Origin of the sequence: Limosilactobacillus secaliphilus, assembly GCF_001437055.1 — a bacterium.
GTDB lineage: Bacteria > Bacillota > Bacilli > Lactobacillales > Lactobacillaceae > Limosilactobacillus > Limosilactobacillus secaliphilus.
In genome coordinates, this window is sequence record NZ_JQBW01000010.1 from 255,143 (window position 1) to 312,813 (window position 57,671).

A 57,671-nucleotide genomic window follows, 5' to 3' on the forward strand; every position below is an offset into this window, starting at 1 on the left:
ACTGGCAGCCGGCGTTGGCTCCACCGCTGATTGACTGGCCGCGTTAACCGTTTCCTCTGCTTCGGCGGCCCGTTCCTCTTCGGTCAACAGGCTTTCTTTAGTTTCGCTGGCATCGTCACGGATCTTTTGCAAGTGGGCGTGACTGAGATCCAGCTTCGGTCGCCGGGCAATGATTCGTTCTTCGCGGTACTGCTTCAATGCCTGCTTGATCGCCGCCAACTCATAGTCTGGCACTTCTTGTGGCTTCAACGGCCGACCCGCGTGCGTTGCCTGCCGGATTAGGCGGTCAATCTCGTGGAGCAGGTGGTTGATCTTCTGCCGCCGCCCCTTGACTGGGGTGAAGGACTGCCGCCGCCAGCGTCCCCACTGGCAAACATACTTGCGGACGGGGTCGATTGCATATTCGTCGGTCCGTACCTTCTGCCGGTCATAGAACACGGCGTTGCCAAACAGACGAACCTGGACTTCACCGCGCCAGCCGAGCAGGTTCTGAATGATGTTCACCTGGGTCTGCTTTAGGAGGTCGTTCCAGGTCAACTGGACAATCCGGTACACGGCATCCGGTCGGTCCTTCATCAACGGGCACTTCTCCAAATGATAGGAAGCCAGTGATGACAAGGCCTGATATACAACATCGTCTTTGTCATCTCTGGGCGCCTGCAAAACTTCGTAGGCATGGTCAACCTTCATGTCGTCACCGAATTCAGCCTGCCGTTCCTCTTCGCCCATCTGGTAATAGACCACGTAGTCCTTACGCCACTGAGCCACGTATTTCAGCATCTGCTCATCCGCATAGTTGGCATACTGCTGGGAAAACGCCGCCAGCTTCTGGTAGCCGTCTTCAGTCGAGGACACGCCAATCTGGTTCAAGAGCTCATACAAATAGACGTAAACAAAGGACGTCGGCGCCTTCTCGATCTTGCCCTGACGAAATTTCGTCCGCCAGGTGAAGTAGCCACGCAACTGGCCGATGCTCATATCGTGATAGGTCGGGTAGAAATGGCGAAAGTCGCCAAGGTATTCGTAATCATCGGTATAGTCGGCCATGAGCTGCCCTTGCGCATAGAAGTTCTGGTTGCGCCCTTCCAATGGCGGCAAGGTGTAGTCGTACTTGCTGCGCATCTTCTTGATTGCGGCCGGAATCTCTGGGTGCTGGATCTGCTGCCGATGGGTTGGCTTGGGTAAGGGCCGGTCAGTGTAGCCATCGTCATCCTTGGCAAACGGCGCTACCTTGATCAGGTGTTCTTGTTCTGCGACCACCTGCGTCTTCCGTGCCCGGTCAAAGGCATGGTCCAGCGCCTGTTTGACCTGGTCAACTGGGGTCTGGTCATCCAACTTCACGCTGACCCAAGAACCAGTCGCCATCCGGGTCGGGGCGTTGAAGATCCCCTGCTGGCGTAGCTTGGTCGCCCCGTCGCCGTAATTGATCTCCAAGAAGTTCTGCCGCCGATCTTCGGTGAGGTGGGTCACATCAGGATTGCGGCTGATGAGGAGGGCAAACCACTTGCCGGTGACCGGACAGATCAGCACACAGTCATCCGGGAAGCGGCGCCACTTGTACTGGCCATCCACGCCGTATTGGTCTTTGACGTAACGCAAGACCTGCATCCGATCCATGATTGCACCTCCCTCACCAGAATGTTTGTTCGTTTTCTGCTTTCTCATTATAAACTGGCACCTGGTATTTTTAAAATGATAACTGCACGGGTTCAGGAACGAAAAAACGGGGCTGACCGCGACCATTTTGCCACGGCTGTCCCGTTTGCTAGTTGTTATTTATTGCGTGCCTGTTGTCGATAATTGATCACGCTGATCGTAAGGGTAATGAGGGCCAGAACAATCATGATGATGAAGTCGACCCGGCCACCATTATAAGTCCGAGTTGCCATGCTACCCATGCCCCGATTTTGGAAGATCGCCATCAAGGAAGCCAGGAAAACTACCCCGGTCGCTCCGGCAAACTGTTGGGTCATGTTAAAGATCGACGACACATCCGCCGTATTCTCCATCGGTACTTGGACGGAGGCATTGGAAATGGTGTTGGAGAACGTGAAGTTGAAGCCCGTCCGCAAGACCAGGAAGAACAACATCAACAGCAATGGCGTCAGGTAATCCTGGCAGGCCCAGAAGAGCAGCGCCCCGGCAACCAGTAACGTGTTACCGATCATGACCGGCAGTTGGAAACCGTGCCGATCAGCAATGTGGCCGGCCAGCGGCGAAACCACGGCACCGACGATTGTCCCTGGCAACAGGATGAGACCGGCTACGAAGGCATTGGCTTTGAGCACGTATTGGGCATAGACCGGGATCACCAGGCTGATACCGATATTCATGAACTGCAGGTTGAAATAGGTTAAAGCATCGAAGCGGACCGCCGGAAAGCGGAAGATGGACAGGTCCACCAATTGCGACTTGCCATGCACGTTTAAGTAAACGAACAAGGCGAAGAGCAGGAGCGCCGCTATCAGCATCAACCAAAAGCGCCAGACAAAGCCGTACTTGCCGATCAAGGATAAGGCCTCGATCCAGACGAACATGGCGATGGCCAGGCTGATGAAGCTCCCGTAGCTGAACGGTTCGGCACTGCCTTGGACCGGTTCACTGTCGATGAAGACCTGCCCCATCAACAGGGAGACGAAGGCAAAAGGCAAGATCAGCCAGAAGATCATCTGCCAGGACATGTTCGTGGAAATCAGCCCTCCATAGGTCGGTCCCAACGCCGGCGCTAACGAAATCACCATGGCCGCCAGCCCGGTCATCTCACCCAGTTTTTCCCGGGGAATCTTGGTGAAAATCAAGTGGAACATGGTCGGGGTGGCCAAACCGGTCGCGGTCGCCTGCACGAGCCGGCCAACCATCAAAACCGGAAAACTGGTGGCAAGGGCACAGGTCACGTCACCGATGATGAAGGCACAAACAGCAAAGGCCTGCAGCTTCTTGGCGGCCACCCTTTTCAGAAGGTAGGCGGTCGTCCCCATCACGATCGTTACCATCAACAGGTAGCCGGCCGTGATCCACTGGGTGGTGTCCAAGGAGATCTGGAACTGGTTTGACAGTTCGGGATAGGTCACGTTGGTTGCCGTCTCCGTCATGATCCCCATGAAACTCAATAAGGCAACGGCAAAGATCCCTGCATAGACCCGGCCGGAAATTCTGTGTTTCTCTTCACTCACTAGTCATTACACTCCTTTTCGTTACCCGACTATTTTAACAGCCCTTGACCGCTTTCCAGCGAAATTTTCTGAAAAGCTGGCAAAAATAAACAGGCGCACCCGCTTTCTAAAGCCCAGTGCACCTGTTTTGATGGAAATTAATTACTAATGATTTTAATCGGAAACCTTGACGTATGACTTGATGGCTTGCCGCTGGTCCATGGCCTGGTAGGCTTCGTCAATCTGGTCCAAAGTGAAGGTCTTCGTGAAGATCTTGCCTGGGTTGATCTTTCCATCCAGAACCGCCTTCAACAGCAGGTCCTTGTCATAAGTCGTGACTGAAGCCGGGCCACCAGCAACTGCCTTGTTGGCGTAGAAGGTCGCTGCCGGATCCATGTTCTTGCCATGCGGCAGACCAACCCGGCCAACGATTGAGCCTGGGCGCCCAACTGCCATTGCGGTTTCGGTTGACTGTTCCGTACCAACACATTCCAGAACGGCGTCGGCACCTTGACCATGCGTCAGGTCCATGATGGCTTTGACGGCCTCATCGCCTCTAGCTGCCACGTTATCCGTTGCACCAAATTCCTTGGCCAACTGCTGCCGGTCTGCGTGACGGCTGGTGGAAATGATCTGCTTAGCACCCCGCAATTTAGCGGAGATGATGGCGGACAGACCCACAGCACCATCGCCCATGACGACGACCGTATCACCGGCCTGCACATTGGCAACGCGGGCAGCATGGTAGCCAGTTGCCATTACGTCAGCCAGTGACAGTAATGACTTCAGCATGCCTTCGCTGTAATCGCTAGGCTTGCCCGGAATCTTGACCAGTGCCCACTGAGCGTGCTGGAAGCGGATATATTCAGCCTGGACACCCTCACTGAAGTTGTCCTGGTGTGACTGACACGTGCCATCATAACCGGCAAGGCAAGCGGCACAGTGGCCACAACCGTGCGTGAATGGAGCGATCACAAAGTCGCCGGGTTTAACAGTGGTAATTGCGTCACCAACTTCTTCGACCACCGCAATGGCTTCATGACCGGAATTGATCTGACCGGGCTTAACCGGGTTGATTCCACGGTAGTTCCACAGGTCAGACCCGCAAACACAGGTCCGGACCACCCGTAAGATGGCGTCATCCGGCTGTTGAATGGTTGGTTTATCGACGTCGACCAGTTTCATCTGGCCGGCTTTTGCAAAGACTGCAGTTTTCATCGAAATTACTCCTTTCTACTCCTAAACAATCCTGTCTCAATTGTAAAGGTTTCCAGGACTAATTTGAAATATTTATAACGCATGGTTATTAATCAACTTTTTGCATAGAAAAAGCACCAGGTTCAATCACCTGATGCTTTACAAATCGGCATTAAATGCAGAATTACTTTTCTTCTTTTGCTGCTTCCAGAGCCTTCATGATGGAAGGATTCTTGGAGTGGCAATCCTTCAGCATTTGAAGATCATCTTCGCTTAATTCAACCACGTACTTTTTCATGATCCAAACCCTCTTCCCTAACTTAATTAACATAACTATACCATCATGGAGCAGAAATGGGTATGGTCAAATTGAGATCGAATGGATTAATGAGACCGGTGCATATACCAGCAATAGCAAGCCTCCAAGAACATGCCAACCGACATCAAATACATGGCCAGCATCATCTTCCCCATAAAGGTCACAATCAACGTGACCAGCCAAAAAACGACCTTGATAATATCGACTACTTTTTCCATTGTGAACTCCTTAATACTTATTAATTGTCCCCTGGGTCAGTCGTTATTAAAATTAAATAAGATCAACAAGGAGGGATTAGATATGAGTAAAGTCTTTGTTGTCGGCGGTTCCGGTCGGGTGGCCACGGAACTGATCAAACGTCTGGCAAAAGCCGGCCACCAAGTCACTGCCGGTGCCCGTCATCCGGAAAAGATCGTTTCTTTGCCGAACGTTCAGGCGGTGCAACTCGACTTGCATGATTCCCAAGCCAACATCAACCAGCTAATCAACGGTTACGATGCCGTCTTCTTCACCGCTGGTTCACGGGGCAAAGATGTCTTGCAAACCGATGCCATGGGTGCCGTCAAGACGATGCGGGCGGCGGAAGCAAATAATATTCAACGCTACATCATGTTGAGTTCAATGTATGCGCTGGAACCCGAAAAGTGGTCCCAGATCCCAGCGCTCGCGGGCATCACCGACTACAACATCGCTAAGTTCTTTGCGGACAACTACCTCATCAACAATACTAAACTGGATTATACCATTGTTCAACCAGCCTCATTGACTGAGGAAGCCGGGACCGGCATGGTCAGCGTTGGCGCCAATCAGGATACGACCATTCCAATTCCTGACGTGGCCCACTTCCTTGCCGCCTGCTTGGATGCGAACAACACCATCTGCAAAGTATTGATGATTCGCACGGGTCAACAAGCCATCGACGAAGCGATCCACGCCGTTAAGTAAGTCGTCTCACCACATACGAAAAAGGATCTTGCATGAGCTGCAAGATCCTTTTTGTTTAACTTCTTATTAGTTACTTAACTTCCAAAATCCACAGGAAGCCGATGAAGACGAAGAAGAGCAGGTACATAACCCAGTTAACTTCCTTACCCTTCTTGGCAGCGATCATCGTGATTGGGTACAGGATAAAGCCTAAAGCCATCCCGTCAGAAATACTGTAGGTCAGTGGCATACCCAGGACAACCAGGAATGAAGGAATAGCAACTTCCATGTGTTCCCAGTGAATGTGCTTCAGGTTTTGAGCCATCATAACCCCAACGATGATCAGGGCAGGAGCCGTAACTTGGTCGGTGATCACAGTCAACAGTGGTGAGAAGAACATGCCGACAATGAACATGATCCCAGTAACGACCGCGGTCAGACCGGAACGACCACCAACGGCAATCCCGGCAGAAGATTCAACGAAGGCACCAATTGGTGAAGTCCCCATTACGGAACCAACCAGCATGGCAGAGGAGTCAGACATCAATGCCCGGCCAACCCGTGGCATGCGGTTATTCTTCATGAAGCCCGCTTGTTGAGCCAGACCAACCAGCGTACCGGCAGTATCGAAGAAGGTGACAAGTAAGAACGTAAAGACAACAACCCATAATTGCAAAGTATTGATGTCACCAATGTGCTTAACAGCAACGCCGAACGTTGGTGCCAGGCTAGGAGCAGCGGAGATCAAGTGGTGTGGCATTGGGATCAGGCCAAATACCAGACCAACAACTGTACTGATAACCATCCCAACAAAAATAGCGCCAGGAACGTTTAAAATCAACAGAATCGAAGTAGCAACCAAACCAACAATCGTCAACCAGTTCATTGGGGAAGTGAAACTACCCAAACCAACCACCGTTGACTTGTTAGCGATAATCAAACCACCTTGGTGCAGACCCAAGAAAGCAATAAAGAAACCAATCCCACTAGAAATAGCGTATTTCAGGTCACTTGGGATCGCGTTGATGATCATCTCACGCAGCTTAAAGATCGTGATCAGGATAAAGATGATGGAAGCAACAAAAACGCCGGCAATGGCGGTTTGCCACTTCACACCCATCCCGATAACCACGGAATAAGCGAAGAACGCGTTGATCCCTAAGTCAGGGGCAACAGCAATCGGGTACTTAGCATAAATACCCATCATCAGACAACCAAAGGCAGCTGCCAAGGCACTAGCGGAGAAGACCGCACCCTTGTTCATCCCGGCAGCACCCAGAACGTTCGGGTTTACAAAGAGAATGTAGGACATTGAAATGAAAGTGGTAAAGCCCGCTAACACTTCAGTCCGAACGTTTGTATGCAGCTCATCAAGCTGGAAGTACTTACTAATGGCATTCATTTTCTTTTATCACTCCATCCTTTAAATACGAACAAACACCAGCAACTATATTATGATATTCGCATTTATTTGTAAAGGGTCAATTTGAAATTAGTTCGTCATTTATTGGGCGTGGGGCGTTAAACGTTGCTGTTGAGCGGTTTTTGGCCTTAAATTTCTTTGATATTCGTTTATGGCCACTGTTATTGTTCGGCTTTTCTAGCAAAACAAAAAGGTGGCGGGAATTTCCGCCACCTTCGTGTTTGAATTCTAATCTTAATCGTTATCCTTAACTGCCTTAGCGGCTTCGTTGATGATCCGCACTGCATTCAAGGAACGTGGATAGCCGATGAACGGCACGTTCTGTTGGACAATCTTCAGTAGGAATTCCTGATCATTGCCCAGCTTGATGTTCGCCTGTGCGTGGGCCAGCAGTTGTGGTTCACACCCGCCCTGCGCTGCAATGTAGCAGAAGGTAATCATTTCACGGTCTCTGTCATCCAGGCCCTTGCGTGTGTAATAGTCGCCGAAACAGTTGTCGACCAGCCACTTGTTAATCGTGCCCTTCTTGGCAAAGTCCTTCATCTGCGGACCAAACAGGCGGATCTGCGTTTCTTCACCCTTGCTCAAGCGGTTGTACTGATTCGTGGTGCTCTGGCTCGGCAAAGGCAGTTGAACACCTCGGGCTGCCAAGACTTCATTGCTGGCTTTGATGAAAGGTAAGACCCGGCCCAAGCCCAAGTAATCGATGGCCTGGTAAACAACTTCCTTGGCTTCAACGGGCGTCACATTATTATCTAAGGCCACCGGCAGCATTAATTTGAATTCGTCCACACCCTGCATGCCCAACAGGTAAGCCAAGGTGGAGAGCATCTTTGTCCGGCTCGGCAGGTCAACATCCGCCTGCACCTCTTCAAAGGCAAAATGGTTAACAATAGCAGCTAATTCCGGGTCAGTCTGGCCCAGTTCATTGCGGTGAATAGCTTGTGCACTTTCTTGAATTGACATCCCTAAGACCTCCCATTTTTTCTTAAGTTTATTCTAGTCAGCCAATCGATTAATGTGAAAAGCCTATTTTCGATTAGTTGTCATGCAAGATTTGAATAATCCACGCAATCAAAAAAGCAGCCGCATTGAAGCAGCTGCTCTTCTTTCAATGATTTATTTTGCTGTAATGAAGTCCAGAATATGGTACATGACTTCCCGGTTTTCAGCCGGCACACCATGCTTGATGATGTCGGCCGCCGTTTGGTGCAGGTCATTGTGATCATCCGGGTAATGGTTGTCGTTGATCGCAATCTCGCGCAAATTATCGGCTTCCGGCTCAAAGTGGAACTGCAGACCGACCACGTGATGACCCAGCACGAAGCCTTGATTCTTGACCAAGTCGCTGCTAAACAGCAATTCGGCCTCGTCCGGAATTTCAAACATCTCTTCGTGCCAGTGCAGAGCCGTGATCTTCTTTGGCAAACCAGGGATTTTGTCAGTCTGCAGGTAGACCGGTGCCCAGCCCACTTCCTTGTGTGGTGCCTTGCCAATCCGACAGCCCAGCGTTTTGGCAATCTGTTGCGCACCCAGGCAGGCACCAAAGATTGGCTTATGTTCCGCCAGCAATTGCTTGATCAACTGACGTTCTTCCTTAAGCCACGGCAGGTTATCGTTGGGACCCATTGGACCGCCCAAGATGACCAGCATGTCGGTCTCGTCCGCCGTTGGTAAGTTGCCGAAACGATAGGGGTGGTAAATGTACATCTCATGATGGTGCAGTTGTGACCAGCGCTGGATGGAACCTGGCCCCTCATTCGGCGTGTGTTGCAAGACATTGATTCTCATGATTTTTCCCTTTCCATCGACGGCAATGTTAATGCGGTATCGCCTGCAAGTACCAATGATACGGTGATTATACCACCGCTACTGCGCTCAATTAAAAGCAATTGCTCCCGTTTTCTTACAGGAGGCTGGCGATCATGTCGCCGATGACCGGGTAAGCGTTGATCACGTGCCGGCGGAAATCATCACCCTTGATGGATAAGCCAATCATTGGCGTCAGGCTGTTGACTTCGGTTGCGGCGTCATCGCCGACTGCGCTCACCCCGACCAATTGACCGGATTTAAAGACCAGGGTCAGGCTGGCAGACTGGTCGTTCTTGCCCGCGTACAGGCTACTGCCGGCCAGGGATACCCGTTTGACTTGGTAAGCCGGGTCATCCTTGACGTCATCCGGGGCCACCCCTGCCAAGGCAACTTCAGGGAAAGTGAAGGCCGCCGTAGCAATCGTTGGGTACTGAATGGCCGCGGTCAAGCCACCCTCCAACTGCTTAAACAGGTAGTCGGCCTCGAATTCGGCCACCGGCGTCAGTTTGGGTTCCACCCGACTGACCACGTCACCAACCGCGTAAACGCCGGGCTGACTGGTTTGGAGGTGATCATTAACCTTGATTCCGTGTCGATCGTAATCAATGCCAGCCTGATCCAGTTGCAGGCGCTCGATGTTCGGTACACGACCAGAAGCATCGACCACATAGTCACTTGCGAGGTCGCCGTTGTCGGTCTTTACAAGGAAAGCATCCGCGTCCTGCTGGATGGCCTGAACATTCGTGTTGAAGCGGAAATCGATCCCGCGTGCTTCCATTGCCTTCACAACCGTTGCGGCATCCGCTTTCGTGAAGCCCCGCAGAGCACGGTCGGACCGAACCAGCATCGTCACTTGTGCACCCGCCGCGCCTAAGAGGGTTGCCATCTCCATCGCCACATAGCCGGCGCCGACGATCGCTACCCGCTTCGGCAGTGATTTCAGCGACAAGACATCCGTGCTGGTGTGGGTCAATTCGGTGCCCGGAACGGCTAAGTGGTGCGGGTGTTGACCGGTGGCGATCACAATCCGGTCACCCGTATATTGATGACCATTCACTGTGATCGTATGCTGGTCGACAAACTTCGCGTAGCCGGCCTCAACGTCGTGGCTTTTGGCGATGATCGCCTTCGTTTCTGCCGGCCACGGATCGAAGCGCTGCAGCTTGGTCTGCATCAACTGGGCCCAGTCAAGCTGTGCCGGCTGACTGACCCCACGGCCCACCAGTTGCTGGGACTGCAAAACTGTGCGGACGGCACCCTCCAAGAAGATCTTGGGTTCACAACCGAAATTAGGACAGGTTCCGCCAAACGCACCACCTTCAACGACCAGGACGCGCCGCTTTTTCTTTGCCAATAAGTTGGACAGCTTGTAAGCAGCTGGGCCAGAACCAATCAGAATGTAATCGTATTTTTGCATGGTCATCCTCCTTTTTCTAATAGGATACCGAAAACGTTGATCTTACAGCAATCTTTTTGCCTCGCGCTGTCAGCAAGCCGACCACCCGTCAACATTAGTTCAGAGCTTAATCTAGCTTTTTCACCAGGCTGTACCAGGTCTCGTTAGCGTGGCTGGAATCGGACACCCGGACCTTCTCATAACCGTTGTGCTCGTAAAAGGGCAAGTTCTTTTCCAGCGAATCCAGGGAAATGCTGTGCCGGTGGGCGGCGCGGGCGCTCTTCGCCAAGGCGGTCAGCAGCTGGCTGCCAATCCCGTGGCCGCGGTAAGCCGGATCTGTAGCGATCGATAGAACCAGTTGATTGCCACCGGTCGGCAGGTTAGTCGGCGTGTGTACGTACATGTCATCCGTCACAAACTGTTCATCAACTGCCGGGCCAACCACAAAACCAACGACCTGGCCGTCAACTTTGGCCACCAAAAAGGTATCCGCCAGTTTCTTGATCCGGTCACGATAAGCGGCGGGCGTACCGGCTTCTTCCGGCGTGAAACCCAGGCGCTCAATCCGGACCACGGCGTCTAAATCGGCTGCTGTTACATGTTCAATGCTTACTTTCATCCAATCCACCCCATTTACTGACTATTTGCAACACAGATTACCGCACGTGCCAGCCCTTCGCAAGTAGAAAACGTCCGCAACTAAAAGCTAGTCGCGGACGTTTTAATTATTTGCCCCACAAGAATTCGTTGATCTTGTTGGAGACTTTCTGATTTTCATGCAAATTGCTGTGGGTGTACTGCTTGCCCTTGAACAAGACGAATTGGTAGCTCTTAGGCCGGTCACCCAGCATATCCTTGACCGAGCGCGAGGCCGCATTCGGCACCTTGCCGTCAGTCTCGTCGCCACGGTCGCCAGCGATGTTCAGGACCTTGCCCTGGGGATAGTTATCCTTGAGCTGCCCCATAATGGTCTGCATGGTGCCTGAAATCGGCCGGCGATGCGACCAGCCAGTCATCCCGCCACCAGCCAGGACCACCTGCTTCTTCAGCACAGGCGCGCCGGGTTGGCTGCCGTACTTGGATAGATAAGAGAAGACATCCATGTTCCCCATTGAGTGGGCCACAAAGTTGTATTCCTTGATCCCATCGCGCTTCTGCAGGGCCCGGACAACGTTGTTCACGTATGCGGCACCCTTATTCATATCCGTCTGCTTGTTGTCGGCCAAATTGACCTCGACAATCGGGTTGCGCTTGCCTTTGATTGATGGGCCGCTCAGTTTGACCTTACCGTTTTCGTCAACGCGGGCGAGTACGACGGTCGATGTCACCTTATCCTTCCGGGCGCGCTTAACCATGCTTTCTTCGGCATGGTAGCTGCTGCCGTAGCCGTGAACAAAGATCGTCGGCGTGGTTGAGTCAACCCAGTGGGAACGTTTTTGGCTCTTAAAGCCGTAGCTGCCGACCAAGAGCAGGGCTAAAGCCACTAATAAAGCGGGAAACCGCCATTTTTTCATATGCATATTCTCCTATTGTTAGAAGTTCAGGCTCTTCAGCCATGGGTCAACGTCGGCCGTTGAATTCAGGACAGCTCCTTGGTTAACGTGGACATCGTAATGATTTTCATCGACGGTCCGCTGGATTAAGCTTTGACTGCGTTCATAATCGGAACCGCCAGAGGTCGCAAAGCTAGCCAAGTTTTTACCGTTCAGATCCAATTTGTCGATCACATCCACGATCATCCGCGGCGGGATCCCCCACCAAATCGGGTGCGCAATGATGATGTTGTCGTAACCGGACAGGTCCGGAAAATCGTCCTTAACGGGAACCCGTGAATCGTGTTCGTGCTGTTCCGTGGTTGCCCGTGAACTCTTATCGCGCCAATTCAGGTCGTCCTTAGTGTACGGCTGGACAGGATGAATGGCTTGAATGTCGGCGCCCAGCTTTTGAGCAACGAGTTTTGCCATCTTTTCCGTCGTGCCAGTTGCCGAATAATAAAGCACCAGTGTGTTTGCCATCGTGATTCCTCCCTCAACTCTCTTGTTAGTCATAATCAAATAAATTGTTTAATTCACTTTACCGATTATTTTAAGTTTCTCCCGTCAGAAAAGGAAATGATAAGACTTTTCTCGTTCAAAATAATCATGACTGTGACTGGTTGACCCGACCCAAAAATGACGACCGCAATTTATTCAAGCGCGCTGCGATAATTTTACTTAGGAAAGCCCTTCCAACATTGAAAAGGCTATCCCAGCGTAGTATCATTGCACCGTCATAAATATCATAATAAATGGGTAGGTACTAATGGATAATTCGAATCAAATGGGTAACATCAGTCGCCTGGAACGGATGAATGCACCGCAGCTTAGGCAATTCTTCGGCACGATGCACAATGACATTGCCAGTATTGAGTCACTCTACATCCTCTTAAAGGCCGACTACTTTCAAGAATCAGTCCTCAAGAACATTCAAAACGAGTTCAAGGCATCCCGCAAAAAGGCAGCCACTGAAAAAGCCATTCAGCAACTGAACCAAGACCATCCAGACCTGGTTGAAAACGTTCAACAGGCTGGTCAGCGCTTGAACCACATGCAAAGACTGGCGGCACCGCATCGCAACGAAGGCTTCACCTGGACCAACTACTTCATTTGTATTGCGGCCGGGGCATTGGCTTATTACAGTTTCCAGTTTGCCGGCGCAGCTTATAGCACGTTCACCCGCCTGTTCTATTACGCCGCGGGCATCGCGTTGGCCCTGTATTACGTTTCCTTGATCATCAGTCTCTGCGGCCACAACTATCAAAATGAGTTGAGCTCGGCTGAATATGATGCCGATAACGTCAATGACCAGTACGCTAGCCTCAAGAAGAAGTACGTTGACCAGGCCGTTCAAGAATCCTGGCAACAATTCCTCCAGGAGCCGGCTAACAAGAAGCGGTGGGATGCCGCCGTTGCCCAGACTGAGCAGGCTAACCAAATGTTTGGTGAATGCTGCGAACGGTTGAAGAACAACATGCTGGTCTTGCCGCCAAAGTACCGCTTTAACTACGCCATCGAAGCCTTTTACGACCTCGTTGCCAATGGTGAAGCAACGACTTGGGAGCACTGCACCAACGTGTACATGAACCAGCTCCAGTACAAGGCCAACCAAGAAAAGCTGGACCAGATCAGTAATCAACAGAAGCAGCAGAACGACCTGATCAAGAACCAAAACGAGGCGCTGGAAGGCATTAACCAGCGGATTGACAACTTAAACGAAAACGTCGATCAGCTCAATCAAAGTGTCAACCAGATGCACAACGATATGAACCGTGGCTTCGATCAAGTAACGGCTAACCAGCGGCGGGAGATCTTCCAAAACGCCTTCATCGGCTTGTCGGAAATCAACCAAATGGAAAAGATTCGTACCGAAATTGCTCGGCGGCCTAAACACACCAACTACTACCACATCGTTGCCTATTAAGGAGGTCTTTCTGAATGTCTAATCCGAACTCTTCTGTATCAAAGGTTCTCATTGTTGCCGGCGTTTTGTTTGGCACCGGAGCGTTGATTTGGTTTCTGCCCTTCATCTTCAGTTTTGTCGGCGGCCTGATTGAAGACCTATTTGAAATCTTAATCATTGCGGGCCTTATCTACGCCGTTATTTCATGGTTTAGCGGTAAATAACCATCAAGGCATAAAAAATCAGTCCAAACGCACGATTGCGTCTGGGCTGATTTTTTTGTCTTTAATTTTTAATAGCGTTTCTTAAGTGGTAGTGTCAGCATGCCCGCCAAGGCAGCCGTCAAGAGACCAAAGACTGCGACCTGAGATGTCTTCTTAGCACCAGTTTGCGGTAGACGTTGATCCTGACCGCGACCGGCAGCACTGGTCTGTGAGTTGCCATTCAACTGGTCAGCGCCTGATTGATCGACGCTGCCCGAGCCACCATTGCCACCATTCGGCACGATCACTGCATGCGTGTTGTCGTTGATGTGGTTATGGTCTGGCACACTCGGCTTTGGTTGAGCATAGTAATGAATGTTAACCGTGACATCCTGCTGGTCAGCCGTCACAACCACTGCCGGTACATCGGCGGGGTCGACCGTGTAGCCAGGAATGTTGGCCGGCACGTATTCTTGCCAAGCGTTTGGATCTTCTGACCATGGGCCGTAAGTCGACTCACCCGTTACTTTGTCGGTGGTCTTAGAACGATGCAGGGTTGCCACCTGCTTAATCGTCTCGACTCTTCCATCCGGCAGGTACACGTTGATGGTCCGCGTGATCGTCTTCGTTTCCTGGCCGTGTTCGATGTCATGGCCTAATTCGACGATGATGTCGTGGTTGCCACTCGGCAGGAAGGTGTAACTGGATGCCGGATCGTTAAGAATGTGGTAGTTAGCTGGTGCGACGATGTTGGTTGGCACCGTTTCACCAGTCTGACCGCTCAACGGAACGACCTGGACCACTTGGCTGCCATCCATGTAAATGATGTTGATGGATTGGTCAGCGGCTAAGTAACTGATGTTAACAGTCGTGTCAGCCGTTGTACTGGTAACCGCCTGTTGGCCAACCACAGCAATTGTCGGCACATAACCGGTAATTGTTGGCGTCGTAAATTCAGGCCAACTGCCAGTACTCCAAGCACCCCAGTTGATATCCCCGGTGACTTGGTCCACTTCACCAGTCCGCGTCAATGTGACTACTTGGCGCGTGGTGGTAGTGCGACCGGATGGATCAGTAACGTTGATCGTCCGGGTGATGGTCTTTGTGTCACTCGTTTCGTGGGTAACGTGAGCCAACTCAACAATGATATCGTGGTTGTCAGCTTTCTTGGCCTTGAATGTGTAGCTAGCAGCTGGATTGTTGGTGATCCGGTAGTTGGCCGGTGCGCTGATGTTTGTCGCCACAGTTTCGCCAACACGACCATTCAACGGATCTGTCTTAATAACAGTGTTGCCATATTTATAGACCACACTGATATTTCGTTCTTCACCCAAATAAGAGACATCGATCGTTTGGTCTTTGGTATTGTTGTTGACGGTAACTAACGGAATCTCCGTAATCGTAGAAGGTTGCCCATCAACCTTAACCTCCATCGTGTAGCCAGCAATTGGCGTCAATGGGTAGTCCAGCCACCTGTCAGTTGCTTCAGAAGTCCACGTGGTCTTCCCGGTTGCGTAGTCGATAATTCCTTTGCGGTCAGTCATTCCGCGTTGGACAATCGTTTCAATCCGACCATCTGGATGCTTAATGTTAATGGTCCGTGTTGGCTGCTTGAACTCGAAAACCGTGTCCTTCAGGTGGATCAAATGCACAGTGAAGGTTTGATTACCGTTGGCAAAGGTGAAGCCGTTCACCCAAGTAGTACCGGGATTAATAGTGTACTGCGCATGTTTAGATCCATCATTAGCGGTATATTGATGATCTCTTAAAAATTGAGTGACAACTGAAACTGTGTCCTGTGTTTCAGTATTACTAATTTTGTCACTTTTACTCCATTCACCAATCACGTGCCCTCTGTCATCATCATCGACGTACTTGATAGTGACTGTTACTTCTTGTTCACTGGGGTCAGGTACATATGAAATATTGATTATTTGGTTGCTATAGGTTTCATTAACGACAACTTGTCCCAGATTAGGAGTTCTAGGAATATAACCTGTAACCTGTGGTGTCACAAAGGCATCCCAGACAGCAGTGTTCCAAGTATTACTCCAATCAATTAAATTGTGACCATCAGGACCCATCATATGACTGTCCACACCGGTCCGAGTAAGTTTGGCCTTTTGGCGTATGGTATCCACTCTGCCATTTGGATTGTAAACGTTAATCGTCCGGGTAATAGTCTTCCATTGAAGGAAGCTACCATCAGGCAGTTGCTTAAACCCGTTATCCTCGTCACCACCTGAATAAAACATAGAGATGAACGGTGAAGCAGGTGCGGCAGGTACAGCTGGTTCACTGCTCTGACTAGCGCCTGGAGCTTCATTATTCGCTTGATTACTTTCTGGGCTATTTGCTTGCGACTGGCTTGCACTAGTTTCACTAGCAACTGGGGCCGCCGTAGAGCCATTAGTATTGCTGTTATTGTTTTGGCTATTATCACTTGATGATTGAATATTTGGCTGAACAGTTTGCGGCAATGTCGATTGTCCAGTACCTTGATCACTTGCGTGTGCATCAAGCATGTTCATTCCAAATAACGCCACCGTCACTACGGCAGCAACGATCCAGCGCTTCTTTGCTTTATACAAGCGATAATGCATCTTTTGTTCTGTCATCTTAACTCCACCAGCTCCCAAGTTGATTATTTGTTTCAGATGATTTGTTGCCTAATGAGTCCGTAGTTTTTCATTTTTCAACTTTTATTTTAACAGCGTATAAATAAGTAAGCTATTAAAGTGCTCAATCTTCATACAAAATACATTGAAATTCACAATTTGTTCACACAATTTACGAATCCTTCAAGGCTTTATTACCGGCATTTAATGGCAGCCACATTTATTTAATGTTCATTTTTTTAGTGATAACTTGAACGTTTGTACAGTTATGACACAGACCAATACATCTGTTCACTACACCTATTTATCAATTTCACGGTAATTACTACGGTCACGTCTTCCACAAATCTGCCTGTTCTAGTTGGTTAGAAACAAAAGACCGGTAACATCCATTTCTGGACATTACCGGTCATTTCCTATTTTATTTTCGAATAAATCAACTGCGCAATTTTCTGGTTGCCAGCGCGGTTAGGGTGGATGCCATCAGTAAACCACTTGGGATGGCCGCGCGTTAACGCAAATAAGTCAATCACAGGTAGTCCCAGTTGAGCTGCGACTGCCTGGACACTGCGGTAAACCACCTGCTGGTTAATGTTGGGCTCCATCCCCGGCAAGTCCTGCGAATAACAGGCTGGCGGTTGCATCAAATATACCTGCTTGGTCGTGGGCAAGGATTGATAGCTGTTCACCAATTTGGTCAGTGCAGATTGAAATGCGCTTGCGTCCCAATAAATGTTCTGAGCGTCATTGGTGCCCAGCATCACAATGTCAATTGCCGCCGCAAATTCCTGGCTGAGTTGATATTCGAATTGATCAACATAGGCATCAAATCCCGTTACTGCCGTGGCACCGTTATGGCCGAAGTTAGCAACCTGATAGTCTTTGCCGAGCAATCGCTGCAGGATGGCCGGGTAAGAGTACCGCCGCCGATCTTGTGGTGCAATGCCGTAGCCAAAAGTAATGCTGTCGCCGATACAGGCAATTTTGACCATAAACAACCCTCCCTACAAAAAAGCGCCCCTATGACTGATAGGGACGCAATTGAATCATTTGTTAGCCGCGGATAGATTGACCACCGTCAACCACGATCTCGGCACCATTGACGTACTTAGCTTCGTCGCTAGCCAAGAAGAGCACCGGATATGCAACGTCTTCCGGATCGCCTAAGTGGCCCAGCGGAATACCATCAATCAGTGAGTCCAGTAACGGCTTGCTCAGGGAGAATTGCTGCATCATTGGCGTCACAATCCAGCCCGGTAATACGGCGTTTACCCGAATGTTGTACTTACCCAGGTCACGAGCCGCACCCTTCGTCAGGGCCCGAGAAGCACCCTTCGAAGCGGTGTAAGGCGAAGCACCGGCAATCCCTTGCACACTGGCCAGTGAGGAAATGTTGACGATGGAGCCGCCACCATTCTTCTTCATGTACGGAACCACGTGTTTCATCCCCAAGAAGTGGGCCATTGCGTTCGTTTGCATAAATTTTTTCCAGTCGGCAACCGTTGCTTCCAGGCCAGATGTCTTATCCGTCACACCGATCCCGGCATTGTTAACCAGGACATCGATTTTACCGAACTGATCCACCCCTTGTTTGGTGGCTTCAATCCAGTCGTCTTCTTCTGTGACGTTCAGTTTCAATGGCAAAACATTGTCGCCATACTGCTTCTTCAGATCGGCAACGTGCTTGTCCAACAATTTCGTGTTGATGTCGGTAGCAATTACCTTAGCACCTTCTTGCAAGAAGATCTTTAATTCGTAAGCGCCTTGACCACTGGCAGCCCCAGTAATTAATGCAACTTTGCCCTTTAGTCGATCTGTCATAATCATTCAATCCTTCCAACTAGATTTGCGCATTATAATTCATTTTATATTTACTGTACATAGAAAATACCTATCCAGTTTATTCTAATTCATTTATTGCTAATAATCATCTTATTTTTTAGTCATTTACTGGATAACGTCTCTTTTTGGATCAACTGTATGAAAGAAATTGAGATTGTTTGTCAATTTCACCATGGAAATCATGTTTTGCCAAGCGTCAATGTCACTTTGACTGCTCCTTAATAATCAACAGCTCAACTTATTAATGGCGCAAAGAAAAGCAAATTGTGATTTATATTTAGCCAACATACATTGCCGCTGTTATTTGATCTAAAGTTATATAAATAACAGCAATTTTATCATACCTTTGCAATTTATTCGACTTGCTAATTAGCTATATAAATCTAACCTTTATTTGCTTATTCGCTTAAATTCAAGGTAGTACATGATCTCATTACATTGGTAGCCCACTGATATAACTAAGGATACTCTTAAAGACTATCGTAAGATACCACTCTTCAATCTTTATAAAATTAATTAAAGAACTTATTTAAATTAATATATACACGTGATATTATTAAGCCGTTAGCAAATTGATTTTGCTGACACTCTGTAAACTAATCCTGTGCACAGGGATTCTCAGTATGATCTTTATACTGACCATTTAGTTACTTTTTGCTTTGCCATTACTCGTTAATGTCATTGTTTTAATTTCAATGAGTCCGGGGCAGTAAGACAAGGCTTTCCTATTTAGTTTGCAGAAATAGTTGTTTTTGTTGCAAGTAATCGTTTTCAAAACCATATATATAAGTTGCTTCGTAGACTTATTACGATTGAGCTGCTCGTTAATGACATCGATCCACCATCTTTTTAGAACCAAGCGAGTGCATTAATGAACGGATTCAGCCAATAAGATTACGAACAACGATACGCCCTCAGCAGCCATGATGGTTGTTGAGGGTTTTTGTAATTCGAGGATAAGTATCATATATAATAAAAAGATTCCACGCATAAGTAACCCTATGTGGAATCTTCTCAGAACAACAAAACAAACATCACTAACGCATCTGTTTTTTGTTATCTACAATGTAGCAAGTTAAATACGAAAATTCAAATGCCAACAATTATTGAAAAAGAATAATATGTCAAGGGCTAGATTAACTAAGCACCTTGATTTTGTCATACTCAGACTTATTCTCTTGAATGGTGTTTCTCATATCAATATCATTTTGTAAATTCAAAAAGTATCAATCTGATACTCCAAACAAGATCCCTAAGCGAACAGATGTATCAACAGTAATTTTACGACGATTGTGCAGAATATCTTGAATACGAGAGGTAGGAACGTTAATTAGTTGAGCTAATTTGTACGCTGATAGATTTAATGGTTCCATAAATTCTTCGCGTAAAATTTCGCTAATTGTTGGTGTTGGTATCTCGTTCATACATCATTCCTCCTTCTAGTGATAATCAACGATTTCTACATCACAAAAGTTGTTCTGTCCATGCAAAGTAAAACAAATGCGATATTGAGAATAAGTTTTTTATACTGTATTGTCCTTCACGATCACCAACCTGTTGTTTTAAATGATTAGCTGGCGGGACTCGTAAATCATTAATGTTTTCTGCATTATCAACCATCATCAATTTTTCTAAAGCAACTCTTTGTATGGTTTGAGGTAACTTTTTAGAAAGTTTTTGATGATATACCTTTGCTGTTTCTTTATCAGCAAAGCCTTTAATATCATCGATTTCTATTCCCTGCTAATTTGTAAAACTCATTATACACGTCAGGAGAGTATATCAACGTAAAAACTTATAGTGTTAATTGCATTGTTAGCATCCAATAATGACACGAATATACTTTCAGCCCATATATGCTTCCCAACCAGTTTTCCTATACTAAACACAACATATTCAGTTAGGAGATTTTGGGAGAGGCCACCCTAATGGTAAGGAAATTTAATAAATGGTCGTTACGAACGTAAATCAGCGTTCATAAATACCAATGTCCCATTATCTAGTCGGAGTATAGTCCTGCATAATCAAACAGTAGTAAAATCAATTTTAGATCGCCTTATCTACCACTCACATGTGATTAAAATCAAAGGCAAGTCATATCGACTAACATCTGCCAATTACTAAACCGCCTTTGACGACATCATGTAATGTATAATTAATTAACAAAATATTTTTATACTATCTGTTTATTATCAGGAAATTTACTAAAACAAATAATTAATAAATAGCTTGCAAAAAATCCATACGGTGCTATATAAGTATTTTCAGTAAATGTCAAAAGACTAAACACTAGTAATAAAAATTCTAATCCAACAATGTTTTCTGATCTTAACTTGTTTATATAACCCGTCAGTAATGCCAAAACAATAGACATATTAATAACGCCCATTCTCAACCAGAAATACATATAACCTCCATCAAAAGCACCAGTAAGCAACACATTAATATTTTTCCCATAAAAACCCAGTTCATACTGATTTGCTTGAATGAAGGTTATCCTACTAGGAAAAAAATGCAAGCCATAAAGGCTCAAATAGTAGTTCCAAGTGTAAATACGGTGTGAAAGCCACTGGTCTATATTATAAATCCAGCTGTACTTTTCATAGAAAAAGGCAAAAATAAGACTAATAATTGCAAGCGTTATCGGTAAACAAGTAGCTATCCATCCAGTAATATTTGAGTTCTGAATATAATGTCTTATAAAGTAGCATAAAAGAAAAATTGTCATACAAATACCAGAGGTTTTATCAAACATAACAAAATAATTAAAATATATAGCTCCTATATACAAGAGTAAAAACCAAGTTTTATTTTGTTTCCAATTTAGATAAAGATAGCTCATAAAAATAACAGATAAAAATCCACCTAAACCATTAGGGTTGCTAAAGCCATAAGATAGAAGATTATTACTGGTTGATTTAGGTAACACCCCTAATAAGCTAAAGGGGATTACAAGTAAAACACATAGCAGCTGTCCTCTAGCATAAGCCTGAATAACCTCGCGCTGATTTAAATAACTTACATATAAGCAAAATATTACTATTGGAACAAAAGCCATTCCATTTTGAAATATGAAATTAAAAGCTAAAAAAGCTAACAGGTTTATATAAATAATTATTTGATTTTTACTATTATTAGTAATGACAAAATGATATAGAAACATAGTTAACATACAGCCCAACAATACATATCTCATATAGTTAAAGACTGGGTGACTTAAAATACTCCTCCAAAGAGTATCATTATAAATACCCATATAAAAGATAGTAAATGTAAGTAATAACTTATATCTTTTGTTAGTTACCTTATCCATAGAACACTCCTTTTAACATGAAAATATATGATTCCAACTCCAATTAGACTCGCAATGTATGATTTTTTATTTCTCTGAATAATTCAAACAATGGTAAATGAATTCCTAAAATGTTTCTAAATGTTATATCACCACTAAAAAAATAACTATGGATCATATATTTTAACCGTTTACTATAGCTGGAGTGATTTTTATTCATGATATTGATTACATTACTATCATTTAAATTGTCTAACTGATGATAGCCATTCGTTGTTATTCCGAAGCAATCGACACGCTTGTTAATAAAATGAGTAAACTGATGTCTCTTAATTAAATGAAAATATCCAAATTCGTGATAACGTAGTTGTTCGCTTTTGGGGTCTAGATAGTAATAAAGACATTTTCCTTTATTCCAAATAAATGCACCTTGATAGTTATGAAACCTTGGATCAATCGAATAAATGTCCAAGCAACCTGTCTTTGTTTCATTAACTAAATCTTCATTTTTGTAAGTATCGAAATGGTAATATTTATAGATTGCTCGGATTCCTAGTTCATCAAATGCATAACCTCTAGAATGACTATAAACTCGATCAAATAATCTAATTTCATTGCCATGACGATCTTTAACAGGCAATAAGTAGCGAGTATTCACATCATGATTATTCTTGTATAAACAAAAATGTCCAAGATCACCAATTCTGTCGTATCTTTTGGTTAATCCAGGTTGAATAAACTTCATTATCTTACCGCATACAATATCTATATCACCATATCCCCAGTAATCATAATCACGTAAATAATCGCTAAAAGCCAGCCCATATAAGGGTTTATAATCGCACAGCTTATATGGGGTGTCGAGGACTATATTTTTGCCAACTACAGATTGTATTCTTTCCCTAACTTCTTTAAATGTACTTTTAATAAAAGTTACGTTATCAATATTAGGCACATCCTCAACAGATTGATCAGTGAAAATTAACCATTCAATTTCCTTATTAAAAGAAGCAGAATAAAGAAACGTATTAATATAAGGGGGAAATTCACCAAAGTACGGTACAATAATGCAAATTTTCATGTGATTTACTTCCTCTTTAACTTCTTTATAAAGGGCTTAATGATAGATAAAAACATTGTGTCATTACTGATAAACAATGCCGTACCATAAAAAAATGCGCCAAAGATGAGTGATAAAATAATAACTAGCAAATGGTTTTGAAATAATTTACGTATTATAAAAATTGGAAAAATAATTAATGCTGCCAGTGCTAAATAACGAATAAAGAAACTGAAATATGCTTTTAATCCAGAAACATCTTTCAAATAGAAAGCTTCAATACATGTCGCCACTATTTCAGAGAAAACAGTAGCGAAAGCCGCCCCAGCCGATCCAAAGTGAAAAATTGTAATAAGTATCATTGCAATGACAAAATTAATTATAAAAGCCGAAACAGTAGCAATTGAAAAATACCTTTGACGATCTATTGCAATCAGAAATTGTCCCTGTAGTTGTCCCATTCCCATGACTACAATTAAGCAAGCAAGAATGTACAATGTTGGTATTGCAGCCCTGTACTTTGATCCAAAGAAAACTGGAACAAAAACATCCCCAATACATAGACAGCCAATTACCATTGGTACTGCTAGCATATATACATACTGAATAGCAGATTGAATATAACGCTCAATCGCCTTTTCCTTACCATTTTGGTATAGGTAAGAAATATGTGGGGTCATCACTCCACCGTAAGCAGCTACAAAGATAACACAAAAGTTAATTATTATTTGGACTTGAGAAAAGTACCCGACTTGTCTTGAAGTACTAAACTGACCGAGTAGTATTTTATCAAGCGAATTATATAGTTGAATTGCTACTACAGGTAAAAAAAGACCAAAGATACTTGGAAACTGGCCTAATGCGCGCTTAAAATTTGGCCGTATAAAAATAATGCTTCCCTTTAAATAAGGCAACATTGTTAGATTGCCAACTAATCCTGCGATAGCATAAATTAAAGTATACAGCCAAACATCATTACGATTTTTTATAAGAACAAAGATTAAAATAGTGGCTGCTATTTTTACCATTCCGTTCTTTAGGGCTGTAACTTTGTAATTTTCCATTCCTTGAAAATACCAGCTTACATCACAAGCCCAATATACAAATGAAATAATATTAATAATGTATAGTAAGCGATATTTCTCAAGAGAGAAAAAAATCACAGATATATATATAAGCAAAGCTATAAAAATAAAAAATAGGCGAAAAACTAAGACATCCCAAAATATCTTACTTCTTTTTAAAATATCATCTTGTCGTTTTGCAATTTCACGCTGCCCATAATCAACAGTGCCTAATACCGCAAAAATGCCAAAATAAGTTACTACAGCGGTGACATAGTAATATTTTCCTAATTGATAAGCACCTAATATCCTCGACACATATGGAACTGAAAAGATTGGAAGAACTAAAGAAAGAACTTCATAGGATAAATTATATAAATAGTTCAAGAAAACTTTTGAATTCATTATGAGTAATTCCTTTATATGCGTGCACCAACAATTACTAATCCATTAAAAAACTTTACTGCTGGTATATATTATGCATCATATATTTTTAATATATTACAGGTCCAATGTTCCAATGAATAGTGGCTATCAATATACTCGTGTGCTGCTGCATTAGCTTTTTTTCGGTTACCCTTTCTATTTTCATAGGCATTGATAATTGTTGACCGTAACTGTTGTATATTTTCCGATTGGATCATTTTTACTCCAGGTATCTTAGAAAGAACATTTTGGCCAGAAACATCAGAAATTATCACTTGATCTCCTGAGTATGCCGCTTCTACAACAGCATAGCCAAACGCTTCTAAGCGTGATGGTGACAAAAAAAGAAAAGCATGCTTATATAACTTTTCGACATTTTGGCTAGGTGGCAAAATCTTCACAAAATTTGGGATTTCATTAAACTTATTAATTATTAACTGACGTGCGCTCTTTTGATTATGTGTTACTACTAATAGATTGCATGCTCTTGAAATTTTAGTATTTTTAATTGCTGCTATAGCAAGATCAACACCTTTACGCATAAAGTCAGTTCCAAATATTAGAATATCATTACTTTTTTTCTCAGTACTGGTGGTTAAACGATCAGTATCAATTGCATTTAATACTAAATAACTTTTGTTGCCACCCATCTCTTTTTTTACATCTCTATAAACTTTAGGGCTAACTCCTATATAGGCGACATCTTTAGGGGCACACAACCGTAAAACTATACCTTTAATAATCTGCTTTGCTCCAAAGTTCACAGCCATATGCTGATGAAAGACATATCTGGTGCGATTGTTAATTGCCGTTTTGAATTTTGTTAAAATTAACGAACTAACAAAATTGAGATGAATAACAGCAGAATCATTCTTATTTAAATGACGACTAACCACGTCGACAATATTTTTATAATTGAAGTTACAGTATATAACCCTATATTTTGAGAGATCAATTTCCCAATTCTTACTCTGAGATTCTTTAGGAAAGACGAAATATACGATAACGCCCCTACTAAGTAACTTGTTAGCTAAATAATCAAAAGAAGCTAAGAAGTTCCCACCATAATCAGCACAATAATTGCAAATTAAAAAGACTTTATTGTATTTCAAATAAACCACACTACTCCTTTTGGTAAACACTTTTTATATGTATTTATTGTTAAATGATTTTACGAAAGAAATCATTAGCTATACGGAAAATACCTGCTGATATTTGGTTAGTTATGTGTTCTCGAGCTATTATTCTTAACTTATCATGAGTTGTATGAGGTGCCCAAGCTTTTTCACCAATATGCAGTGCAACTGTCTTAAAAGATGGTTGCAAAAATATGTCTGGCTCAAACGCTGTAACTTTCCCTCTTCGTTGCGTCTTTATTGAATGGTTAAACTTATACATTTTAAACAATAAAGGCGAAAGAACTTCAGTGTTTGGCCTATTTTTACCAAATTCATATGGGAGATTATCATATAATTCGATAGCTTTATTAATAAAATCTTGGCCTGGACAAGCAGCAATAAAACTAGTTGAGATTATAACTTTAGGATCTTGTATGCTAAAAGCTAATTCCTTATTAGCTAAGATATTAGATGGATCTTTCAATAAATACATGTCAGTATCCATATAGACTCCACCATATTGTTGCAGTATTTTTAAGCGTGCATAATCAGATGCAAATGCATAATCCTTATTGGACAAGGCTCTTTGATAAAAATTATTTTTATATTTTGGAAGATTTTCTTCATTCCATTCAATAATTTCATACTTTGGCGCATGCCTTTCCCAAGTTTTTATAGCCTTAATAAGGCTATTTGGCTTTGACTCACCAAACCAAATATAATGAATCTTTTTAGATATCATTGCACACTCTCACCTACCAGTCTTTAACATAATTTTTCATGTCACAAGCACTTATATAAAATAAACAAGATCTTTAAACATTGATATTTATCTTTCTCTAAAGAAACCTTTAATTAACTCACGATAATAATTTGAGAGTCTTGTAGCGGCATTAGGCGAATAGAAAGGGCTCTTCATCAAAGAATTTTGATACTTTTCTCTATTTATTTTACGGTTAGACTGTTTTATTAATCCATTTTCCCAAGCAGTTGTGGACTCTTTTAAAGAGAGAAATTTAACAAGATTTGTATATACTAGCTCTTTAGTTACCGAATCAGAAATAACACAAGGCAATCCAGACGCTTGCGCTTCAATTGCCGTAATAGGTAATCCTTCAAATAATGATGGCAAGAAAAAAACATCCATCGCTTGATACAGTGAGGAAACATCATTGCGACTACCAAATAACTTTATATACTTATTAAGGTGATTATCATCTATATATGCTTGCACCTGTTTATCTAGTTCCCCACTACCAATCCACCAATATTGAATGTTTGAATTCTTTTCAACTAAATGTTTAATAACTTTTATAGCAAAAAAAGGATTTTTTTGTAAAGAAAGTCTTCCAACGGTTCCAATAATTATTTTATCTTTACAATTATATTTTTCTCTAATGTGCTCTCTAACTTGATTATCGAAAAAGGAGTTAGTAAACGAAATCGCATTAGGAATAACCTTAAAATGGGATTTGCCAAACATTGCTTTACCAGCATCTTTCCCACATGCAAAATAAGCATTACTTAATCCTTTAAGCAAGGGTAGCAATATTCGATTTCGCTTTTCTTTCCACTTAACCGAACTTAATTCTGTGTTATGACTTTGTAAAATTCTTACAGGCACCTTATCTTTATAAGCAGTAAACATCATTGGAATTGACGAAATTAAAAGATTATCATGAATAATATCATAATTATTTTCTTCTAAAATTTGCTCGCATTTTTTTAAATGCTTATTTATTTGCTTTATTGACGGAAGAATAAAAATTTTACTACCAGCGTCCAGTATTTCTTTATAGTAAGGAGTTTTTACGTCATTAAGTAAAGCAAAATCTATCTTAATTTTGTCATGATTTATATTACGAAAATAAGTCATGGCAAAGCTAGTAACGCCATTTGCGGGACGTAAATTTCCTACGAGAAATAGTACTTTTATTTTATGATCTATCATTATGCCCTCATTATTAATTATAGCTATTATTAATTATTCGTTTTCTTCGAATAATATCTAACTTAGCAATCAAAAGAGGAAAACATGTACCACCAATTAACATACATTTTCTATACAGCGAAACATTTGAGTTAGCAAGTAAACTCGGCAGATGTACTCTTACATAATGCATCCATCTTTTATATTCAGCTTTATATTTAGATTTCTGATTATGATTTATAAGATTTACACATGCACCAAGATAATATACTGCCAAATGTAAAGTAATCATGTCGTCAATCATCTTACTACTTAAAATAAGATTATCTTTAATCATAAAAATCGATTTCTCGCCATTTATTATCTTTTGAATATTGAAGGCGGTAGTTGCAGAATCATAGTTATTTTTCCTATAAAAATACACTCTTCTATCTCCAACACAAACATTGTTCGCTAATTGCGAAACCGTTGTTATAAAGGAAAGTCCTTCCCCATAAAAAAGTTTTTCGTTATACCTTATTTTATGTTTATTTAATAAGGAAGAACTGTAAATTTTATTATAGCTACTAACTACTACTGTAGTCGACATTAACAAAGCGGTAGCTTGTTCAGGCGTTAAAACTTTTATTTTATCTTCTGTAATTTGTTGTTGCTTTTTACTAGAAAACAAATTTCTGGAAAATGCAAACTCCGAGTTGTTATTTATTATCAGTTTATATAGATAACTGACATAATCTTTTGCAACGTAATCATCACCATCAACAAATAAGACATATTTACCTTTTGAAACATCTAAGCCATAATTCCTTGCAGAACTCGGACCACCGTTTTCTTTGCAAAAAAAACGCAACCTGCTATCTTCCGAAGCCATACTTTGAATAATCTTAGGTGTCTCGTCTGTTGAGCCATCATCAACAACAATAATTTCTAGATTCGTATAGTCTTGTTTCTCAACACTCTTTATACATTTGGAAATATATTTTTCAATATTATAGGAAATAATTATTACTGAAATTAAGTCTTTTTCCATTGTTTAACTTCACCATTTGCTTAAAATTACTTTTTAATTACCCAATCAATAATTTAGCTAACTAGATTTATCATCGTGTTACGTATAAAAATACAGATTAGTTTTAAAATGATTAAATTGTGCTGCTGAGGTCAGCTACGAACCCTTATATCGCGGAGAGCACCAGTTAAGTACTTATACGATTTCTCACGTTGCTTTTTAATTTCTCGATTAACTTTACCAAAATCTAATTGAGGAAAATCCGGATTAAAACTTGTTTGCTGTTGTAACGTAATATATTGAGTACTTAAGTCTAATAGTTCTAAGAAATTAGTAATTCTCGATGACTGACTCTTAAAAGATTTATAGTTACGTTGAAACGTCATAAAAGGACTATTTAAATTGACTGAAAATGCTGTCCCATGAAATGAATCAGTATATACACAACTTGCATTGGCAATTATTGAAGGAAACTCCATAGGCCCTACTGATTTCAACTGAATCTCTGGATACTTGTCATATTTATCAAATTGATGCGGAATAGCATATATTTTCAAGTGCTTTTTTTGGGCTACTTTAACAATTTTTTTCAAGACAAGGTCTGAAGGTTCATCCAAAAAATATAGGAGAATGTAGTCTTCTTTGCTAGGCTTAATCAGTTCATGCCAGTCCATCAATAGTGTTGGATCGATAACTGATTCAACTTTCCTACCAGTAAGCTGATATACCACATCAATCCCGCTCTTCTCTCTAACAGATATATAAGGTATTGATTTAAGATATTTAGAGATAATCTTTTTATTATAGTTTGGTACAGAAGAACCTCCAAAACTTGGTGCATATGCTACACGCTTTTCTTTTGGAACAAATTGTAAATAGAACATTGGGTCAACATTTGCGGCGTTTACTTTCCAAATCTGGTCACTACCACATACTACAGCGAGAGTCTTAGGAGAAGCAGCAAATTCTTTTAACTGTTTATTAGATAAAGCATGGACTTTCAATTTTTGTTCTGTAAAATCTAAATATTTTTGCTTTATTTTCTTCGAAGGTGCGTTGTGAAAGTTTCCTAAGTAACCTTTAACAGTTTCTTTGAATAATTTAGGCCTAAAAATCGATCGTTTACACATTCGAAATATTTTTTCAAGTCTAATGTCGCGACCTGAGTGGGCACTTTCACGTTTCCAAATGATATCTGTTTCATAACCTAAGTTTTCAAGATAAGTTTTCAAAGCATATGCTTGCAAGCTTGTTCCATAGTTGTAGCCCCTATACAAAGTGACTAACCCAATTCTCATTTGAAATGCCTCCTTGTTAACTTGTACCAACCGATTGACCAATTTTAAATCAGAATCATCCTCACAAAAATTAATTATTTGCCCTTGTGAAGAATGTGCTGATAAATATTTTTTCTTAACCAACCAGGCATTAGAATATTCACAGCCATAATCCAATCACCAATAATTCTTTCACGTAAATTTATGATACCGTTATTAAATAAAAATTTGCGTAAAGCATAAAAATACCTTATGTTGGAATTCTTTCCTCTTCGCTGGTACATTCCTTCATCTACACGCATCTTAAGTAAGATTTTGTCTATATTCTTAACAGGATAATTCTTAACTATTATTCGAGCCCACAAATAATAATCCTCTAAATTACCATAGGGAATATATCCGCCAACTCTATTTAAAATGGCTTTATTTAACATTACCGAAGGATGATTAAAGGGACTTCGCCATTTAATAAATCGCCTTAATGAAGGTTCAGATGTTGGTACTTTACGATAGCCAACTATAATTGACGGGTCCCTTGAAAACTCTTGGATTTGTCCACCAATAACTGCCAATCCAGGATTTTTAATAATTTCTTTTAACTGAAGTTCAAAACGATTAGAAACACTAATATCATCGCTATCCATCCGTGCAATCCAGTTAGTTGAAACAAATTCAGTTCCTAGACGGAGAGATGCTCCTAATCCTTGATTGCGAATAGATTTAACTACTTTGAATGTGTTAGCAAAATTTGTTCGATGATTATCGACTACTTTTTCTAATTCATTTGAAATTGGTCCATCTTCAACCAAGACAATTTCAGTTGGTACGACAGTTTGATTTTCAATGCTATCCAGTGCTTGGTCTAAAAAATGATAATTTTCTTTTTCATAAACCGACATCAAAACAGAAAAGTCAGGATAATTATCTAGCTCTTTCTTCTTCATATTTAATTGTCCCTACTTTCATTTTCATCATTAATACCTAGCTTAAATGGTCTTACTCTTAAGAACTATCACTAACAAAAAATCTTTAGTCATATATTATTCTTAATTGTTGCTATTGAAAGTCACTTGTTTCAATTTGGGCAAAGACTTTTATCGTGCCCCATTACCGGTGAAGATAATCCGAATAGTTTTTAAAGCAATACTAAAATCATTCTTCAACGAATAGTGATCAATATAATAAATATCCAGCTTGCACTTCTCATTTGGTTTAAGATCATACCCACCATGAATTTGTGCATAGCCGGTTAAACCGGGGATAATTCGTAAGCGTTGAGGAAAGTCAGGCCACTTCTCGTAAAACTCTTGAGTAAGGATAAATCGTTCTGGACGAGGACCGACTAAACTCATGTCTCCTTTGACAATGTTCCAAAATTGGGGCAATTCATCAATACGTGTTTTTCGCATAAATCGACCAACAGGAGTAACTCGTGGATCATCCTTTTTTGCCCAAACAGCTCCTGTTTTCTTTTCCGCATCGTTACGCATTGAACGTAGCTTTGTAATCATAATAGGACACCCCATATAGCCAACACGCTTCTGCTTAAAAAACACCGGCCCTTTAGACGTTAGTTTTATTGCAATGCCGAAAAAAAGAATAATCGGTAGACTAACGATACCAAAAATTGTGCCAAAAATGATATCACAAACTCTTTTACCGATTAATTTTGATTTTGGAACTGGTTTACCAATATGTTCAAGAAATGTATAAGTTTGATCTGATTGATGAGTGTCCTTTAATGAATTCTGCACAACAATTCTCCCAATTAATTATTCGACAAATACTCCCAATAATTAGTTAAACCATCTTGGAGCGACCATTTTGGCTTGACCCCAATTTGTCTAAGTTTAGAGACATCAGCTTTTGACTTATCAATATCTCCTTGCCGAGTTTTTTTGCGAATAATATTTAACTTAATACCAGTAATCTTTTCATATGTATGAATCACGTCAATTAATGGTGTCTCATTTCCATTTGCAATGTTGTAAACGGTCGGTGATTTTGTTTCTGTGGCAATCTTTATCATTGCATTTACCACATCTTCAACGTATATAAAATCACGGGTTTGAGAACCATCACCGTAGATAGTAAATGGTTTCTTTTGCTTTAAACACTTCGTCACAATTGATAGAACGCCAGAATATGGTGAATCAGGGTTTTGTCTCGGACCATAGACATTAAAAAAGCGTACTGCAACTGTGGGTAAACCATACAGTCTCCCATAATCGATCGTAAAGCGTTCGGATGCATACTTATCAACTGCATATGGAGTCAAAGGCTGCACATGTGAACTCTCTTTTTTAGGAAAATCAGGAAGGTTGCCATATACAGCCGCCGAAGAAGTGAAAAGAAACTTCTTCAACGATAATTTCTGCTTCCTTATATATTCAAGCGTATCAATAACGGATTCTTGATTAACCTTATGTGTTCTTAATGGACGTTTGACAGAATCTGCCACACTAGAAACTGCAGCTAAATAATAAATATAGTCAAACTTGCCATTATCTAGCAATTGATGCATGAATTCATGATCACAAACATCATGCTGGATAAAATTAACATCGATGTCCGCAAGGTTTTCTTTCTTACCCATCGAAAGATCATCAACAACTGTGATTTCATTATTCTTTACTAATCGATGCGCTAAAGTGGATCCTATAAATCCAGCTCCCCCAGTTATTAATACCCTTGACACGTTAAACTCTCCTATCTAAAACAACCAAAACCTTTTATGTTTCTTCACAGGACGCACCGGATTCAGCGGTACGTCATCCCCATTAATAATTGACTTGGCATTTGCGGCATACCGATCTGCCAAATTACGGCCGAATTCCTCAGTCAGCCTTTCAAATGCCTGTCGCATCTCATATTTCCGCCCCGGCAAATCATGAGCATCCGAAGCGAAGACATAGCCTTGACCCGCTGCGATCAACTGCCGGCTGAAATTCTCAACCTTCTTGCCAAAGGTTCCTACATACGAACTCGCCGTAATCTGTGACAAGCAGCCTTTCTCCAGCAATCCGTACAGGAGATCGGGCTTTTTCATGATCATCGTGTTTCGCTCTGGGTGAACGATAACCGGTGTGATCCCACGCTGCTGCAAGTCGAAGATCATCCGACTGGTGTAATGTGGCACATCATCATCCGGAAATTCCAGCATCAGGTAACGGCCGCCAGCATCCGCAAACAAAATGTCGTTCTTGTCCAAGGCTGCCAACAGATTACCGTTGATTCGTACTTCCTGACCTGGAAAGACGGTCAAGTCAATGCCATGCAATTTCAGCTGCTCTTGAAATTCCTTGGTCAGCTGGATCACATCTTGCTTGTGATTGACATAGCGGCCATTCATGTGGTGCGGTGTCAATAGAGCATGAGTGATCCCATTTTCTGTAGCTTCACGGGCCAGGCGCAACGAGATTTCCATGCTCTTGGAGCCATCATCAACTCCTGGCAATAAGTGGCAGTGTAGGTCTACCATCACCATTACTTCTCACCTTCACCGTAGCCATATCCATAACCGTAGCCGTAACCATACCCATAGCCGTAGCCATATCCGGCATCCGCTTTACTGTCGGCGGCGTTCATAACGTAGCCCAACAGGTTGGCGTGTGCCATGTGCAGTAATTCGACCGAGCGCCGGGCAGCCATCTTTTGCGTCCGTCCTTGGCGAATGACCATCACCACAGCGTCCAAGCTATGCGAAAGCACTTGCGTATCAGTGACTTCTAGCATCGGCGGTACATCCAAGATCACCATGTCGTAGTTTTGTTTCACAGCGTCCAGGAATGCCTGCATCCGCTGAGAAGCCAGTAATTCAGCTGGGTTCGGCGGAATCGGCCCGCTTGGCAGCACATCCAGATTCTGGATACCACTAGGCTTAATGATCTGGCTCAAGTCAATTGACTGAACCCGGCTCGTCAGGATCGAAGTCAGCCCTTGGCGGTTATCGACACCGAAGGACTTACTCAAGGTTGGCCGCCGCAAGTCCGCGTCAACCAACAAAACGTGCTGACCATTTTGGGCAAACACAACGACGATGTTATCGGTCACCGTCGACTTCCCTTCAGAGACATTTGCGGAGGTAAAGGCCAGCGTCCGAATCTGCTTGTCGATTGCCATGAAGTCAATGTTGGTCCGGATTGTCCGGAATTGTTCAGAAATAATGCTCTTCGGGTGGACGGCGGTAATTAATTTGACCCCGTTATCGATCGTGTCCGTCGAGTTTTTCTTTTTCCGGTCAAATAATAATGTTGATAATATTGACATTTCCTTGCCTCCTTAAACCCGTCGTTCGCTGCGTGAGTGTGTCCGCAGGTTTTCGTTAATCTTGGCTGAACTCCGGTCGAGGTGGATGTAATCAATGTGACCCAAGTTAGTCAATCCTAATTCTTCGGTCATAAAGTCATCGGAATTGATCGTCGTGTTCAGCAGTTCCTTGATGATCAGGTAGATCAGGGAAGCTAAGAGACCTAAGACCGCTCCGGCCAGGGTGAACAGCTTAACATTCGGGAAAGAAGGCGCATTCGGCTCGGTGGCTTGTGAAACAATCGTCACGTTGTTCACGCTCATCATCTTCTTGATCCGCTTCTTGAAGACCGACGCAATCGTGTTGGCCGTCGCCGCGGACTTCTTCGCATCATCGGTGGTGACCGCCACAGAGAAGACCTGCGAGTTTTGCTTGTTGCTGATCTTGATACCCTTCTTCAGCTGGCTAACCGACATGTTGTAGTTGCGGCCATACTTCTCGGCCACGCTGCTGCTATTGTTCAACTGGCTGCTGGTCTGCTTCAGGATCACACTGTTTGTGATGATGTCCTTATAAGTGTTGATAATCTGCACATCGGCCTGCTGATTGTTGTAAGCCTGGCCGTTATTGTTGCTGCTATGCTTTTGGTTAACCAGGATTTCGGTATTGGCGGTGTACTTTGGGGTAACGACAAACTTAGCAACGGCAAAGCCCAGCACCCCCATCAAGACTGTCCACAAGATCAACAACCGGACATTGCTGCGGATCAGCATCAATAACCGGTGAAGGTCAATTGTATTGGTTACTTCCTTTTGAGAATCCGTCATTGTCTACTCCTTATTATTTCAAACTCTTCTGCAGCAGGTCGGTGATCCGTTCCTGCTCCGTATTGGAGACCACTTCAAAGTCCTGGCCGTCATATTTTTGGCCCTTACCTTGGGCGTGGTCCTGAATTACCTTGGCATTGGCTTTCCAGTAGTTCTTGGCTAATGCAATCATGTTCTTAAAGGTCAAGTCCGTCTGTGAACTGTCAGAAATGGACTTCAAGAATTTCCGGTTTAGTACGGCTTTGTAGGAAATGGACTTCTTCAACAACGCGGTCACAATTAACCGTTGCCGCTGTTGCCGTCCGTAATCGCCTTGCGGGTCGTCGTAACGCATCCGGCTGAACTTCAATGCGTTGGTGCCATTCAAGTGGTAGGTCTGGCCCTTCTTAAACGAAGCACCATCGTAGGTGAAGGTCAGTGGTGACTTGACATCCACGCCGCCAATTTGGTTGATCGCCTTCTCCAAACCGCCCATGTTGACTAAGACATAGTAGTCAATCGGAATATTGAAGTGCTGGCGAACGACCTTGACACTTTCCTTGACGCCGCCATAGGTATAGGCAGCATTGATCTTGGCCGGTGATTCGTCCGCATAGCCAGGGAGGTTCACCTTCATGTCCCGCGGCAGACTGACGATCGTGGTCGTCTTCTTCTGCGGATTGACGGTCATGATCATCATGGTATCGGTTCGCCCCTTGTAATTCCGGCCCAGCGCACCGGTATCAGTCCCCAGCAAGAGAATTGACACAGGCCGCTTTTCGGCGAGAAGCTTATCAGTATTGCGTTGCTTGGCAATACCGGCGCTGTTGTACATGTCGTTGGTGGTCACTTTGAGATTGCGCCAAGCACTGGCTGCAAAAAAGATCGCCAACAAAAGTAACAGGCCAAACGTCCACCAAAAGACCTTCTTCAGCATCCGCCGCCGATGATGACGGTGATGATGATGATGATGGTGGTGATGGTGATGATGAACAACTTGTTCATTCAGCGGTTGCTGATTAGCCACCTCATCTTTTGTATCTTCATTTTCTGGCATTTGTGATTCTCTCCTATGCGCGTCTATATATAGACATTGATTGCAAAAACAATTTATGCTGACTTGGCGGTGGTTAACAAGCTTGGCGCGACTGGAATGCCTGCCAATTGATCGACGCTTGTCAACTACAAGTCAGCAAAATAAAAAAGCCGTTGGTAATCGACTTTCGAATATCTATAACTAGGTCGCAAAATTTACCTCAAAATAACTAATCGGCAATTTCCGACCATAATCTGATATTGCATTGATAATTAAATATGTACCTGTCCGAACTATACCCAAGTATGAACATTAGTATTAATATTACCCGGATCCCAGTGTTTTTTCAAATCGACTTAATGAATTTATTTGTCATATTAAATAAACAGTTATCAATTGACTAGTTCCCAAAGTAGACAGAAAGTCAAGTAAATCGCCCTTTCCGTCTCCTGGTAAAAGGAATTATCATCCCTGAATGCTTCCTGATCCGGTAAAATTTTGGATAAATATTTTTTCAATTTATCTATTGATAAGGTCAAAAAGCCTGCCATGTAGGCGCTTTCGGACTCAGGTCAAATAGTGGCTACGGCTGGGTTGACTGTGGCTTGTTCGGAATCTCGCTGATGAAACGACTAACTGACTGGCTTTTGTTCTTTCAATGTACAAAAAATGGAGGGCTCCAAATAGAGTCCTCCATTCGTCGTCCAGAATTGTTGATACAACTCTGGGAAATTGTTCCCTTTCTAAACATTTCTGCAATTTATATTACATTTTGTCTCGAGTTAGTAGACAATTACATGAAATTATTTAAAAATAAATTTGATAAATGCCGATATTTATACTTTAATGAGGTTTGGCTATTTGCATAAATGGTTGTCTATTATAATTTGGGAGGAAAATATGAAAGCAAATCGTTTACTGCATTCAATGGGCCTGTTATTAGTAGCGGGTCTGATCCTATCAGGTTGCACAAACAGCTCACCGACCAAGCACGGTAAAACTGCTAGTTCCAGCGAACAATCGTCGGCGCCAGTTAATCAATCATCATCGTCAACGGTGAACAAGAAACAATCTACAACTTTATGGAACGACAGCAAAGATCAGAAACTCGAACAATTCATTAACGACTGGGCACCAAGCATGCATCAGTCATACCAGAAGTACAGCGGCCAAGGGAACATCCGCACCAAGTCAGGCATGGAATACCCGAGCGATTTCAACAAGACCACGGTCAACGGCACCAACGATTCCATCGGCTGGGCACCATCCGGCAAGGGCCCTTACTCATATAATGTTGTGGCGATTTACAATTACGATCGTCCAGGCAACGCTGCCACTCACATCACTTACGCTTTTGCATTCCACGATGGTCAACCCGTCGCACTGGTCGACCAAAGCACTAATGGGACGGCAGATTGGACACCAACCAAGAACGCCGACGTTGCCAACAACTTTGCCAAGATTGCAAACGGTGACTTCTAGTTCGCCCAGCTAATTAGCTAACGGCACTAGTGCTAATTACGAAAAGTTTCGTTTAACTAGAATATACTTCCTGCGGCTGCACCAGCTGTTATAAGCCCTACATGAAAAGGCATTGGCTTGAGAATGATTTCTTCAAGTCAATGCCTTTTTTACGTAATAAAAAAGGACGCCTTTTAAGCGCCCACAACCGGTTCGATATTGAGGAGCTACCTCAATACCATTTTGCACACCGGCCTTTTCATTATTGTAATCTTATTATAACACATATTAGCTATGTTAAAATTATTGTTGCACATCGGGTGGGCAGCTCCCACTTAAACCATGTGCAATGGGAGGTGACTCCTATGGGACATTGGTTCCTTTTCATTATTGTTGTGCCTAGTAAGCACATAAAAAAACTAATCCATAAACTATTCAAGTAATAGTTTCAGCGCCTGTCGATTGATGGGCGCTGTTTTTTTGCCAAAAAAGGACGCCTTTTAAGCGCCCACAACCGGTTCGGTTTAAGTAACGAACTGAAACCATTTTGCACACCGGCATAATACTCTTGATGACTGTATTATAACAAAGAACTAGGAGTAAATGCTCTTAGTCCCTTACTTTAAAGTACGAAATTATTCGTACTCAATAGTCGAAGGCGGTTTGCTCGTGACATCGTAAAGGATTCGGTTGACGTGATCGACCTCGTTGACGATCCGTACGGAAATCTTTTGCAAAACATCCCACGGAATCTTGGCGAAGTCGGCGGTCATTCCATCGATTGAGGTGACGGCCCGAATGCAGACGGCATAATCGTAGGTCCGGTTATCGCCCATGACACCAACGGATCGAATTCCCGGCAAAACGGTGAAGTACTGCCAAATCTTCTGGTCCAAGCCGGCCTTGGCAATTTCTTCACGGAGAATGGCGTCGGAATCACGCACAATCTGCAGCTTTTCCGGAGTGATTTCACCAATAACCCGGATCCCCAGACCAGGACCTGGGAATGGCTGCCGCCAAACCAGTTCGTGCGGAATGCCCAGTTTCTCACCCAATTCACGGGTTTCATCCTTGAACAGGGAACGGAGCGGTTCAATCAGCTTAAAGCCAAGCTTCTTCGGCAAGCCACCAACATTATGGTGGGACTTGATCGTCTTGGCAGTGTCAGTCCCGGATTCGATAACGTCCGTGTACAGGGTCCCTTGGGCCAAGAATTCAGCATCCTTGATCTTCTGGGCTTCTTCGTGGAAGACATTCACGAATTCGGCACCGATGATCTTCCGCTTTTTTTCTGGGTCGGTAACGCCCTTCAGCTTGCCCAAGAAGCGCTTGGAAGCGTCGACTTTGATGATGTTAACACCGAGGTCGCGGTTCAAAGCGTTCATGACCTGGTCGGCTTCGTTCTTCCGCAACAGACCGTGGTCAACGAAGATACAAGTCAGCTGGTCGCCAATGGCCTTGTGCAGCAGGACGGCCGTAACACTGGAATCAACACCGCCGGACAGGCCGAGGATGACTTTCTTGTCGCCGACTTCTTTGCGGATATGCTCAACCTGCATGTCAATGAAGTCGTCCATTGACCAGTTAGCTTTGGCGCCACAAACGTCAAAAGCAAACCGCTTCAGGATGTCCAGGCCGTACTCAGTGTTACGGACTTCAGTATGGAACTGCAGGCCGTAAATCTTGCGCTGGTCGTCAGCAATAGCGGCAATTGGGCAGTTCTTGCTGGTAGCCACAACCTTAAAGCCATCCGGAGCCTTGGTTACCCGGTCACCGTGACTCATCCATACATACTGCTTCTTCGGCAATCCCTTGAACAATGCGGCATTGTCATCAGTCACTTCGATGTCGGCACGTCCGTATTCGGAATCATCCGCGCCTTCGACCTTGCCACCAAGGTTATATGACATCAGCTGCATCCCGTAACAGATCCCTAAAATCGGAATACCCAATTTATAGATATCTTGGTCAACCGTAAAAGCGCCCTTGTCATAAACGGAATTTGGGCCGCCAGAGAAGATGATGCCTTTCGGGTGCATCTTCTTTATTTCGGCGGCGGTAAGCTTATGAGACTTCAATTCGGAATAGATACCAAAGTCCCGGATCCGTCGGGTAATCAATTGGTTGTACTGACTACCAAAGTCGAGGACGATGATCTTATCGAATTGGTCCAGATTCGCGTTTGCCACTTCTCCCACTCCTTTATTGTGAACTAAAATCAGCTAAACTAAGACTATTGTACGGTCGTTCGTGAGACAGGTCAATTACCCTTTTAGGCGCTCATAATTCTTCACTTTTGTTAAAATAATAGGCAAACAGTTACCGAAATAATGAACCTATTATAAGGTTAATCAACAAAAGGAGTCTGTTTGATGGATATTTATGGAAAATATGCCGCTTCGTTAACCGCAATCATGAACGACGTCGAAGATCACATCCGCAGCTTAAACCAGCAAACGGTCGCTGCCGGTCAACCCAAATTGTACGAACATTTAATTGGCCGGGTGAAAGCTAACGACAGCATGGTCGAGAAATGCCAACGCAAAGGCTACTCTGTATCGACCGAGTCGGCACTGCGCAAGTGTCATGATGCGATTGGCATCCGCATCGTTTGCAACTTCATCGACGACATCGACCGCGACTTGCAGTTACTGCGGCAGGCGGATTGGTGCTCCGTGGTGAAGGAAAAAGACTAAATCAAAAATGCCAAACCAAATGGCTACCGGAGCTACCACCTGATTCTGGACGTGACCACACCCTACGAAGATGTTGACGGGAATAAGCCAGGCCACTACTTCGTGGAAATCCAGTTACGGACGATCGCTATGGACTCTTGGGCCAGTTTGGAACACGAAATGAAGTACAAGCACCATTTGAAGGACCCAGAACGGATCGGCCGCGAATTGAAACGCTGTGCCGAACAACTGGCCTCTTGCGACGTTGAGATGCAAACCATCCGGCAATTGATCCACGAAAACGACTAGGAGGATTCATATGCGCATTCTATTAGCAGAAGACGAAAAGCAATTGAATCATGTCATCAGCTTGGCCTTGACCAAGAGCGGCTACACGGTTGATTCCGTGGAAAACGGCCAGGAAGCGGTTGATTACGCGAAGAAGAATCCCTACGACGTGATGATTTTGGACATCATGATGCCGGTCAAAAACGGGATCGACGCTTTGAAAGAGATTCGGAAAAGCGGTGACCGAACCTACGTCATGATGCTGACGGCGTTGTCCGAAGTTGACGACAAAGTGACCGGGTTGGACGCCGGAGCCGACGATTACCTGACCAAGCCCTTCTCTTTGAAGGAATTGCTGGCCCGTTTACGGTCGCTTGATCGCCGCAACAACGAGATGGACAGCAATGTGCTGGAATTCGGCGACCTCACCCTGAACGACCACGAACAGGTGCTGGAAAGCCACAATTCCATCAGCCTGACCAACAAGGAAACCCGCCTGCTGCAGTACATGATTTTGAACGCCAACAAGGAGCTTTCCGTGGACCAGTTGTTGAACCAGACCTGGGACGACGATGACGAACACGCCGACGCAGAAGACCTCTGGATCAACATTTCCTACCTGCGACAAAAGCTGGCGGCCGTCAATTCCAGTGTCACCATCAGTGGGGCAAAGGGCGGTCCGTTCAAAATCACCAAACCCGCAAAGGAGTGATGGACGATGATCAAGCGACTACAGCGCAAATTCATCCTGATTGCCGGCTTTTCCTTGCTGGTCGTCCTCGCGACGATCGTGGGCAGCATTTATGGCGTGGCCGCCTACCGCTCCCACCAAGAGGTCAACAGCGTCCTCAACATGCTGGTAGAAAACGACGGTCAGATTTCGCCATCGTTCAGCGACAACAACCATGACCGCCCCTTCTTAACTCCTCAGCAATCGCGCGAAGGAATTTATCAATACCGCTTCTTCTCGGCACAGTTGTCAAAAAAGGGCAAGGTTCAGCAGATCGACAACCAGCACATCTTCACGGTAAGCCCGCAAGACATCGTTAGTATCGCGCAGCGGGCATACTCCCGTCACCAAGATAAGGGGCAGATTTACTTCAACAAGACGATGTACGCCTACCAGGTGAAGCATAAAGCTAAAGCCACCATCATCGTTTTCCTCGACGAATCCCTACTGGAGCAAAGAAGCAAGGACCTGGCCAAAATTGCCATCTGGCTGGGAATCATCGTGATGGTCATGTACACCATCGTTCTAGCGATCTTTTCAAGGCGGGCTATCAAGCCGGTCGTTGAAGGCGAAATCCGCCAGCGTGAATTCATCAGCAACGCCGGCCACGAATTGAAGACACCACTGACCGTCATCTCAGCCAACACCGAAATGCAGGAGCTGCTCGACGGCGAGAACGAATGGACGAAGAGCAACAAGCAACAGGTTGCGCGCCTCACCCACCTAATCAACAACCTGATTGCCCTGGCCAAGATCGGTGAACAGCCCGACCTGCACATCGTCGAACTGGACGCCAGTGCCATCACTAACCAGGTCGTCGACAGCTTCAAGCCGGTCATCCAACAGAGCGGCTTCACTTTCAAGACCGACATTCAACAAAAGCTCACCGTCAAGGCCGACGAGAACCGTTTCACCGAGTTGATCAACATCCTGCTCGACAACGCCAACAAGTACTGTGACGAGAACGGCAAGATCTTCGTCAACCTCCACCGTAACAAGCGGTCGCGCGCCGTCACCCTGAGCGTCACTAACTCCTATGCCAAGGGTGCTGACGTCGACTACAGTAAGTTCTTCGAGCGCTTCTACCGGGCCGACACCGCCCACCAAGTCAAGGGGCAGACCGGCTTCGGCATTGGTCTTTCCATGGCCCAGCGAATTGTTGCCGACTTCCATGGCAAGATCAAAGCCAAGTACAGCAACGGCATGATCAGTTTCATCGTGACTCTGAAAGCATAAGAAAACCAGGACTAGCTCTTTAGCAGTCCTGGTTTTTTTCATTGTTACTCGTGATTAGCCAATCGCACTGCGCGAATGCTGGCGATCACCAGCGAGTCACCGTCGGTCAGCCACAAGCGGCCGCGCTGGGGAACAATCTTTTTGATGGTGCCGCGAATCTCCTGGTAATATCCGGATTGACCATCAAAGTAATCGAAAACAAGGGTACGGCCGACCTGCAGCTGTTGGCGAATCGCTGCCTGCTGCGCTGCGGACAAGTATTGTTTGTGCTTGTAATTGACCGCCCGTTCGCGAATCAGGCCATTGAAACCGGTCAAGGCCGCAAACGGTGAGAACTGCATCGCCCGGTCCTCGTTGGTCATCGGCAAATGCGCCCGCGAATGCTGATAAGGCCGGTCAATGATGTCGTTGTAACGACTGGTATCGCTGAATAATTTGCGTTCAATGACTTCTTTTTCGTCCATAACTAAGCGCGGTGACCCCCAATCTGATTGTTACGCTCCTTGGTATTAGCGCCCGGCTCAATGTCGGACAGGCGGAGCACAATGTTTTTATCGCCCAGCTTCTTTTGCAATTTCAGGATCGTCTCTTGCAGCTGACGGTCCTTTTTGCGTTTTTCGGCAGCCACTTGATCCTGCTGTTCTGCCTCGTGCGGGTCTTCGAACAGACTTGTTTGCGAGTACTGGGTCTCCTTGGCCGCGGCATCTTCATCAACCAAGTGCGTGGCCGTCAGGGTTACCCGCCGGATCAGCAACTGGGAGTTAACCGTCTGATCGAACAAAGCCAGGTAGATCGGCCGCAATTCGGCAGATGACGAGGTCGGCACCCGCAATTTCAAATGGTTATGGGTTGGTTTCGGCACCCGCCGCCCATAGAAATCGGTCGTGATCGGGCCCTGATAACTGGGTGCACTCCGCAGGCTCTGCACATCGTAATCCAAAACCAGGCCAACATGATCCGTCACCGCATGGCGTTTGACCAGGTCTAGTCCCAGCGCATCGATCATGCCGTTCACCGCTAAACGAGCCTGCTTGGGTGGCGTCGGCTTCATCAATACCTGGCTGGAATAGATGCCATGGTCATCCGAATGGTAGTTCTTAATGTCCGCGATGGTGGCCGTTTCGTGGCCCCAGGCGTGGTCAATCAGCAGCTCGGCATTTTTGCCAAACTCGCGGTACAGGATTTCTTCGTTTTGGGGATCAGACAAGCTGCCTAGTGAGCAACGGGCAATGTCACCCATCGTGTGCAGGCCCAGCTTTTCCAGCCGCTTGGAAATGCCCCGTCCAACACGCCAAAAGTCAGTCAGGGGTTGGTGGGCCCACAGATAGCGCCGGTACTGGTGTTCATTCATCTGGGCGATCCGGACCCCATCTTGATCGGCCGGAATCCGTTTAGCCACGATGTCCATCGCCACCTTGGCCAGGTAGAGGTTGGTGCCGATCCCCGCTGTCGCTGTGATGCCGGTCTCAGCCTGGATTTCGGTGATGATCTGCTTGGCAAGATCGTGTGCGCTGATGTGGTGGTCGTTCAGGTATTCGGTCACATCCATCAGGACCTCGTCGATGGAATAAACGTGGATGTGCTCAGGCTTGATGAAGCGCAGGTAAATCTCATAAATTTGGGCGCTTTTCTCCATGTAGAAGCTCATCCGCGGCACCACGACTTTGTATCCGACGCGCAGATTCGGTGACTTCAACAGTTTGCCCCGGTAGATGGACTTATGGCTGGACAGATGGTGGAAGCTCGCATGCTTTGCGCGTTCACGGTTGATGGCCGCCACCTTTTGTTCAACTTCAAATAGGCGTGGCCGCCCGGGAACACCAAACTTCTTCAATGCCGGTGAGACCGCCAAACAAATCGTCTTATCCGTGCGGCTGGCATCTGCCACGACCAAGTTGGCATTCAAGGGATCGAGGTTGTGGGCAACGCATTCGACCGACGCATAGAACGATTTCAAGTCAATGGCCATGTAAGTATGTTCGCTTGCCAAAACGATCCCTCCTTTTCCCCTACTAATTTAACATATTAGGGGAACAAATGATTGGTTTACGTCCAACAAAAAAGAAGAGACGGATTAGCGCCTCTTCTAATGGTATCTGTACGTATAAACAATGTGCTTAGTGCAACAAACTATGTGCTAAATGCCCATTGGTATCACTTCGAAAATGAGATCCTTCAAAAACACGACTAAGATAATGTGCCCATTGGAATCACTCCATTTCAAAAACCAAGCGACCAACAGTTAAATTACTGCTCGTATCATCCTAATCATTGGTATCACCTCATTTAAATGATTACCTTTGCTACATCTATAATATAGCATACTTTGTTAGCGCTTACAAGTAATTTCGGAACAATTTTTAGGACACGCCCGGTTAACCTTCACGTAAGTAGACTTGATCGATGACATGATGGTGGGTCTTATGCAGGATCACGTCCGCCCGCGTCCTGGTTGGCAAAATGTACTGTTTCAGGTTAACGAGGTTGATTTTCTTCCAAACGTCCTTAGCCATGGCGAAGGCTTTATCCCGGTCACCCTGCGCCCATGGGTAGTAGTAATTGTTCGGGTCTTGGAAGGCTGTGTCTAAGAGAATGCCGAACCGCTCCAGGTACCAATGCTGGATCAATTCAGGGTCGGCGTCGACATAAATTGACCAGTCAAAAAAGTCGCTGACGTAGATTGGCTGGGCGGTCGGCAGTTGCAAGACATTGATCCCTTCGACAATCAGAATATCTGGCTTGATGATCCGCTGCGGCTTTTCGGGCATGACGTCATACACGCTGTGAGAGTAAGTCGGCGCGTCAACCTCGTCCTTGCCTGCCTTCACATCGTTCAAGAAGGTCACCAGCTTATCCATGTCGTAGGATTCAGGGAAGCCCTTGCGATCCATAATCCCCCGCCGCTTCAGTTCGGCATTGGGGTACAGGAAGCCGTCTGTCGTCATCAACTCGACCCGCATGTCCGGCATCAACCGAGTCAACAGGATCTGCAGCAAACGGGCCGTCGTACTCTTCCCCACAGCAACGGGGCCGGCAATTCCGATGATGTATGGGATCCGGCGCGACGGCTGCTTCAAAAACGTCTGTCGTTGCAGCTGCATCTGCAAATAGTTCTGATATTGTAACTGCAATAGCTTCATCAGCGGCAGATAAATTTCCTGCACATCGGAAATCGAGATGCGGTCGTTCAGCGACTTGATGTCATCCAGATTTTCCTGGGTCAGCATGACCTTGTCGCTGGGGAAAAAGCTGTGCCATATCTGCCGATCGAAGCGATCATAATTTAACCATTCGTTCATGCCTGTGGGCCCTTTCTTTTAATCAGTATCAAAGTGTATCTTACCATGATCAGTTCAGAAATGGGAGCGCTATCCCTTACCTATATCACGAGGCGTGCAAAACAAAAATGGGGCGGAGCATTCTCCGTCCCATTTTGGGTTTTTATCTTGCTTACTTGATCTTCGGGAAGTTCAAAGTTGGGTCACTTTGCAATTCCGGAGCATCCGTATTGTATTGATCCAGCGTACTGTGACCGCCATTCTGTGACTTCAGGCTGGTCTTGTGCTGCTTCTGAGCCTTCTGCAACTTCTTCAGGCCCTTATTCAGGTTGTAAGAATATGACTTCTTATCGGTCTTCTTAAAGCCTGGCAAGTGGTAGAAGCGGAGTAGGTCGCCGTTGACCACCTTATCAGACAAGCCAAGGTCGGTCGTGACGTACTTCTGGATCTTGTCGACTTCCTTCTTCTGGCTGGCTGACAGGTGCTTGATCCGCTTGCCGGAGCCGGTCAAGTAGTAGTCGCCATTGAACTTCGTGTACTTCGGCGTTACCCAGTCACCGTTTCTGAACGGCACAATCTGGTTCCGCTTTGGTGACAAGAGGTCTTGCCCGAACTGGATGTACTTGTCGGAACTGATTCCCAGCAGGTCTTCCAGAGTTGGCAGGACATCGATTTCACCACCATAGGTTTGGTTGATGCCACCCTTCAGGCCCTCCATGTTGATCATGAACGGTACCTTCTGGAACATGGCCAGATCGTAGTTGTCAACCGACTTCTTGTGGAAGATGTCGGCAATGGCTGGCCGGTGGTTGTTTGAAATCCCGTAGTGGTCACCGTACAAGACCAGGACAGTGTTCTTCCGCAACCCGGTCTTATCCAGATAGTCCAGCAGTTCACCAATGGATTGATCCAGATAGTGAGCGGTTTGGACGTAAGGGTCAACCGTGTCGTCACCGGTCTTCAATCCGGCAATACTCTTGTTCTTCTTATCCAGGATGTATGGATAGTGGTTGGTAACGGTGATCAGCTTAGCATAGAACGGCTGTGGCAACTGTTGCAGGTAGTAGGCCGAATCCTTCAGGAAAATCTTATCCTTGATCCCGTAACCCACGTCATAATCCTTGGTCTTCGGGAAGTAGCCCTTGGAGAAGAAGTAGTCATAACCGAATGACTTGTAGGCGTTGTCCCGGTTCCAGAAGCTTGGCACGTCACCGTGGAATGAAGCTGTGGTGTAACCGCGTTGATGAAGCATTGACGGTGCGGATTGGAAGGTGTTGGTCGTCCCATCGGTAACCATGGCCGATCCTTCCGGCAAACCAAACAGTGAGTTTTCCAGCATCAGTTCGGCATCCGCCGTCTTCCCTTGACCGACTTGGTGGAAGAAATTATCAAATGACAAGGTATCCTGTGCGTGGTAAAGCTTGTTCAGGTTTGGCGTAACTTCTTGGCCATCCACCTTGTAGTCAATCAGGAATTGCTGGAAGCTTTCCAGGTGGATGATGATGATGTTCTTACCCTTAGCCTTGCCATAGTATTCGATGTTTGGCGAAGCGTAATTCTTCTTGATGAAGCGTTGCACCGGAGTGATATCCTTGGCGCTGGCCTGCGATTTAACCGCACTGTTGTGAGTGGTCTTAATGCCATCATAAATGGTGTAGGCTTGCAGACCCAGGTACTTGACGATGTAGTTGTTGTCGAAGGTCCGGGTCAGCAGTTGACTCCGGTTGCTTTCGGCCATCCCCAAGTTGGCGCCAAAGAGGGCAAAACCAATCGCCGTGATGGTCAGGGCATAGCGAATCTTGAAATAGCGCATGTCCACCCGGATCCAGTGGCAGAGCAGCACGATAATGACCAGAATCACATCGGCGTACACGAAGAAGTCGCTCGGCCGCATGATCCCCATCAGACTCTTGCCCAGGTTGTTTGAAGCCGCGCCCGACCCCTTGATCACATTAAACGTAATGAAGTCCGAGAACTCACGGTAGTAAAGGATGTTGGCGAAGAGCCACGTTGAGAGCAAGGCATTGATAATGCTCATCAACCAATATGACAGGCGCCCGCGGAAGTATAGCGCAATCCCTAAGAAGATGATTGCGCCAGGTAAGGTGTTAAAAACCAGCAGGAACTCTTGAACGCTCCCGCTTACTCCGAGATTGAATTTTGTCTTATAAGCCCAGTAGCTTTTAATCGCAAAGAGCAGGACCGAGAAAATAAAGAAGCCCAGCTTGGTATTCAGGCCGCGTCTAACTTTTCGCAACGCAGTATTCATGGTTTTTCCTCCATCAACTTTTTTCAACATCAACCATCATACAATAATGCATTAGTAGTAGAACAGCTAAAACCGCATTTTTGAGAAATGTTTACCTTTATAGGCAACAAAATAAGGCGATTTATCCGCAGATTATGCTAGAATTTATTAAAAATCTAGTTACTTATTGGGAGGTAATTATGAAAATCACCAAGGGACGCGCTAATTTGATGCTGCTGGCCGTAGCGATCCTGTGGGGCAGTTCCTACGTCTTCGCTAAGGAAGTGGTGAACTCAGGGATGCACTCCGGCCTGATCAACGGCATGCGGGGACTATTGGGAGCCAGCGCTGCCGCGATCGTCTTCAACCATTCCATCCGCAAAATGACGAAGAATGATTTGAAGATCGGGGTCACCCTAGGTCTGATCAACTTCTGCGGTTATTACCTGCAAACGATGGCCCTGCAATACACAACGCCAGCGAAAAACGCCTTCCTGACGACCATGTACGTGGTTATCTCACCGGTCATCATGTGGCTGGTCTGGCATGAACGCCTGCAACGCAAGGACGGGGTGGCCATCGTCTGTGCCGTGGTCGGCATGGCCATTTTGTCCGGCATCTCGCCTAGCCACCTGACCCTGCAATACGGGGACTTTCTCACCCTGATTTCCGCGGTCTTCTGGGCCCTGCAGATCATCTTCTTTGCCCGCCTCGGCTACAAAGCGTCCAGTCCCTGGGTCGTGATTTTCACCATCAGCTGCACCCAAGGAACTTGCGGCTGGATCACCGCCCTCATCAGCGAACGGTCAACCTTTGCCCACGTGGATTGGTTTGCTGCCCTGCCACCCCTGTTTGCGATCGCGATCGTCGTGACCTTCATGGCGCAAGGTTTACAGCTGACCGCCCAGCACTACACGTCACCAACCGCGGCGGGCTTGATCTTGATGCTGGAATCATTCTTCGGCAGCGTCCTGTCCGTGATCTTGGGCTTTGACCCGTTGACCCATCGCTTAATCATCGGCGGTGCGATCATGATCTTGGCCAACGTGATCATGCAAGTCGACCTCAGGCACATCCATTTCTTGCAAAAACACGATTAATTATTGAATTTGAATCAAGCTGCGACCAGCTAGGCATGTCTAGTCTGGTCGTTTTTCGTATAGTGCCGGATCAACCTGGTCCAGCAAATGCGTCGGCTGGCCGATGGCAACGATACTCAAGGCATGCATGGCCCGAGAACAGATCGTGTACAGGAGCTGGCGTTCACCATCGCCGCGGTACTTGTCGGCATTGGCATCCCAGACGATGACGGCGTCGAATTCCAGCCCCTTGGCCAGGTATGACGGCACCACAATCAATCCCGGTACCAGGCGTTGGTTCTCGGTCCGGATCAGCGTGTTTTCGAAGCCCTGTTTCTTCAACAGCTGCGAGATTTGGTGACTGTCTTCAAGCGTCTTGCCGATGATAGCCACCTTGTCGTGCTTGTCCTGGTAGCCTTTCAGAATCCGTCCGACACTGGCCACCGCATGGTCTAAGTCGGGGTCCACTACCAGCTGCGGCAGGTCACCCGGCCGGTCAAAGGCCTCGATGTTTTCACCATTTTGCAAGATCTGCTTGGTGAAGTTGGTGATCTGCTTCGTTGACCGGTATGACTTGGTCAGTTGGACCACCTTGGTCTTCTCCGCGTCAAACATCTGGCTTAATTCTTTGAGCAGGCTCCGGCTGTTTTCGTGCGTGAAGATCGCCTGGTTCAGGTCACCCAACAAGGTGAAACGGGCCCGCGGGAAGCAGAACTTCAGGTAGGCCAGCTGAAAGGCGTCGTAATCCTGCACTTCGTCAACAAAGACATAGCGCATCTCCCGCTGTCCCCGCTTGCCGGTCAGCAAGTCGTAGAGGTAGAGGTAGACGGAAATCCCGTTTGCACTGATGTGGCCCTTCTTCAAGTCCTGGACCTGTTGATCGGCATAGGTTTGCCAATCGGCTTGAGTCAGGCCAAAGTCGGCCAGGTTGATGATCTTCGGGGTCACCCGCAACAGGTGAACGTATTGGGCGTTGATGTTGATCCAGCGGTGGTGGTCGATGGCGCGCTTGACCGGCTGCAGGGCGTTAATGACGATGGCCCGGGCTAAGAAGCGGTATTCCTCCTTATCGTTGACGAAGGCCTGCGGATGACGGGCGTAGAGCATGTTCAGCTGTTCTTGGCTCAAATCCTGGATCTGATCTTCCACCCATTTGGACCGCATTTCGGCGCCGATCCGGTGGTTCAGCCGCTTAATTAACGCTTCATCCGTACCGTCCATCCGGTTGCCCAGCTTGTAGTTACGGTTGAAGGAGTAGTAGATCTCTTTGATTGTGTCCTTGTCCGCAAAGACCTTGTCCTGGAAGTGCAGGCTGCGGAAATGCAGGTGACCATCCCTACCCAAACGCTTGGCATACTTGGTGACGGCCTTGAAGTAGTCCAGACTGCTCAAGAGACGGACCAGCTTGCCGTTCACACCTTGATCACTGGCCGCAAAGCGTTGGGCCACGTTGGCAACCGTCAGCCGCGGCACCCGACGATCAACGTACTGGAAGTAGGTCATCTGCACCATGTTGTGCTCACCCAATTCCGGCAGCACTTGGTCGATGTAGTCGTTGAACAATTGGTTGGGACTGAACAGGATCACTTGTGACGACTTCAGATTGCCACGGTAACGGTAGAGCAGCCAGGCAACCCGCTGCAGGACCGCCGCCGTTTTACCGGAACCGGCCGCCCCTTGGACGAAGAGCAGGTCGTCGCCGGTATCCCGGATGATCTCGTTTTGCGTCTTCTGAATCGTTGACACAATGCTCTTCATCTTGGTCGAGGAGTGGTTGCTCAAAGCCGACAATAGCATCTGGTCGGTCACGGTTTGGTCAGTATCGTAAATGGTCACAATCGTCCCATCTTCAATCTGAAACTGCCGCTTGAGCTTAACGTTGACGGTTTCCTTGCCATCAGGGGTTTGGTAGGAAACAGGGCCCAGTTCACCCTCATAGTAGATCGAAGAAATTGGCGCCCGCCAGTCGTAAATCAAGAAGTGGTCCGGCCGATCAGAGAAGGAAGCCAGACCGATGTAGATGGTTTCCGGCTTCTGCCCCGCCTGCTCTTGGAAATCAATCCGGGCAAAGTAAGGCTTGGCTTCCAGACGCTTCAACGTGGACAGACGGTCAGCGGCGTGCTGCCAGCTGTTTTCCCGTTCATTCAACATCTGCTGCTGGGCGTGAACTGACACGGCCGTATCCATCATGCCGGAATAGGTCGTGGTGTTCATATGAATTGTGTCAAATTGCTTACTCAGGCCGTGAATATCGCTTTTGGCGGTCGAAATATTCTTCTGCGCCTTCTTCTGCGCCCGACGAATCTGTTTGATCACTTCATCCAAGTGTGCTTGTTCATGTGCTTGTGTCTGGTCAGCCAAATTAGCAACGCTCCTTTACATCAAAATAGGAATACTATTATAGCATTTTACCGTTGCCGACGCCTGTCAGAGGGCTTCCTTGAAAATTATTTAAGTCAATTCGTTTTACTAGGCGCCGCTATTTTCATCGCTTAAAATAGTGGTAAATGTTTTACAGGAGGTCGCCATGAGTGAGATTATCTATGGATTAACCCATATTCCGGAAATCATCGTTCCCATTTTCAATTCATTGGGCAACTGGGGCTACCTCATCCTGTTCTTGATTACATTCATGGAGACGGGGCTGGTCATCTTCCCTTGGCTGCCTGGTGAGTCGTTGATCTTTGTCGCCGCCTCGTTGGCCGCCATCAGTACCAACTCGATCAGTATCTACGTGCTGGTGCCCGGCTTCTTCCTGGCCGCCTTCATTGGCGATATCGTCAACTACACGATCGGCACGAAACTGATCAAGTGGCCCTGGTTGAAGCGCAAGGTCGAAGGTCCCAAGCTTGACTCGGCCCACGAATTCTTTGATAAACACGGCATCTGGGCGATCATCTTCGGCCGCTTTGTACCGCTCATCCGGACTTTTGTACCCCTAATCTCTGGCACGGCCGGCTTTCGTTTCAGCCACTTCCTCTTAGGCAACGTCATCGGCACTTCTCTGTGGGTCTGCCTGGCCGCCTTCATCGGTTACTTCTTTGGCACAATTCAGTTCGTCAAAGAGCATTACTCCTTGATTCTGTTGGCAATCATCCTTGTCTCTTTACTTCCCGCCGTCTGCATTGCGGTCATCAACTACATCAAGCAGCGGATTATGCGGCGCAACCACATGCTGAAATAAGTGGCTGATTGCTTACTTAAGACGCGCAATGTTAGAATAGTATTGATATTAGCGTGTCTATGAGGAGGATAATATGGCAATTACAGTTTATTTTGTCCGGCACGGCCAGACCTACTTAAATCTCTTTCATCGGATGCAAGGCTGGGCAGATGCCCCGTTGACTGATAAGGGGCGCAGGGATGCCGCACGGGCTGGTGAAGCCTTAAAGAACGTCGACTTCGATTACCTCTTCAGCAGCGACCTGAAGCGCACAGTGGACACGGCCAAGATTCTGTTAGCCCACCACCCATCAACTAAGGTAAAGGCACCGATGCCGGATCCCGCCTTCCGGGAAGTCTTCTTCGGCTACTTCGAAGGTGTCGACACCCAGCAGACGGCACTGATGGTCAGCGCACCTAACTTCCGCAACGACCTGGCCGACGAAATTCGCAAAGCCGGTACGGATCACATTCTGCAACGGATGCACGACGTTGACCCTTACCATGAAGCCGAAAGTCCGGAAGCCTTCTGGAAACGTTTCGGTGCCGGCCTGGATGGCTTGCGGCGCCTGCCCGATGGCAAGACGGTGGTCGTTGTTTGTCACGGGATGGCCATTAACTGCATGGCACACCGTTACGGCAACCAGGAAAGTTCTCTGGTCGGCCCACAGAACGGTTCAATCACTAAATTTACGTTGACTAAAGACAGTACGCACCTTGATTTCTACGACCAGCTGTCTTTACCTGAATAATTGTTAAATTAAAGGGGGAAATTTCATAATATATGGATAATTCCGTTCCTCATAATGAGAAAGTACTACTAATTGGCTTGAACACCGGTCAGGACGACTATGATTATTCGATGGTCGAACTGCGCAAGCTCGCCAAGGCCAACAACATGGAAGTGGTCGGCCGCATTGACCAACCGCTGGACGAGCCCAACGCTGCCACCTATTTTGGGAGCGGCAAGGTTAAGCAGCTGCACGACCTGGTCCAGACCACCGGTGTCACCACAGTAATCGCTAACGACGAATTGTCGCCCAGCCAGTTGAAGAACCTCACCGACCAGATTGGCGTGCGAATCATTGACCGGACCGCCTTGATTTTAGAAATCTTCGCTCAACGGGCCAAGACTAAGGAAGCCAAGCTCCAGGTCCAGATTGCCCAGTTGCAGTACCGTCTGCCACGGCTGCACACGGCATCGAACCAGGTCCTCGACCAACAAACTGGTGCCGGGGCGGGATTTGCCAACCGTGGTTCTGGTGAAACTCAAATCGAATTGGACCGCCGGGTGATCCAGCGGCAAATCTCCCACCTGCGTCAAGAATTGAAGAATGTACAACGTTCGGAACAGGTTAAACGGAGCCAGCGTGACAAGAGTTCGATCCCGACGGCGGCCTTAGTCGGTTACACCAACGCCGGCAAGTCCACCATCATGAACGAGCTGCTGAGCCGCTTTGGCTTGGTCAAGGACAAGCAGGTCTTCACCAAGGATATGCTCTTTGCTACGCTGGACACCAGTGTGCGGCAATTGACTCTTCCCGATCAGAAGCGCTTCCTGCTCAGTGATACGGTTGGTTTCGTCTCTAAGCTGCCGACGCACCTGATTGAAGCCTTCAAGTCCACCCTGCAGGAAGCGGCCAAGGCCGACCTGCTGGTTCAGGTCATCGACTACTCGGACCCGCACCGAGACGAAATGATTAAGACAACTGAACGGACGCTTTCGGAAATCGGCATCGAGAACATTCCGATGATCTACGTCTTCAACAAGGCAGATAAGGTTGACGAGACGGATTACCCAACGATGGAGGGTGATTCACGGGTCATCATCTCCGCAAAGAATCCCGAGTCCATCGACTTCCTCGCCAAGACCATCAAGAACAAGCTCTTCAGCGACTATGTACAAGCCGACCTGCTGGTACCGTTTGCGGACGGTCAGGTGGTTTCCTACCTCAATGAACATACCAACATTCTGGATACCGACTACCAAACCGACGGGACCCGGCTCAAGGTCGAGCTGAGCCCAGAAGACCTGCAGCGGCTGAGCAAGTATGAGGTTCAATAAGACTTACAAAATATAAATGCGCACAAGCGGTTTTACCGCCTGTGCGCATTTTGTTTATTCAGTTTTTATTGATTAATTAGTAGATCAAAGCGTTGCGTGAATGACCGCCGTTAACGATTGTGGCCGTGTCATTCAATGCAATCTGGACCATGTTGCGAACTGAGGTTGACGTGAAGAAGGCCACGTGCGGCGTAACCACAACGTTTGGCATTGCGGCCAGTTCCTTGTAGTCTTCCGGAACATCAGCGGCGTCCACCTTCTTGGCGAAGAAGGTCGTTTCGTCAGCCAACGTGTCCAGACCGGCACCAGCAATTTCGTGGTTCTTCAAAGCGCTGATCAATGCCTGGGTGTCAACTAAGCCCCCACGAGCCACGTTGATCAGGTAGGCCGTCTTCTTCATCTTCTTCAGGGCATCCGCATTGATGATGTTTGCCGTGCTCTTCAGTAATGGCGTGTGCAGGGAAACAATGTCGGACTTCTCCAGGACCGTATCTAAGTCAGCGTAGGTCAGGAATGGTTCCATTTCTGGATCATAGGCAACATCGTAACCAAGAACTTTAGCACCCAAAGCCTTGTAGATCTGAGCCGTTGCACCGCCAATGTGGCCAACACCGACCAAACCAACAGTCAGGTTGTAGATTTCGTTTGAGGCCATGCTTGGTGACCAGCTGAAGTCGTTTTCTTCGTTCATCCGCTGATTGAATTCACCAATCCGCCGCAGCAGGTACATTGCCTGGGTAACACCCATTTCGGCGATTGCCCGTGGTGAGTAGATCGAAACCCGGGTGATGGTCAGGCCGTTTGCCTTGGCACTATCCAAGTCGATCATGTCATAACCGGCCGTCCGGGTACCAATCTGCTTGATACCAAACGAAGCCAGCTTTTCGTATACCTTGGGGCTGCCTAATGAGGTCGTCTGCTGGGTGATCACACCGTCAAAGCCCTTAACTTGGTCGACGGTATCATCATTCAGTTCAGCAGTTGTCATGTGAACTTCATTACCAGTCTTCTGGGCCCAATCTTGTGCATACTGCTTTTCTTGAGCCTTTGTGCCAAACATAATAATTTTCATAAAATAAAACTCCCTTCAACTTACGTGAGCCTCACAATTACTATTATACACGAAGTTAAAGAGAGTTATTATATTTAAGAATTATTTTACAGAAAGAAACGCTTTGGCGAAGGCTTGGTAGAATTCAATGGCCTGGTAGTAAGCATCCAGGTTGCAGTATTCATTCGGTTGGTGAGCGGTGTCCGTCCCCGGCCCCATCTCGATACTGGTGAACTCTTTCTTGGACTGGGTGAATTCCTGCCCGTCGTTGGCCCCGGTGCTGGTGACTGGTTCTGCGTCTATGCCGAATTGGTCGTGAGCCACTTGCTGGGCGAGTTTCAATAACGGTGAGTTAGGATCGCCACCCATTGGGGATTCTGGGAAGGTGTACTTGATGACCAAGTGGACGCCCGGCTGTTGATTCAGCTTTTCCACGATGTCGTTCAACGTGTCATAGATCATGTCATTAGGGTATTCCGGCACGTTCCGGATGTTACCGGCCAACTGGGCTTTTTCGGCTAGCGAGTTGATCTGTTCACCGGCATTGATCTTGGTGATCACATGAGTCAGCTTGCCCAAGATCGGGTCGGCATGGTCAAACTTGGCCAAGGCTGCCTTAGCCTCGTTAGCGAATTCCAGGAGTGGATCGATGGCGTTGAAGCCCTTCTCGGGAGTGGAGCTGTGGGCCGCTTTACCAAAGGACGTGACGTGGTAGTCAATAACCCCTTTGCAAGCGTAGGTAATCTTGTGCAGGTCGTCGTTTGGCTCGGCAACCATCAGGCCATCCAGGTCATCCGCGTAGCCTAGCTTGGTCAACTGGGCCGCACCCATGTTGCCCAATTCTTCACCAACCGTCAGCAGCAACTTGATCTTGCCAGGTAGCTGTTCGCCTTTCTCCAGGATTTCCAGTGCGGCAACGACAATCGCTGCCAGCCCGCTCTTCATGTCGCAGGCGCCCCGGCCGTAAAGCTTGCCGTCCTTGACTACGGGATGGAAGGGATCGGTATCCCACAGCGACAGGTCGCCAGGAGCCACCGTGTCTTCGTGACCAGAGAAGCCCAGTACGCGGTCGCCGTGCCCAATCGTCACTACCAAGTTGTCACGGCCCTGTGAATAGGCAACGTGCTCGATTTTAACATCGTCGCCCTCGTATGGCTTGAAGAGGCTGGCAATGTAGTCAGCGACTTCGCCTTCATTATCATTGACCGAATTGATACTAACGATTTTCTTAAATACTGCTAACTGTTCTTCTTTAGTCATTGTGGGGCCTCCTACTTCTTGTTTTCAATCTGCAGCTTCAATGCTTGTTGGTAAAGCTTGTTCAGCTTGCCACTCTTCCGGTCTTTGCTGATGGCGGCGTTAACCTTCTTCAGCAGTGCCTTGTCGTCTTTTCTTACGGCAACCCGGGTAGCAGCTTCCTTACCGCCTTGCTTGAACTTAACGTTGCTGGCAATGGCGAAGGAGCTTGGATCTTCACTTTCGTAGGCCTTAGCGTTGTCATAGCTGCAGACAATTCCGTCGATCGTGCCGTTCTTCAGTTCCTGTGACAGGGTGTTCAAAGAACTTTCGGTGACCACTTTGGCCTTGCTTTGGTTCTTAGCAGCCTTTTCTTGGGCCGTTGACTGTTGAGCCCCCAGCGTCTGGCCCTTCAAAGCAGCCAAGTTCTTGTACTTATCCTTGTTCTTTGGTGAAACCAGGATGTAGTCGTACTTGCTGGTGTGCGGTTCGTATGGGTCAGAGAAGGAAACCACCTTGGCCCGGTCCTTGGTGTAAGCCATCCCGGCCATGACGATGTCGACCTTCTTGTTTTGCAACTCGTTGATCAAGGATGGGAAGGCCATGTTGACAACCTTAACCTTCTTAACCCCCATTTCCTTAGCGATGTCGTTGGCCAACAGCATGTCATAACCAACGATCTTCTGCTTGCCATTCTTAACGATGGTGAAGTCGTATGGGGCAAAGTCGGCGGACGTCCCAACAACTAACTCTTTCTTGTCTTGAATCTTCTTAACACTTGTGTCGTTTTGTTTCCCACATCCAGCGAGGACGGTAGTTAATCCCAGGGCTAACACAGCGACAGCAGTAACGGCTTTTTTCAGATGTTTAAAATTCATAAGCTTGCTCCTTTTTATTTACTCGTTAACTACAACTGACTGAATCCTTTGTATTGTCGTCGCATAAAATCGCCCCTCTTTGGATGTTTATTCAAATTATGGGTATACTATACACGTTATTTTATGATTATGCAAGTATATTTTGAATTTATTCGATATTTTCTGATATTTGATGAATATTAACTGATTATATACAAAAAAGCTGGAAGGGATACATGATCTCTTCCAGCTTTTCATTTAATTTCGATTTAATTAAACGGTTTGGTTACGGTCTTGCAGGTGCATGCCGTCATCGTCCTTCTCGTCACCAAGCAGTTCCTGGTTGTTGTCCAACTCGGACTTGCCAGCAAAGTGGTGATGTTGCAGCCAAATCATGGCCACTAAGAGCAGGAGGTAGAAGACAACTGCAATGCCGCCCAAGACGCTGTTGCAGAAGGCAACGTAGTGAGTACCTAGTCCACCGGAGATGCCATCACGCAGACCCAAGATTGAGTAGGTCATTGGCAGCCAATAGTGGATGACGTTGTAGAACTTCATCGTAACTTCCATTGGGAAAGTACCACCGGAACCACCTAATTGCAGCATCAGCAGAACCATCGCAACGAACCGGCCTGGGTTGTCGAAGGTCATCGACAGGAACATGACGACGGCCATCGACGCTAAGCCAAACAGGATCAGGGTTCCGAAGAAGGA

Annotated in this window: 50 protein-coding genes and 3 pseudogenes (2 of these 53 running past the window's edge); 12 read left to right on the forward strand and 41 right to left on the reverse strand. The window is 46.0% G+C overall.

The genetic code is table 11. The features are described from left to right. From IV45_RS06095 to IV45_RS07965, 4 genes are all read right to left on the reverse strand, one after another. On the reverse strand, positions 1-1,617 hold the 5' portion of the coding sequence (locus tag IV45_RS06095; protein ID WP_057741593.1) for a TerB N-terminal domain-containing protein. The gene continues 348 nt to the left of window position 1, outside the view; 1,617 of the gene's 1,965 nt are visible here — the first part of the coding sequence; the start codon lies at positions 1,615-1,617; the stop codon falls past the left edge of the window. 155 nt (positions 1,618-1,772) lie between these two features. Beyond that, positions 1,773-3,173 (reverse strand): MFS transporter, encoded by a 1,401-nt coding sequence (locus IV45_RS06100; RefSeq protein WP_057741595.1) that lies wholly within the window; start codon positions 3,171-3,173, stop codon positions 1,773-1,775. Positions 3,174-3,326: 153 nt separating this feature from the next. After that, complete coding sequence (locus tag IV45_RS06105) at positions 3,327-4,370, reverse strand: zinc-dependent alcohol dehydrogenase family protein (protein ID WP_057741596.1); 1,044 nt, start codon at positions 4,368-4,370, stop codon at positions 3,327-3,329. Positions 4,371-4,733: 363 nt separating this feature from the next. After that, positions 4,734-4,886 (reverse strand): hypothetical protein, encoded by a 153-nt coding sequence (locus IV45_RS07965; protein WP_169790376.1) that lies wholly within the window; start codon positions 4,884-4,886, stop codon positions 4,734-4,736. 82 nt (positions 4,887-4,968) lie between these two features. Here IV45_RS07965 and IV45_RS06110 point away from each other — a divergent pair, with 82 nt between their 5' ends. After that, entirely contained in the window at positions 4,969-5,613 is a 645-nt protein-coding gene (locus IV45_RS06110; RefSeq protein ID WP_057741598.1) for an SDR family oxidoreductase, read from the forward strand. A 70-nt stretch (positions 5,614-5,683) separates the two neighbouring features. On the opposite strand, the gene IV45_RS06115 is transcribed toward IV45_RS06110, so the two are convergent. The 7 genes from IV45_RS06115 to IV45_RS06145 all read right to left on the reverse strand — a co-directional run bounded on the left by IV45_RS06115 (position 5,684) and on the right by IV45_RS06145 (position 12,238). Then, positions 5,684-6,994 (reverse strand): NCS2 family permease, encoded by a 1,311-nt coding sequence (locus IV45_RS06115; RefSeq protein WP_057741599.1) that lies wholly within the window; start codon positions 6,992-6,994, stop codon positions 5,684-5,686. A 255-nt stretch (positions 6,995-7,249) separates the two neighbouring features. Further along, complete coding sequence (locus tag IV45_RS06120) at positions 7,250-7,981, reverse strand: carboxymuconolactone decarboxylase family protein (protein WP_057741600.1); 732 nt, start codon at positions 7,979-7,981, stop codon at positions 7,250-7,252. A gap of 153 nt (positions 7,982-8,134) precedes the next feature. Further along, a complete protein-coding gene (locus IV45_RS06125; protein ID WP_057741602.1) occupies positions 8,135-8,806 on the reverse strand; it encodes a type 1 glutamine amidotransferase in 672 nt (223 codons plus the stop codon). 115 nt (positions 8,807-8,921) lie between these two features. Beyond that, entirely contained in the window at positions 8,922-10,244 is a 1,323-nt protein-coding gene (locus IV45_RS06130; RefSeq protein WP_057741604.1) for a dihydrolipoyl dehydrogenase family protein, read from the reverse strand. Between the two features lie 106 nt (positions 10,245-10,350). Further along, entirely contained in the window at positions 10,351-10,842 is a 492-nt protein-coding gene (locus IV45_RS06135) for a GNAT family N-acetyltransferase (protein WP_057741606.1), read from the reverse strand. Positions 10,843-10,948: 106 nt separating this feature from the next. Continuing rightward, the gene (locus IV45_RS06140; RefSeq protein ID WP_057741608.1) at positions 10,949-11,737 is read right to left on the reverse strand and encodes an alpha/beta hydrolase; all 789 of its coding nucleotides are present in this window, start codon (positions 11,735-11,737) and stop codon (positions 10,949-10,951) included. A gap of 18 nt (positions 11,738-11,755) precedes the next feature. Continuing rightward, positions 11,756-12,238, reverse strand: a complete 483-nt coding sequence (locus IV45_RS06145; RefSeq protein WP_057741610.1) for a flavodoxin — start codon at positions 12,236-12,238, stop codon at positions 11,756-11,758. A 286-nt stretch (positions 12,239-12,524) separates the two neighbouring features. Between IV45_RS06145 and IV45_RS06150 the strand changes: the two genes are divergently transcribed. Together IV45_RS06150 and IV45_RS06155 are read left to right on the forward strand one after the other, a co-directional pair. Further along, complete coding sequence (locus tag IV45_RS06150; protein WP_057741611.1) at positions 12,525-13,682, forward strand: SNARE domain-containing protein; 1,158 nt, start codon at positions 12,525-12,527, stop codon at positions 13,680-13,682. Between the two features lie 14 nt (positions 13,683-13,696). Next, positions 13,697-13,885, forward strand: coding sequence for a hypothetical protein (locus IV45_RS06155; protein ID WP_057741613.1), 189 nt, complete (start codon positions 13,697-13,699; stop codon positions 13,883-13,885). A gap of 68 nt (positions 13,886-13,953) precedes the next feature. Here the strand turns inward: IV45_RS06155 and IV45_RS06160 are convergent, their stop codons facing one another. From IV45_RS06160 to IV45_RS07815, 5 genes and pseudogenes are all read right to left on the reverse strand, one after another. Next, complete coding sequence (locus tag IV45_RS06160) at positions 13,954-16,482, reverse strand: mucin-binding protein (RefSeq protein ID WP_057741614.1); 2,529 nt, start codon at positions 16,480-16,482, stop codon at positions 13,954-13,956. Between the two features lie 416 nt (positions 16,483-16,898). Continuing rightward, the gene (locus tag IV45_RS06165) at positions 16,899-17,474 is read right to left on the reverse strand and encodes a GDSL-type esterase/lipase family protein (RefSeq protein WP_057741616.1); all 576 of its coding nucleotides are present in this window, start codon (positions 17,472-17,474) and stop codon (positions 16,899-16,901) included. Positions 17,475-17,535: 61 nt separating this feature from the next. Beyond that, positions 17,536-18,303: an SDR family NAD(P)-dependent oxidoreductase gene (locus tag IV45_RS06170; protein ID WP_057742403.1), complete on the reverse strand. Its 768-nt coding sequence runs from the start codon at positions 18,301-18,303 to the stop codon at positions 17,536-17,538. A gap of 1,157 nt (positions 18,304-19,460) precedes the next feature. Beyond that, positions 19,461-19,748 (reverse strand): annotated as a pseudogene (locus IV45_RS06175) (HigA family addiction module antitoxin). A 40-nt stretch (positions 19,749-19,788) separates the two neighbouring features. Further along, positions 19,789-20,061 carry a type II toxin-antitoxin system RelE/ParE family toxin gene (locus IV45_RS07815; protein ID WP_338040604.1) on the reverse strand — a complete coding sequence of 91 codons (273 nt, stop codon included), beginning with the start codon at positions 20,059-20,061 and terminating at the stop codon, positions 19,789-19,791. 204 nt (positions 20,062-20,265) lie between these two features. Between IV45_RS07815 and IV45_RS07820 the strand changes: the two are divergent. Next, positions 20,266-20,448 (forward strand): annotated as a pseudogene (locus tag IV45_RS07820) (ATP-binding protein); the annotation flags it as partial. A 49-nt stretch (positions 20,449-20,497) separates the two neighbouring features. On the opposite strand, the gene IV45_RS06180 reads toward IV45_RS07820, so the two are convergent. From IV45_RS06180 to IV45_RS06250, 15 genes are all read right to left on the reverse strand, one after another. Further along, on the reverse strand, positions 20,498-21,637 hold the full coding sequence (locus IV45_RS06180) for a hypothetical protein (RefSeq protein ID WP_057741617.1): 1,140 nt from the start codon (positions 21,635-21,637) through the stop codon (positions 20,498-20,500). Between the two features lie 43 nt (positions 21,638-21,680). Beyond that, the gene (locus IV45_RS06185; RefSeq protein ID WP_057741619.1) at positions 21,681-22,697 is read right to left on the reverse strand and encodes a DUF6625 family protein; all 1,017 of its coding nucleotides are present in this window, start codon (positions 22,695-22,697) and stop codon (positions 21,681-21,683) included. 5 nt (positions 22,698-22,702) lie between these two features. Then, positions 22,703-24,145 carry a flippase gene (locus tag IV45_RS06190; protein ID WP_057741620.1) on the reverse strand — a complete coding sequence of 481 codons (1,443 nt, stop codon included), beginning with the start codon at positions 24,143-24,145 and terminating at the stop codon, positions 22,703-22,705. Between the two features lie 71 nt (positions 24,146-24,216). After that, positions 24,217-25,278, reverse strand: coding sequence for a glycosyltransferase family 4 protein (locus tag IV45_RS06195; RefSeq protein WP_057741622.1), 1,062 nt, complete (start codon positions 25,276-25,278; stop codon positions 24,217-24,219). A 49-nt stretch (positions 25,279-25,327) separates the two neighbouring features. Continuing rightward, the gene (locus IV45_RS06200; protein WP_057741624.1) at positions 25,328-26,026 is read right to left on the reverse strand and encodes a glycosyltransferase family 32 protein; all 699 of its coding nucleotides are present in this window, start codon (positions 26,024-26,026) and stop codon (positions 25,328-25,330) included. A gap of 87 nt (positions 26,027-26,113) precedes the next feature. Then, a complete protein-coding gene (locus IV45_RS06205) occupies positions 26,114-27,235 on the reverse strand; it encodes a glycosyltransferase (RefSeq protein ID WP_057741625.1) in 1,122 nt (373 codons plus the stop codon). 13 nt (positions 27,236-27,248) lie between these two features. Continuing rightward, the gene (locus tag IV45_RS06210; RefSeq protein WP_057741628.1) at positions 27,249-28,244 is read right to left on the reverse strand and encodes a glycosyltransferase family 2 protein; all 996 of its coding nucleotides are present in this window, start codon (positions 28,242-28,244) and stop codon (positions 27,249-27,251) included. Positions 28,245-28,375: 131 nt separating this feature from the next. After that, entirely contained in the window at positions 28,376-29,521 is a 1,146-nt protein-coding gene (locus IV45_RS06215) for a polysaccharide pyruvyl transferase family protein (protein WP_057741631.1), read from the reverse strand. A gap of 74 nt (positions 29,522-29,595) precedes the next feature. Next, positions 29,596-30,444 (reverse strand): glycosyltransferase, encoded by an 849-nt coding sequence (locus IV45_RS06220; RefSeq protein WP_057741633.1) that lies wholly within the window; start codon positions 30,442-30,444, stop codon positions 29,596-29,598. Positions 30,445-30,594: 150 nt separating this feature from the next. After that, positions 30,595-31,254 (reverse strand): sugar transferase, encoded by a 660-nt coding sequence (locus IV45_RS06225; protein ID WP_083487286.1) that lies wholly within the window; start codon positions 31,252-31,254, stop codon positions 30,595-30,597. A 14-nt stretch (positions 31,255-31,268) separates the two neighbouring features. Further along, positions 31,269-32,198 (reverse strand): NAD-dependent epimerase/dehydratase family protein, encoded by a 930-nt coding sequence (locus tag IV45_RS06230; protein ID WP_057741638.1) that lies wholly within the window; start codon positions 32,196-32,198, stop codon positions 31,269-31,271. A 15-nt stretch (positions 32,199-32,213) separates the two neighbouring features. After that, on the reverse strand, positions 32,214-32,987 hold the full coding sequence (locus tag IV45_RS06235; RefSeq protein ID WP_057741639.1) for a tyrosine-protein phosphatase: 774 nt from the start codon (positions 32,985-32,987) through the stop codon (positions 32,214-32,216). Further along, positions 32,987-33,769: a CpsD/CapB family tyrosine-protein kinase gene (locus tag IV45_RS06240; protein WP_057741641.1), complete on the reverse strand. Its 783-nt coding sequence runs from the start codon at positions 33,767-33,769 to the stop codon at positions 32,987-32,989. Before IV45_RS06240 ends, IV45_RS06235 begins: the two co-directional genes overlap by 1 nt. Before the next feature lie 12 nt (positions 33,770-33,781). Beyond that, entirely contained in the window at positions 33,782-34,576 is a 795-nt protein-coding gene (locus IV45_RS06245) for a YveK family protein (RefSeq protein WP_057741643.1), read from the reverse strand. A gap of 13 nt (positions 34,577-34,589) precedes the next feature. After that, entirely contained in the window at positions 34,590-35,612 is a 1,023-nt protein-coding gene (locus IV45_RS06250; protein WP_083487287.1) for an LCP family protein, read from the reverse strand. Between the two features lie 879 nt (positions 35,613-36,491). Between IV45_RS06250 and IV45_RS06255 the strand changes: the two genes are divergently transcribed. Then, on the forward strand, positions 36,492-37,073 hold the full coding sequence (locus tag IV45_RS06255; RefSeq protein WP_083487288.1) for a DUF4767 domain-containing protein: 582 nt from the start codon (positions 36,492-36,494) through the stop codon (positions 37,071-37,073). A 614-nt stretch (positions 37,074-37,687) separates the two neighbouring features. Here the strand turns inward: IV45_RS06255 and guaA are convergent. Beyond that, positions 37,688-39,241: a glutamine-hydrolyzing GMP synthase gene (gene guaA / locus IV45_RS06260; protein ID WP_057741646.1), complete on the reverse strand. Its 1,554-nt coding sequence runs from the start codon at positions 39,239-39,241 to the stop codon at positions 37,688-37,690. A gap of 183 nt (positions 39,242-39,424) precedes the next feature. On the opposite strand from guaA, the pseudogene IV45_RS06265 reads away from it, so the two are divergent. From IV45_RS06265 to IV45_RS06275, 3 genes and pseudogenes are all read left to right on the forward strand, one after another. Further along, positions 39,425-40,036: pseudogene (locus IV45_RS06265) on the forward strand (GTP pyrophosphokinase). Positions 40,037-40,046: 10 nt separating this feature from the next. Next, positions 40,047-40,727: a response regulator transcription factor gene (locus tag IV45_RS06270; protein WP_057741649.1), complete on the forward strand. Its 681-nt coding sequence runs from the start codon at positions 40,047-40,049 to the stop codon at positions 40,725-40,727. 6 nt (positions 40,728-40,733) lie between these two features. Next, positions 40,734-41,981, forward strand: coding sequence for a sensor histidine kinase (locus IV45_RS06275; RefSeq protein WP_057741650.1), 1,248 nt, complete (start codon positions 40,734-40,736; stop codon positions 41,979-41,981). Positions 41,982-42,025: 44 nt separating this feature from the next. Here the strand turns inward: IV45_RS06275 and IV45_RS06280 are convergent, their stop codons facing one another. The 4 genes from IV45_RS06280 to IV45_RS06295 form a co-directional block, all read right to left on the reverse strand. Beyond that, positions 42,026-42,445: a hypothetical protein gene (locus tag IV45_RS06280; RefSeq protein WP_057741653.1), complete on the reverse strand. Its 420-nt coding sequence runs from the start codon at positions 42,443-42,445 to the stop codon at positions 42,026-42,028. A 2-nt stretch (positions 42,446-42,447) separates the two neighbouring features. Continuing rightward, positions 42,448-43,950: a Y-family DNA polymerase gene (locus IV45_RS06285; RefSeq protein ID WP_057742412.1), complete on the reverse strand. Its 1,503-nt coding sequence runs from the start codon at positions 43,948-43,950 to the stop codon at positions 42,448-42,450. 406 nt (positions 43,951-44,356) lie between these two features. Continuing rightward, positions 44,357-45,280 carry a type I pantothenate kinase gene (gene coaA, locus IV45_RS06290; protein ID WP_057741655.1) on the reverse strand — a complete coding sequence of 308 codons (924 nt, stop codon included), beginning with the start codon at positions 45,278-45,280 and terminating at the stop codon, positions 44,357-44,359. Positions 45,281-45,431: 151 nt separating this feature from the next. After that, positions 45,432-47,528, reverse strand: a complete 2,097-nt coding sequence (locus IV45_RS06295) for an LTA synthase family protein (protein WP_057741658.1) — start codon at positions 47,526-47,528, stop codon at positions 45,432-45,434. A gap of 179 nt (positions 47,529-47,707) precedes the next feature. Between IV45_RS06295 and IV45_RS06300 the strand changes: the two genes are divergently transcribed. Next, entirely contained in the window at positions 47,708-48,607 is a 900-nt protein-coding gene (locus IV45_RS06300; protein WP_235807669.1) for a DMT family transporter, read from the forward strand. Positions 48,608-48,646: 39 nt separating this feature from the next. Here IV45_RS06300 and helD read toward each other — a convergent pair whose 3' ends face one another. Continuing rightward, entirely contained in the window at positions 48,647-50,947 is a 2,301-nt protein-coding gene (helD, locus tag IV45_RS06305; protein WP_057741660.1) for an RNA polymerase recycling motor HelD, read from the reverse strand. Positions 50,948-51,113: 166 nt separating this feature from the next. On the opposite strand from helD, the gene IV45_RS06310 reads away from it, so the two are divergent. The 3 genes from IV45_RS06310 (at position 51,114) to hflX (ending at position 53,813) form a co-directional block, all read left to right on the forward strand. Then, entirely contained in the window at positions 51,114-51,770 is a 657-nt protein-coding gene (locus IV45_RS06310; RefSeq protein ID WP_057741663.1) for a VTT domain-containing protein, read from the forward strand. Positions 51,771-51,843: 73 nt separating this feature from the next. After that, a complete protein-coding gene (locus IV45_RS06315; protein WP_057741666.1) occupies positions 51,844-52,500 on the forward strand; it encodes a histidine phosphatase family protein in 657 nt (218 codons plus the stop codon). Positions 52,501-52,532: 32 nt separating this feature from the next. Beyond that, positions 52,533-53,813, forward strand: a complete 1,281-nt coding sequence (gene hflX / locus IV45_RS06320) for a GTPase HflX (RefSeq protein WP_057741669.1) — start codon at positions 52,533-52,535, stop codon at positions 53,811-53,813. 76 nt (positions 53,814-53,889) lie between these two features. Here hflX and IV45_RS06325 read toward each other — a convergent pair whose 3' ends face one another. The 4 genes from IV45_RS06325 to IV45_RS06340 all read right to left on the reverse strand — a co-directional run. Beyond that, positions 53,890-54,885, reverse strand: coding sequence for a D-2-hydroxyacid dehydrogenase (locus IV45_RS06325; protein ID WP_057741670.1), 996 nt, complete (start codon positions 54,883-54,885; stop codon positions 53,890-53,892). Positions 54,886-54,966: 81 nt separating this feature from the next. Beyond that, positions 54,967-56,124, reverse strand: coding sequence for an ArgE/DapE family deacylase (locus IV45_RS06330; RefSeq protein WP_057741673.1), 1,158 nt, complete (start codon positions 56,122-56,124; stop codon positions 54,967-54,969). Positions 56,125-56,135: 11 nt separating this feature from the next. Then, the gene (locus IV45_RS06335; protein WP_057741675.1) at positions 56,136-56,978 is read right to left on the reverse strand and encodes an ABC transporter substrate-binding protein; all 843 of its coding nucleotides are present in this window, start codon (positions 56,976-56,978) and stop codon (positions 56,136-56,138) included. 252 nt (positions 56,979-57,230) lie between these two features. After that, on the reverse strand, positions 57,231-57,671 hold the 3' end of the coding sequence (locus IV45_RS06340; protein WP_057741678.1) for a YhgE/Pip domain-containing protein. 2,160 nt of this gene lie beyond the right edge of the window; only the last 441 of its 2,601 coding nucleotides appear in the window; its start codon lies beyond the right edge, outside the window — the gene reads right to left on this strand; its stop codon occupies positions 57,231-57,233.

Excerpts from the sequence above, each read along its gene's own strand:
- IV45_RS06165 (WP_057741616.1), bottom strand. The coding sequence starts at position 17,474 with ATGGTCAAAATTGCCTGTATCGGCGACAGCATTACTTTTGGCTACGGC.
- IV45_RS06295 (WP_057741658.1), bottom strand. The coding sequence starts at position 47,528 with ATGAATACTGCGTTGCGAAAAGTTAGACGCGGCCTGAATACCAAGCTG.
- coaA (WP_057741655.1), bottom strand. The coding sequence starts at position 45,280 with ATGAACGAATGGTTAAATTATGATCGCTTCGATCGGCAGATATGGCAC.
- IV45_RS06145 (WP_057741610.1), bottom strand. The coding sequence starts at position 12,238 with ATGGCAAACACACTGGTGCTTTATTATTCGGCAACTGGCACGACGGAA.
- IV45_RS06205 (WP_057741625.1), bottom strand. The coding sequence starts at position 27,235 with ATGATAGATCATAAAATAAAAGTACTATTTCTCGTAGGAAATTTACGT.
- IV45_RS06315 (WP_057741666.1), top strand. The coding sequence starts at position 51,844 with ATGGCAATTACAGTTTATTTTGTCCGGCACGGCCAGACCTACTTAAAT.
- IV45_RS06285 (WP_057742412.1), bottom strand. The coding sequence starts at position 43,950 with ATGGCCATTGACTTGAAATCGTTCTATGCGTCGGTCGAATGCGTTGCC.
- IV45_RS06105 (WP_057741596.1), bottom strand. The coding sequence starts at position 4,370 with ATGAAAACTGCAGTCTTTGCAAAAGCCGGCCAGATGAAACTGGTCGAC.
- IV45_RS06180 (WP_057741617.1), bottom strand. The coding sequence starts at position 21,637 with ATGGATAAGGTAACTAACAAAAGATATAAGTTATTACTTACATTTACT.
- IV45_RS06330 (WP_057741673.1), bottom strand. The coding sequence starts at position 56,124 with ATGACTAAAGAAGAACAGTTAGCAGTATTTAAGAAAATCGTTAGTATC.
- IV45_RS06190 (WP_057741620.1), bottom strand. The coding sequence starts at position 24,145 with ATGAATTCAAAAGTTTTCTTGAACTATTTATATAATTTATCCTATGAA.
- IV45_RS06300 (WP_235807669.1), top strand. The coding sequence starts at position 47,708 with ATGAAAATCACCAAGGGACGCGCTAATTTGATGCTGCTGGCCGTAGCG.
- IV45_RS06130 (WP_057741604.1), bottom strand. The coding sequence starts at position 10,244 with ATGCAAAAATACGATTACATTCTGATTGGTTCTGGCCCAGCTGCTTAC.
- IV45_RS06150 (WP_057741611.1), top strand. The coding sequence starts at position 12,525 with ATGGATAATTCGAATCAAATGGGTAACATCAGTCGCCTGGAACGGATG.
- IV45_RS06140 (WP_057741608.1), bottom strand. The coding sequence starts at position 11,737 with ATGAAAAAATGGCGGTTTCCCGCTTTATTAGTGGCTTTAGCCCTGCTC.
- IV45_RS06170 (WP_057742403.1), bottom strand. The coding sequence starts at position 18,303 with ATGACAGATCGACTAAAGGGCAAAGTTGCATTAATTACTGGGGCTGCC.
- IV45_RS06125 (WP_057741602.1), bottom strand. The coding sequence starts at position 8,806 with ATGAGAATCAATGTCTTGCAACACACGCCGAATGAGGGGCCAGGTTCC.
- IV45_RS06270 (WP_057741649.1), top strand. The coding sequence starts at position 40,047 with ATGCGCATTCTATTAGCAGAAGACGAAAAGCAATTGAATCATGTCATC.
- IV45_RS06115 (WP_057741599.1), bottom strand. The coding sequence starts at position 6,994 with ATGAATGCCATTAGTAAGTACTTCCAGCTTGATGAGCTGCATACAAAC.
- IV45_RS06280 (WP_057741653.1), bottom strand. The coding sequence starts at position 42,445 with ATGGACGAAAAAGAAGTCATTGAACGCAAATTATTCAGCGATACCAGT.
- IV45_RS06155 (WP_057741613.1), top strand. The coding sequence starts at position 13,697 with ATGTCTAATCCGAACTCTTCTGTATCAAAGGTTCTCATTGTTGCCGGC.
- IV45_RS06255 (WP_083487288.1), top strand. The coding sequence starts at position 36,492 with ATGAAAGCAAATCGTTTACTGCATTCAATGGGCCTGTTATTAGTAGCG.
- IV45_RS06160 (WP_057741614.1), bottom strand. The coding sequence starts at position 16,482 with ATGACAGAACAAAAGATGCATTATCGCTTGTATAAAGCAAAGAAGCGC.
- IV45_RS06185 (WP_057741619.1), bottom strand. The coding sequence starts at position 22,697 with ATGAAAATTTGCATTATTGTACCGTACTTTGGTGAATTTCCCCCTTAT.
- IV45_RS06220 (WP_057741633.1), bottom strand. The coding sequence starts at position 30,444 with ATGAAGAAGAAAGAGCTAGATAATTATCCTGACTTTTCTGTTTTGATG.
- IV45_RS06275 (WP_057741650.1), top strand. The coding sequence starts at position 40,734 with ATGATCAAGCGACTACAGCGCAAATTCATCCTGATTGCCGGCTTTTCC.
- IV45_RS07965 (WP_169790376.1), bottom strand. The coding sequence starts at position 4,886 with ATGGAAAAAGTAGTCGATATTATCAAGGTCGTTTTTTGGCTGGTCACG.
- IV45_RS06240 (WP_057741641.1), bottom strand. The coding sequence starts at position 33,769 with ATGTCAATATTATCAACATTATTATTTGACCGGAAAAAGAAAAACTCG.
- IV45_RS06135 (WP_057741606.1), bottom strand. The coding sequence starts at position 10,842 with ATGAAAGTAAGCATTGAACATGTAACAGCAGCCGATTTAGACGCCGTG.
- IV45_RS06210 (WP_057741628.1), bottom strand. The coding sequence starts at position 28,244 with ATGGAAAAAGACTTAATTTCAGTAATAATTATTTCCTATAATATTGAA.
- IV45_RS06310 (WP_057741663.1), top strand. The coding sequence starts at position 51,114 with ATGAGTGAGATTATCTATGGATTAACCCATATTCCGGAAATCATCGTT.
- IV45_RS06110 (WP_057741598.1), top strand. The coding sequence starts at position 4,969 with ATGAGTAAAGTCTTTGTTGTCGGCGGTTCCGGTCGGGTGGCCACGGAA.
- IV45_RS06250 (WP_083487287.1), bottom strand. The coding sequence starts at position 35,612 with ATGCCAGAAAATGAAGATACAAAAGATGAGGTGGCTAATCAGCAACCG.
- IV45_RS06335 (WP_057741675.1), bottom strand. The coding sequence starts at position 56,978 with ATGAATTTTAAACATCTGAAAAAAGCCGTTACTGCTGTCGCTGTGTTA.
- IV45_RS06215 (WP_057741631.1), bottom strand. The coding sequence starts at position 29,521 with ATGAGAATTGGGTTAGTCACTTTGTATAGGGGCTACAACTATGGAACA.
- hflX (WP_057741669.1), top strand. The coding sequence starts at position 52,533 with ATGGATAATTCCGTTCCTCATAATGAGAAAGTACTACTAATTGGCTTG.
- IV45_RS06245 (WP_057741643.1), bottom strand. The coding sequence starts at position 34,576 with ATGACGGATTCTCAAAAGGAAGTAACCAATACAATTGACCTTCACCGG.
- IV45_RS06235 (WP_057741639.1), bottom strand. The coding sequence starts at position 32,987 with ATGGTGATGGTAGACCTACACTGCCACTTATTGCCAGGAGTTGATGAT.
- IV45_RS06120 (WP_057741600.1), bottom strand. The coding sequence starts at position 7,981 with ATGTCAATTCAAGAAAGTGCACAAGCTATTCACCGCAATGAACTGGGC.
- IV45_RS06325 (WP_057741670.1), bottom strand. The coding sequence starts at position 54,885 with ATGAAAATTATTATGTTTGGCACAAAGGCTCAAGAAAAGCAGTATGCA.
- IV45_RS06200 (WP_057741624.1), bottom strand. The coding sequence starts at position 26,026 with ATGATATCTAAAAAGATTCATTATATTTGGTTTGGTGAGTCAAAGCCA.